General features: G+C 30.7%; 50 protein-coding genes and 12 tRNA genes (1 of these 62 running past the window's edge). 44 read left to right on the top strand and 18 right to left on the bottom strand.

The genetic code is table 11. The annotated features are described in order from the left end of the window. Positions 1–150: 150 nt before the first annotated feature. Entirely contained in the window at positions 151–1,440 is a 1,290-nt protein-coding gene (hisD, locus tag VE128_01505; GenBank protein ID HZD84207.1) for a histidinol dehydrogenase, read from the bottom strand. A gap of 28 nt (positions 1,441–1,468) precedes the next feature. After that, entirely contained in the window at positions 1,469–2,347 is an 879-nt protein-coding gene (gene hisG, locus VE128_01510; protein HZD84208.1) for an ATP phosphoribosyltransferase, read from the bottom strand. Here hisG and VE128_01515 point away from each other — a divergent pair, their 5' ends adjacent. From VE128_01515 to VE128_01535, 5 genes are all read left to right on the top strand, one after another. Beyond that, a complete protein-coding gene (locus tag VE128_01515) occupies positions 2,348–3,592 on the top strand; it encodes a 3-phosphoshikimate 1-carboxyvinyltransferase (protein HZD84209.1) in 1,245 nt (414 codons plus the stop codon). Between the two features lie 4 nt (positions 3,593–3,596). After that, positions 3,597–3,668: transfer RNA gene (locus tag VE128_01520), tRNA-Glu, on the top strand. Between the two features lie 32 nt (positions 3,669–3,700). Further along, entirely contained in the window at positions 3,701–3,958 is a 258-nt protein-coding gene (rpsT, locus tag VE128_01525) for a 30S ribosomal protein S20 (protein ID HZD84210.1), read from the top strand. Continuing rightward, positions 3,939–4,409, top strand: a complete 471-nt coding sequence (greA, locus tag VE128_01530) for a transcription elongation factor GreA (protein ID HZD84211.1) — start codon at positions 3,939–3,941, stop codon at positions 4,407–4,409. Before rpsT ends, greA begins: the two co-directional genes overlap by 20 nt. Positions 4,410–4,460: 51 nt before the next feature. Then, positions 4,461–5,201, top strand: a complete 741-nt coding sequence (locus tag VE128_01535; protein HZD84212.1) for a twin-arginine translocase subunit TatC — start codon at positions 4,461–4,463, stop codon at positions 5,199–5,201. Here the strand turns inward: VE128_01535 and smpB are convergent. After that, positions 5,198–5,659 carry an SsrA-binding protein SmpB gene (gene smpB, locus VE128_01540; protein ID HZD84213.1) on the bottom strand — a complete coding sequence of 154 codons (462 nt, stop codon included), beginning with the start codon at positions 5,657–5,659 and terminating at the stop codon, positions 5,198–5,200. The two genes, VE128_01535 and smpB, sit on opposite strands and share 4 nt — an antisense overlap. Before the next feature lie 332 nt (positions 5,660–5,991). On the opposite strand from smpB, the gene VE128_01545 reads away from it, so the two are divergent. Next, a tRNA-Val gene (locus tag VE128_01545) sits at positions 5,992–6,066 on the top strand. Between the two features lie 25 nt (positions 6,067–6,091). Beyond that, positions 6,092–10,165, top strand: coding sequence for a DNA polymerase III subunit alpha (gene dnaE / locus VE128_01550; protein HZD84214.1), 4,074 nt, complete (start codon positions 6,092–6,094; stop codon positions 10,163–10,165). Between the two features lie 6 nt (positions 10,166–10,171). Here the strand turns inward: dnaE and cysS are convergent, their stop codons facing one another. After that, positions 10,172–11,617 carry a cysteine--tRNA ligase gene (gene cysS, locus VE128_01555; GenBank protein ID HZD84215.1) on the bottom strand — a complete coding sequence of 482 codons (1,446 nt, stop codon included), beginning with the start codon at positions 11,615–11,617 and terminating at the stop codon, positions 10,172–10,174. 57 nt (positions 11,618–11,674) lie between these two features. On the opposite strand from cysS, the gene proS reads away from it, so the two are divergent. From proS to VE128_01615, 12 genes are all read left to right on the top strand, one after another. Continuing rightward, a complete protein-coding gene (gene proS, locus VE128_01560) occupies positions 11,675–13,135 on the top strand; it encodes a proline--tRNA ligase (GenBank protein ID HZD84216.1) in 1,461 nt (486 codons plus the stop codon). After that, positions 13,132–13,644 (top strand): crossover junction endodeoxyribonuclease RuvC, encoded by a 513-nt coding sequence (locus VE128_01565; GenBank protein ID HZD84217.1) that lies wholly within the window; start codon positions 13,132–13,134, stop codon positions 13,642–13,644. The genes proS and VE128_01565 overlap by 4 nt, the downstream gene beginning before the upstream one ends. Then, a complete protein-coding gene (locus VE128_01570) occupies positions 13,644–14,543 on the top strand; it encodes an NAD-dependent epimerase/dehydratase family protein (protein HZD84218.1) in 900 nt (299 codons plus the stop codon). Before VE128_01565 ends, VE128_01570 begins: the two co-directional genes overlap by 1 nt. Continuing rightward, entirely contained in the window at positions 14,540–16,252 is a 1,713-nt protein-coding gene (locus VE128_01575; GenBank protein HZD84219.1) for an argininosuccinate synthase domain-containing protein, read from the top strand. Before VE128_01570 ends, VE128_01575 begins: the two co-directional genes overlap by 4 nt. Then, entirely contained in the window at positions 16,249–17,220 is a 972-nt protein-coding gene (gene argC / locus VE128_01580; GenBank protein HZD84220.1) for an N-acetyl-gamma-glutamyl-phosphate reductase, read from the top strand. The genes VE128_01575 and argC overlap by 4 nt, the downstream gene beginning before the upstream one ends. Before the next feature lie 3 nt (positions 17,221–17,223). Next, entirely contained in the window at positions 17,224–18,363 is a 1,140-nt protein-coding gene (locus VE128_01585; protein HZD84221.1) for an aminotransferase class III-fold pyridoxal phosphate-dependent enzyme, read from the top strand. 1 nt (position 18,364) lies between these two features. After that, on the top strand, positions 18,365–19,441 hold the full coding sequence (carA, locus tag VE128_01590) for a glutamine-hydrolyzing carbamoyl-phosphate synthase small subunit (protein ID HZD84222.1): 1,077 nt from the start codon (positions 18,365–18,367) through the stop codon (positions 19,439–19,441). Further along, positions 19,431–22,634 (top strand): carbamoyl-phosphate synthase (glutamine-hydrolyzing) large subunit, encoded by a 3,204-nt coding sequence (carB, locus tag VE128_01595; protein HZD84223.1) that lies wholly within the window; start codon positions 19,431–19,433, stop codon positions 22,632–22,634. The genes carA and carB overlap by 11 nt, the downstream gene beginning before the upstream one ends. Continuing rightward, complete coding sequence (locus tag VE128_01600; protein ID HZD84224.1) at positions 22,582–23,577, top strand: N-acetylornithine carbamoyltransferase; 996 nt, start codon at positions 22,582–22,584, stop codon at positions 23,575–23,577. Before carB ends, VE128_01600 begins: the two co-directional genes overlap by 53 nt. Continuing rightward, positions 23,537–24,331 carry an acetylglutamate kinase gene (gene argB, locus VE128_01605; protein ID HZD84225.1) on the top strand — a complete coding sequence of 265 codons (795 nt, stop codon included), beginning with the start codon at positions 23,537–23,539 and terminating at the stop codon, positions 24,329–24,331. The genes VE128_01600 and argB overlap by 41 nt, the downstream gene beginning before the upstream one ends. After that, positions 24,316–24,639: a thioredoxin gene (gene trxA / locus VE128_01610; protein ID HZD84226.1), complete on the top strand. Its 324-nt coding sequence runs from the start codon at positions 24,316–24,318 to the stop codon at positions 24,637–24,639. The genes argB and trxA overlap by 16 nt, the downstream gene beginning before the upstream one ends. Positions 24,640–24,650: 11 nt before the next feature. Further along, positions 24,651–24,724 (top strand) — tRNA-Asp (locus tag VE128_01615). Between the two features lie 20 nt (positions 24,725–24,744). On the opposite strand, the gene VE128_01620 is transcribed toward VE128_01615, so the two are convergent. Then, positions 24,745–24,830: transfer RNA gene (locus tag VE128_01620), tRNA-Leu, on the bottom strand. A 44-nt stretch (positions 24,831–24,874) separates the two neighbouring features. On the opposite strand from VE128_01620, the gene gltX reads away from it, so the two are divergent. From gltX to VE128_01640, 4 genes are read left to right on the top strand one after another with little or no spacing between them, the layout of a single operon-like run. After that, a complete protein-coding gene (gltX, locus tag VE128_01625; protein HZD84227.1) occupies positions 24,875–26,395 on the top strand; it encodes a glutamate--tRNA ligase in 1,521 nt (506 codons plus the stop codon). Positions 26,396–26,440: 45 nt separating this feature from the next. Then, on the top strand, positions 26,441–27,085 hold the full coding sequence (locus VE128_01630; protein ID HZD84228.1) for a succinate dehydrogenase cytochrome b subunit: 645 nt from the start codon (positions 26,441–26,443) through the stop codon (positions 27,083–27,085). Between the two features lie 20 nt (positions 27,086–27,105). Further along, positions 27,106–29,109 carry a fumarate reductase/succinate dehydrogenase flavoprotein subunit gene (locus tag VE128_01635; protein ID HZD84229.1) on the top strand — a complete coding sequence of 668 codons (2,004 nt, stop codon included), beginning with the start codon at positions 27,106–27,108 and terminating at the stop codon, positions 29,107–29,109. Positions 29,110–29,112: 3 nt separating this feature from the next. Further along, positions 29,113–29,880, top strand: a complete 768-nt coding sequence (locus VE128_01640; protein HZD84230.1) for a succinate dehydrogenase/fumarate reductase iron-sulfur subunit — start codon at positions 29,113–29,115, stop codon at positions 29,878–29,880. Between the two features lie 60 nt (positions 29,881–29,940). Here the strand turns inward: VE128_01640 and rsmH are convergent, their stop codons facing one another. Next, entirely contained in the window at positions 29,941–30,789 is an 849-nt protein-coding gene (gene rsmH, locus VE128_01645) for a 16S rRNA (cytosine(1402)-N(4))-methyltransferase RsmH (GenBank protein HZD84231.1), read from the bottom strand. 18 nt (positions 30,790–30,807) lie between these two features. Between rsmH and VE128_01650 the strand changes: the two genes are divergently transcribed. Then, positions 30,808–31,221 carry a nucleoside-diphosphate kinase gene (locus tag VE128_01650; protein ID HZD84232.1) on the top strand — a complete coding sequence of 138 codons (414 nt, stop codon included), beginning with the start codon at positions 30,808–30,810 and terminating at the stop codon, positions 31,219–31,221. On the opposite strand, the gene VE128_01655 is transcribed toward VE128_01650, so the two are convergent. Further along, positions 31,187–33,739 carry a valine--tRNA ligase gene (locus VE128_01655; protein ID HZD84233.1) on the bottom strand — a complete coding sequence of 851 codons (2,553 nt, stop codon included), beginning with the start codon at positions 33,737–33,739 and terminating at the stop codon, positions 31,187–31,189. The genes VE128_01650 and VE128_01655 overlap by 35 nt on opposite strands. A 387-nt stretch (positions 33,740–34,126) precedes the next feature. Here VE128_01655 and VE128_01660 point away from each other — a divergent pair. Next, a tRNA-Ile gene (locus tag VE128_01660) sits at positions 34,127–34,200 on the top strand. 6 nt (positions 34,201–34,206) lie between these two features. Here VE128_01660 and VE128_01665 read toward each other — a convergent pair. The 6 genes from VE128_01665 to VE128_01690 form a co-directional block, all read right to left on the bottom strand. After that, entirely contained in the window at positions 34,207–35,736 is a 1,530-nt protein-coding gene (locus VE128_01665; protein HZD84234.1) for a glycine--tRNA ligase, read from the bottom strand. Continuing rightward, complete coding sequence (gene rplI / locus VE128_01670) at positions 35,720–36,151, bottom strand: 50S ribosomal protein L9 (protein ID HZD84235.1); 432 nt, start codon at positions 36,149–36,151, stop codon at positions 35,720–35,722. The genes VE128_01665 and rplI overlap by 17 nt, the downstream gene beginning before the upstream one ends. Positions 36,152–36,168: 17 nt before the next feature. After that, on the bottom strand, positions 36,169–36,459 hold the full coding sequence (gene rpsR, locus VE128_01675; GenBank protein ID HZD84236.1) for a 30S ribosomal protein S18: 291 nt from the start codon (positions 36,457–36,459) through the stop codon (positions 36,169–36,171). 12 nt (positions 36,460–36,471) lie between these two features. After that, positions 36,472–36,813 carry a 30S ribosomal protein S6 gene (gene rpsF / locus VE128_01680; protein HZD84237.1) on the bottom strand — a complete coding sequence of 114 codons (342 nt, stop codon included), beginning with the start codon at positions 36,811–36,813 and terminating at the stop codon, positions 36,472–36,474. A gap of 40 nt (positions 36,814–36,853) precedes the next feature. Next, positions 36,854–38,014 (bottom strand): cysteine desulfurase family protein, encoded by a 1,161-nt coding sequence (locus tag VE128_01685; GenBank protein ID HZD84238.1) that lies wholly within the window; start codon positions 38,012–38,014, stop codon positions 36,854–36,856. A gap of 18 nt (positions 38,015–38,032) precedes the next feature. Next, a tRNA-Gln gene (locus VE128_01690) sits at positions 38,033–38,103 on the bottom strand. A 113-nt stretch (positions 38,104–38,216) separates the two neighbouring features. Between VE128_01690 and rpsP the strand changes: the two genes are divergently transcribed. Next, entirely contained in the window at positions 38,217–38,531 is a 315-nt protein-coding gene (gene rpsP, locus VE128_01695) for a 30S ribosomal protein S16 (GenBank protein ID HZD84239.1), read from the top strand. Here the strand turns inward: rpsP and truB are convergent. Genes truB through rsmG form a run of 3 tightly spaced genes read right to left on the bottom strand, consistent with a single transcriptional unit; the run spans position 38,528 to position 41,814 of the window. Further along, entirely contained in the window at positions 38,528–39,259 is a 732-nt protein-coding gene (gene truB / locus VE128_01700; GenBank protein HZD84240.1) for a tRNA pseudouridine(55) synthase TruB, read from the bottom strand. The two genes, rpsP and truB, sit on opposite strands and share 4 nt — an antisense overlap. Further along, positions 39,240–41,156, bottom strand: a complete 1,917-nt coding sequence (locus VE128_01705) for a DNA topoisomerase subunit B (protein HZD84241.1) — start codon at positions 41,154–41,156, stop codon at positions 39,240–39,242. Before VE128_01705 ends, truB begins: the two co-directional genes overlap by 20 nt. 25 nt (positions 41,157–41,181) lie before the next feature. After that, entirely contained in the window at positions 41,182–41,814 is a 633-nt protein-coding gene (gene rsmG / locus VE128_01710; protein HZD84242.1) for a 16S rRNA (guanine(527)-N(7))-methyltransferase RsmG, read from the bottom strand. Between the two features lie 17 nt (positions 41,815–41,831). Between rsmG and VE128_01715 the strand changes: the two genes are divergently transcribed. The 4 genes from VE128_01715 to VE128_01730 are packed head-to-tail and all read left to right on the top strand — an operon-like array spanning position 41,832 to position 47,152. After that, entirely contained in the window at positions 41,832–43,010 is a 1,179-nt protein-coding gene (locus VE128_01715) for a pyridoxal phosphate-dependent aminotransferase (GenBank protein ID HZD84243.1), read from the top strand. Beyond that, positions 43,007–44,308 (top strand): peptidylprolyl isomerase, encoded by a 1,302-nt coding sequence (locus VE128_01720; protein ID HZD84244.1) that lies wholly within the window; start codon positions 43,007–43,009, stop codon positions 44,306–44,308. Before VE128_01715 ends, VE128_01720 begins: the two co-directional genes overlap by 4 nt. Before the next feature lie 4 nt (positions 44,309–44,312). After that, on the top strand, positions 44,313–46,976 hold the full coding sequence (secD, locus tag VE128_01725; protein HZD84245.1) for a protein translocase subunit SecD: 2,664 nt from the start codon (positions 44,313–44,315) through the stop codon (positions 46,974–46,976). A gap of 8 nt (positions 46,977–46,984) precedes the next feature. Next, entirely contained in the window at positions 46,985–47,152 is a 168-nt protein-coding gene (locus VE128_01730; protein HZD84246.1) for a twin-arginine translocase TatA/TatE family subunit, read from the top strand. An 8-nt stretch (positions 47,153–47,160) separates the two neighbouring features. On the opposite strand, the gene pheT is transcribed toward VE128_01730, so the two are convergent. Together pheT and VE128_01740 are read right to left on the bottom strand one after the other, a co-directional pair. Next, complete coding sequence (pheT, locus tag VE128_01735; protein HZD84247.1) at positions 47,161–49,197, bottom strand: phenylalanine--tRNA ligase subunit beta; 2,037 nt, start codon at positions 49,195–49,197, stop codon at positions 47,161–47,163. A gap of 318 nt (positions 49,198–49,515) precedes the next feature. Beyond that, positions 49,516–49,588, bottom strand: a tRNA-Met gene (locus VE128_01740). Between VE128_01740 and VE128_01745 the strand changes: the two genes are divergently transcribed. The 14 genes from VE128_01745 to rpoC form a co-directional block, all read left to right on the top strand. Next, on the top strand, positions 49,553–49,753 hold the full coding sequence (locus VE128_01745; protein HZD84248.1) for a hypothetical protein: 201 nt from the start codon (positions 49,553–49,555) through the stop codon (positions 49,751–49,753). The genes VE128_01740 and VE128_01745 overlap by 36 nt on opposite strands. A gap of 14 nt (positions 49,754–49,767) precedes the next feature. Next, positions 49,768–49,840: transfer RNA gene (locus VE128_01750), tRNA-Thr, on the top strand. Positions 49,841–49,845: 5 nt separating this feature from the next. Beyond that, a tRNA-Tyr gene (locus tag VE128_01755) sits at positions 49,846–49,928 on the top strand. 10 nt (positions 49,929–49,938) lie between these two features. Then, a tRNA-Gly gene (locus tag VE128_01760) sits at positions 49,939–50,014 on the top strand. A 2-nt stretch (positions 50,015–50,016) separates the two neighbouring features. Beyond that, positions 50,017–50,090, top strand: a tRNA-Thr gene (locus VE128_01765). A 17-nt stretch (positions 50,091–50,107) separates the two neighbouring features. After that, positions 50,108–51,295, top strand: a complete 1,188-nt coding sequence (gene tuf, locus VE128_01770; protein HZD84249.1) for an elongation factor Tu — start codon at positions 50,108–50,110, stop codon at positions 51,293–51,295. Between the two features lie 5 nt (positions 51,296–51,300). Then, positions 51,301–51,373, top strand: a tRNA-Trp gene (locus VE128_01775). A gap of 17 nt (positions 51,374–51,390) precedes the next feature. Further along, entirely contained in the window at positions 51,391–51,573 is a 183-nt protein-coding gene (locus tag VE128_01780; protein HZD84250.1) for a preprotein translocase subunit SecE, read from the top strand. Between the two features lie 12 nt (positions 51,574–51,585). Next, a complete protein-coding gene (rplK, locus tag VE128_01785; GenBank protein HZD84251.1) occupies positions 51,586–52,020 on the top strand; it encodes a 50S ribosomal protein L11 in 435 nt (144 codons plus the stop codon). 3 nt (positions 52,021–52,023) lie between these two features. Continuing rightward, the gene (gene rplA / locus VE128_01790; protein ID HZD84252.1) at positions 52,024–52,692 is read left to right on the top strand and encodes a 50S ribosomal protein L1; all 669 of its coding nucleotides are present in this window, start codon (positions 52,024–52,026) and stop codon (positions 52,690–52,692) included. Next, entirely contained in the window at positions 52,693–53,184 is a 492-nt protein-coding gene (gene rplJ / locus VE128_01795; protein HZD84253.1) for a 50S ribosomal protein L10, read from the top strand. It begins immediately after the preceding gene. A gap of 11 nt (positions 53,185–53,195) precedes the next feature. Next, positions 53,196–53,570: a 50S ribosomal protein L7/L12 gene (gene rplL, locus VE128_01800; GenBank protein ID HZD84254.1), complete on the top strand. Its 375-nt coding sequence runs from the start codon at positions 53,196–53,198 to the stop codon at positions 53,568–53,570. 70 nt (positions 53,571–53,640) lie between these two features. Continuing rightward, positions 53,641–57,435 (top strand): DNA-directed RNA polymerase subunit beta, encoded by a 3,795-nt coding sequence (gene rpoB, locus VE128_01805; protein ID HZD84255.1) that lies wholly within the window; start codon positions 53,641–53,643, stop codon positions 57,433–57,435. Then, positions 57,407–57,671, top strand: the 5' portion of a protein-coding gene (gene rpoC / locus VE128_01810) for a DNA-directed RNA polymerase subunit beta' (protein HZD84256.1). It continues 3,926 nt past the right edge of the window; 265 of the gene's 4,191 nt are visible here — the first part of the coding sequence; it begins with the start codon at positions 57,407–57,409; its stop codon lies beyond the right edge, outside the window. The genes rpoB and rpoC overlap by 29 nt, the downstream gene beginning before the upstream one ends.

Genomic DNA, 57,671 nt, shown 5'->3' on the forward strand with positions numbered 1-57,671 from the left:
TTCTTAAGTTCTACTTGAAAAGGATTAGGATAACGAGGATACTCCTCACCTGAGACTATAGTATTTTCGTTAGCATCTAGAAAAATATGAGAAGATCCATAAAATGCATTTCTAGCAGAGGAATATGGTATGAGCTCCTTAATGTTTTTTCTAATCATTATTTTTATTTCTTATTCTAGATTGAACAGAAAAAGCATGGGCATTAAGGACTTCAGAAACTGACATAGTTTTCACTGTTTCTGAAATTTTCTCCAACCCTTCTTTAGAAAGCTTTTGGAAACTTATTTTTTTTAGGAAACTATCCATTGATAGACCCCCGAAAGTTCTTGCATACCCTTTAGTAGGAAGAACATGATTTGGCCCGGAAGCGTAATCCCCAACGCTTTCTGGAGAATAGGCTCCTAAAAAAACAGAACCTGCATTTCTAATTTTTTCAGAATATCTATCTGATTCCAAAAAGTTTAGTATTAAATGTTCTGGAGAGTATTGATTGGCTATATCAAGCCCTTCTTCTAAAGAAGGAACAAGAATAATGCAACTATTTTTAAAGGATTCTTTAACAAGAAACCTCTTTGGTTGATTATATATTTTTCTGTTTAGTTCTTTCTTTACGCTTTCTCCCCAATATTTCTTGGGTGAGATTAACACTATCTGGCTATTAGTTCCATGTTCAGCTTGAGAGATCATATCGTCTGCAACATATTTTATACTAGAAATTTCATCAGCTATTATTCCTACTTCTGTTGGACCAGCTGGCATATCTATGGAAACCAAACATTCTTGAGAAAGAATTTGTTTAGCAATAGTAACATATATGTTACCAGGTCCAAATATTTTATCAACTGAAGGAATACTTTGTGTACCAAAAGTCATTGCGGAAATAGCTTGTGCTCCTCCTGTTTTATAGATTTTTCTTATTCCTACTCTTCTTGAAGCGTAAATAATATTAGTATGAATATTTCCACTAAAATTGGGGGGGGTACATAAAATAATATTTTTGCATTGAGCTAATCTAGCTGGAATTCCTAACATTAGAACAGTTGAAAATAAAGGAGCAGATCCGCCTGGTATATAAAGTCCAACCTTTCCAATTGGAAAGGTTTTATACCAACAAAGTACTCCTGAAATTGATTTTAATCTTATAAATTTATGGTATATTTGATTAAGGTTAAAAAATTCTATGTTTTTATAAGCTTGTTCTATGGATTTTTTAAAAGACTTTGATACTAATTTTATAGAACTTTCTATATCTTCTTCTAGAACCTGGATATCTTTCCAAGAAGAACATCTATCAAATTTTTTTGCATAAAATTTTAGAGCAGAATCCCCATTTATTTTTACCTTTTTTATAATCTCTCGTACTTTTGAGATTAAAATACTCCGATAATTTTTTGTGGGCCTTATTTGAAAAGTGGGATTAGGATAGGTTTTTATTTCCATAATTTTCTTTCCATAATTCTAAAATTTCTTAATAAATAATTTTTTCGATAGGCATAACGAGAATATTAAAAACACCAAAAATTTTTAAATTTTCAGCCACTCTCCAAAACTCCTTTTCGCTAATTACAGCATGTATTACACATAATTGAGAATTGATTAATAATGGAGATATAGTTAGAGTTAGATTTTTAGGTAAGTACGTAGGTAAGTACGACATTATTTTATCTAATTTCTTTATTGGAGCATTCAATAATATGTATTTATTATTTTTAGCATTTCTTACAGCTAGGATACGAAAAAGAAGTTCTTTCATTAGTTTTTTTCCTATTGGATCTTCCTCTATGCTCATAGAGGAAGCTAATATAGCCTCTGATTGCAAAAGAGTCTCTACTTCTTTTAGTCCATTCATGAATAGTGTAGATCCACTACTTACTAAATCGCAAATGCAATAGGATAATCCAATACTAGGAGCTAGTTCTACTGAACCGCTTATTTCTTGAATTTCTGCATCAATACTATGCTTTGTCAGAAATTCTTGAACAAGAATAGGATAACTTGTGGTAATTCTCTTTCCGTTTAGGTCTTTGATTCCTCTATAATTGAGTTGTCTAGGAATAGCTATAGATAAGCGACACTTGCCAAAACCCAATCTTTCTTTAACTTGTATTCTTTTCCTTTTTTCCGAAAAAATATTCTCGCCCACTATTCCAATATCTGCTATACTATCCTCTAGATATTGAGGAATATCATCATCCCTTAGAAAAAAAATTTCTAAAGGAAAATTTAACGCAAAAGCTTTTAATTGATTCTTTCTGAATTGTATATTTATCCCACATTCTTTAAGAAGTTTAAGAGAATCTTCATAAAGCCTTCCTGATTTTTGAATGGCTACTTTTAGTTTATTCATATGTGCTTTATTTTCAAAATTTGTAAAAAGGATCCATACCTATATGGGTATATAGGGATCACCGGATCTAAAAGCGAATCGAATAGGTTACTCCTTCTTCAAGCTATATATACAGATAAAATAAAAATTAAAATAGATAATCTTTCCCACGCTTCTGATACTAATCTCTTAAGAAGAGCTTTAAAAAACTCAAAATCCTTAATTAACATTGAACATGCTGGAACGTCTATGCGTTTTTTAACGTCTTATTTTTCTATTAAAGATTGTAGTGAAATTATTTTAACTGGTTCCAATAGAATGAAACAAAGACCTATTTCAGTTTTGGTGAATGCTTTAAGAATCCTTGGGTCTAGGATTTTTTTTTTAGAAAAAGAGGGATTCCCTCCACTTAAAATATGTGGAAAAAAAATCTCTGGATGGTCTGTCCCTATCGATCCTAAAATTAGCAGTCAATATATAAGCGCACTTATCCTAATAGGATCTAGCCTTTTAAATGGATTAAAACTTTTCTTTTCTCTAGAAAAGATAACTTCATCCCCTTATGTTCAAATGACTTTGAATATTTTGAAGAAAACAGGGATAAAAATCTCTTGGATGAAAAACTTTATTTGTATAAATCCCACTAAAAACCTGAATCGGAAAGTTTTTTCTGTAGAGTCTGATTGGAGTTCAGCATCCTATTACTATGCTTTGTCTGCTATTTCTAAAACAGTAAAAATTAGAATGAGTTACTTTGAAGAAAAAAGCTATCAAGGAGATAGTTTTGTCGCATATATATATAGAAAATATTTCGGAATAAATACCATTTTCACATATGGTAAAATGATATTAAGTAGTCAAAGAAATAACTTTCTCCATACTTTTTTAGAACTAGACCTAAATTCTATGCCTGATATTGCTCAAACTATTGCAGTTACTTGTGCTGCTTTACGTAGAAAATGTTTTTTAATAGGCCTAGAAACACTAAAAATTAAAGAGACGAATAGGCTTAAAGCTTTGCAAAAGGAGCTATTTAAAATAGGCGTCCTATCTATTATTACCGAAAATTCCTTCCAAATTATTGGGTTTGAATACAAGAAAGAAAATCTTTTTTTTATAAAAACTTACGAAGATCATAGAATGGCTATGTCGTTTGCTCCTTTCTCTCTTAGAGAGACTCTTAATATAGGTAAACCTGAAGTAGTTGAAAAATCATATACCCATTTTTGGAATGATTTGCGTTATTTTGGGTTTGGGATAATATAATAAAGGCCCATTCGTCTATTGGTTAGGACATCAGATTTTCATTCTGAAAAGAGGGGTTCGATTCCCCTATGGGCTGCTTAAATTTTTAAATTTAAATACCTTTTTGTAATGGCAAATAATTCTTCAGTTTTAAAAAATAAAAAAATTCGTGTTCGAAACAGATATTATTTTAAATCTATACGAACAGCAATAAAAAAACTTAAAAAAGAGGAAAATAGGAATAAATCGTCCTTGGATTTTTGTTTTCGAAAGACAATTTCTATGATAGATAAACTTTCGAAAAGAAAAGTTATTCATAAAAACAAGGCAGGAAGGATGAAAAAACAATTATTTTACATAAAAAATAATGAAAAAATATGTAACTAAGGAAGGATTTCAAAAACTTAAAGAAGAAATTGAAAAATTAGAGAGTATAGAACGTGTAAATATTTCTAGAAAAATAGCTGAAGCTAGAGATAAAGGAGATATTTCAGAAAACGCTGAATATGATGCAGCTAAAGAAGATCAAGAATTTTTAGAAGCACGTATTGCTTCCCTAAAAAAAAGCTTTGCTAATGCAAAGATTATAGACGTTTCTAAAATGGATTATTCCAAGGTTTCGATCCTCTCTAGAGTAAGAATAAAAAATCTTAATTCTGGGGATCAGGTTATTTACACCTTAGTTCCAGAAGAGGAGTCTAATCTTAAAATGGGTAAAATTTCGGTAAATTCTCCCATTTCTTCTGGCTTATTGGGTAAGAAAGTTGGGGAAATAGCTCATATAAAGTTACCCAATGGTAGAGTAATCGATTATGAAATACTAGAGATTTTCAAATGAGTGGATCTACGTAATTTTAAAAAAAAAATGTCCTTCTCAAAAATGTCTTTTATGTCTCATATCGAAGTTCTTAGAAAACATATTATTCGCAGTCTATTTTCTTTATTTTTAGGCATGACTGCTGTTATGTTAAATAAAGAACTCTTCTTCGATAAGATTATTTTAGCACCAGCTAAATCTAAGTTTGTTACTTATCGTTTTTTTAGGATGATTGATAAAGGAAAAAAAAATTTTATATTGCCTGAGGATTTGCATCTTCAAAACAGAAGGCTTTTTGGTCAATTTAATGCATATATAGGAGTATGTTTAACTGGAGGAATAATTTTATCATTTCCGTATATAATGTATGAATTCTGGAGGTTTATAAAACCGGGTCTTTCTAAGAAAGAAAAAAGTTTTTTTCTCAAAATTTTTATAACAACTTCTTTACTCTTCTTGTTTGGAATACTTTTTGGATATTTCGTTCTCTCTCCAATGACCATTCAATTTGCCTATGTATTCAAAGTAAGTCCTATTTTAAAAAACGTTTTTGATTTATCAGATTATGTAAATACCATTATACAATCTACACTTTCTATGGGATTAACTTTCCTTCTACCAATTTTTGTCTATTTTTTTACTAAAATTGGATTAATTAATCAAAATTTTTTGCGTACATATAGAAAACATGCTTTTTTAGTTATTTTAATTATATCTGCAGCTCTAACACCTGGAGATGCTCTAAACATGTTTCTAGCAGCGATCCCTATTCTTCTTTTATATGAGTTAAGTATTAACGTTTCTTATAATTAATGACAAAATCTAGAACGATCCCGTTTATTTTCTCTTTTCTTGATAACTTCCCGTTTATCAAATATTTTTCTACCTTTGGCCAGAAAAATTTGAAGTTTAGCATATCCTTTTTGATTGATAAATAATTTATTAGGAATAATAGTTAATCCAGACTTTTCTGATTTTTTACTAATTTTTATTAATTCCTTTTTATTCAAAAGAAGTTTTCTACTTCGATTAGGTATATGATTGAAATTAGCTTCCATCCGATACTCTGAAATGTATATATTAATAGCATACAATTCCCCATTTTTCATTAGACAAAAGCTTTCTGAAATACTTGCTTTATTTTGTCTAATGGATTTTATTTCAGTTCCTAATAATTGGATTCCAGCAACATATTCTTCAATGAATTCATATTCAAAAGAAGCTCTTCTATTTTTAATACAGTTTTTCAATGTATTTTTTATTTTATTCATAATTTTTCTCTGTGATGCTGAAAACTTTAATGTCAGAAATTAAACAACTTAATAAATTAAGTACGCAAACAGCATTCAAATTCAGTCTGTATGGGCTTTAGTATCCAAATCTTTTTTTCCTTTTTACCCAGCTATGCTGGATCAGTCCAACAACAAAATAGCTAAAACCTGCAAAGTATGTACACAAAAATGGGTGAATAATCAACTTACTCCATAGCTTATAGTTGCTTTATGTGCTGATCTATAGATTTGGACGTTCTACCTTCGTATACTTGAAAACAGCAGAATAGAAAAAACATCTACTGTTTTCAAGTATATTGTCACTATATTGCGGACATTTAGCTCAGTTTGGTTTAGAGTCTTACTTTGACAGAGTAGGGGCATCGGTTCGAATCCGGTAATGTCCACTTCACTGTTCTTCTTCTTATTATTATGTATGTTATTTTAGATACAGAAACTTCAGGTTTAACTTCAGGTGAAAATTGGCCTTGTATAGTACAAATTGCTTGGCAATGTTATAATACTTTGGGAGAACTAGTTGAGTTTAAGAATTTTTTTGTTAAACCTGAAGGTTTAGACATTCCTTTTAATTCAACAAAAATACATGGGATAACTACTGAAAAAGTTAAGTCTGTCGGAGATGATCTTTTTTTTGTTTTAAATTGTTTAGAGCAATCTCTAGAAAAGAGTAAATTTGTTATCGGGCATAATATAGAATTTGATATAAATGTTCTTTATTGTGAATTTTTTAGAAAAAATATTAAAACTTCCATTTTGAAAAAAATCTTCATTGATACTAAAAAGGCTATTCCTAGTTTGAGAAGGAATAAATGGCCTACTCTTAAGGAACTTTATCAAAAACTTTTCAGAAAGGAACTTTCTTTAACCCATAACGCTATTCATGATGTAACAGCTACCTCAAAATGTTTCTTTGAATTAATTCGCATAGGAGTTCTATCTTTCGGAGTATTTGGAATTAAATTGCTTGAAAAATTTAAAAAAAAGCAAAAAGAATTTATTGATTCTTCCTTCTTCCCTATCTCTTTTAAAAGGGAAATAAAAATAGAATCTGAAACATCTAATGAACTTCTATACGCAAAGAATTTTTCTCACTTGCATAATCATACTTGTTTTTCGATTCTGTGTTCTACTATAGATGTAAGATCCTTAGTTAATAGAGCAGTTGAACAAAATATGCCAGCTGTTGGGATTACAGATTATGGAAATCTAATGGGCGTCGCTTATTTTATGGAATCTATTCGATTAGCTAATACTGAAATAAATAAGTATAATGAAAAATCTAAAAAGTATGGGAAGAGAAACATTAAAGGAGTTCTTGGGTGCGAAGTTTTTATAGATATAAAAAATTCAGAAAAATATTATCCTCAAGTACTTTTAGCTAAAAATAAAAGAGGATTTCAGAACTTATCAAAGATCAGTTCTTATGGATTTACAGATAGGGACTCCTTTGTGATACCAAAGGTTTGCAAAAGCATTATTAAAATTTACAAGGAAGAACTTATAGCTCTTAGTGGAGATATTAATTCTGAAATTCCATCTACAATCTTGAATAGAGGTTGTATAGAGGCAGAAAAAGTTTTTTGTTGGTGGAATGAATGTTTCGGGTCAGATTTTTATGTAGAATTACTTAGACATGGTCTTAAAGAAGAAGATTACGTTAATAAAATTTTACTTAAATTAGCAAAAAAATATAGAGTAAAATATATTGCGCAAAATAATCCTTTTTATCTAGATAAAAAAGATTCTGATGCTCAGGATATTTTACTTTGCGTACGCAAAGGAGAAAAATTGTCTACACCTATAGGTAAGGGTAAAGGGTTTAGATTTGGATTTCCAAATAAGGAATTCTATTTAAAAACATCAAAACAAATAGAAAATATTTTTTCAGATATTCCTGAATCTTTCAATTATTTAGAGGAGCTTCTTGAAAAGGTAGAGGACTATGATCTTATGCAGAATATTTTACTGCCGAAGTTACAAAAATCTTTTAAAGACCCTAACGCTTTTTTGAAACACCTGACTTATAAAGGAGCTAAGTATCGTTACGGTAAAATTACAAGCTCTATAAAAACTCGTATAGAGTTAGAGTTAGATATTATAAAAAAAACTGGTTATCCAGGTTATTTTCTTATAGTACAGGATTTTACATCTCAAGCGAGAAAAATGGACGTTTCAGTTGGACCTGGAAGAGGATCAGTTGCAGGATCTGTAGTAGCTTACTGTATAGGGATTACGGATATAGATCCAATTAAATACGGTTTACTTTTCGAGCGTTTTTTGAATCCAGATAGGGTTTCAATGCCAGATATTGACATAGATTTTGATGATAGAGGCCGGGATAAAATTATCAAATGGGTTGTAGAAAAATATGGAACAACTCAAGTAGCTCATATTATTACATATGGTACTTTGGCTTCAAAATTATCTATACGAGACACAGCTAGAGTTTTAGGGTTACCTTTATCTGATGTAGATAGAATAACCAAAATGATCCCAAATATTTCCTTAAAAAGGCTATTTTCAGAAAATATTTCTTCTCTAAACCTTTTTAAAAGTGAAATAAAAAATGTAATAAAGATTAGAAAAATTTACGAAAATTCTGGATTAGAATCTTTAACACTTCGTCAAGCTAAGATTATTGAAGGATCTATCCGAAGTACAGGAATACATGCTTGTGGTATTATTATTGCACCTTCAGATATAAGAGAACTTATCCCAGTTTCTGGATCTTCTGAATTGCTAGTTACCCAATTTGATAACGAGGTAGTAGAAAGTGTAGGACTTCTTAAAATGGACTTTCTTGGATTAAAAACTTTAACTATTATTAAAGATGCTTTGAACCTAATAAAAAAAAAGAATCCTGAATTAGATTCTTTTCCTTTAGATGATATAGAAACTTACAAACTTTTTCAAAAAGGGGAAACTGTAGCAGTTTTCCAATACGAATCTACTGGAATGCAAAAGTATCTTAGAAAACTAAAGCCGGATACTTTTTATGATCTTATCGCAATGAATGCATTATATCGTCCAGGTCCTATGCAATATATTCCAAATTTTATAGCAAGAAAACACGGATTGGAGCCTATAACTTATGATCTACCTGAAATGGAAGAATTCTTAAGTAATACTTACGGCATTACTATTTATCAAGAACAAGTAATGCTTCTAGCAGAAAAACTAGCCGAGTTTAGAAAAGGTCATGCTGACCTAATACGAAAAGCAATAGGAAAAAAGCAAAAAAACATACTGGACAAAATGAAAGAACGATTTTTTGAGGGAGCAAAAAGAAAAGGTTATTCTCAAAAAATTTTAGAGAAAATTTGGAAAGATTGGGAAGCCTTCTCCTATTATGCCTTCAATAAATCTCATTCCACTTGTTACGCTTATATTGCTTTCGAGACAGCTTATTTAAAAGCACATTTTACAGAAGAATACATGGCTTCTGTATTGAGCAATAATTTGAATAACCTAAAAGAAATAACTCTTTTTATGGAAGAATGTAGAAGGATGGGAATCCCCGTTTTAAGACCTGATATTAATGAAAGTGATTATGCTTTTACAGTAACCAAACATGGAGAAATTCGTTTTGGCTTTGGATCTATTAAAGGTATAGGAAGATCAGTTCTCTCTGAGATACTCTCCGAGAGAGAAAAAAACGGTATATATACTTCAATATTCGATTTTGTTAAGCGAATTGATTTAAGGTTAATTAATAAAAAAGTTTTGGAAAACTTTATTTTAGCAGGAGCTTTTGATTGTTTTGAAACAATTAACCGTGCACAATATTTTAAGGAAGAAAAAACACTAGAGAAAATTATCCTATTTGGGTTAAAAAATAGGAAGAATTCTCTTTCAGAGCCAATTTTGGCATATGCCAAACCCTGGCCTAAAATAATAAAATTAACCAAAGAAAAAGAAGTTTTAGGTATTTATATTACTTCTCATACACTAAAGTACGAAATAAAAAATTATGTCTCTTTGTGTGAGATAAATCAGAATAAAAATAATTTAATTGGTAAAATACTTAATGTATGCGGAATTGTTCTTAAATGCGAAAAGAAAATATCTTATAAAAGCGGTAATAGATATGGTCTATTTTCTTTAGAAGATCATAAAGGATGCATAGAGTTCCGTATTTTTGGAGAAGAATATTTAAAATATATACCTATTCTTCAGAAAAATGCTCTTATTCACCTTAAGACTATTCCAATACAAAAACAAAATGGGGAAATTTATTTTCGAATCCTTCATATACAGCTTTTGCAGTCTGTAAATATGACAAATAGTTTAATTATTCGAATAAATGTGGATAAACTTAATGAAAGTCTGATAAATCAGTTAAAAACCATAATAAAAAACGGAAATAAAAAATTTTACATAAAAATTAATAGTAAAAAAATAAAATTAATGTTCATTTCTAAGTATTTGAAGATAGATATAAAAAAATTAAAAGATGACCTGGGAATTACTCCATTTATTGAATAGTCTTCTCTACACAATTTCAAATTGTGTGCTTTCTTTCCCATCTTTCAAACGAATTCCCAAACGAGACATCTCAAAACGTATATAATCTGATAAATCCCAATTTTTTTCAAATCTTGCCCTATTTCGAACTTGAATGATCAGTTCAATTAAATTTTTGGAATAATCGTAAATTATAGGTTGATTTTCATCTATAAGTTCTAAACCTAGAACTTCAAAAAAAAAGTCATTCATTGTTTTTTTAAAGAGAATTAAGTCCTCTTCTACGAGTTCTGGTTTTTTCTCTATACAGCTTACTGCTTCAAATAGCAGCATAATTAGCATTGGACTATTAAAATCATCATCTATAGCTTCATAACATTTTTCTCTCCAAGATAGAACATCAAAAGTAGATTTTTTACCTATTGGCAAGTTTTTCAAAACTTTAAATGAGTCGCTTAGCCGAGAATAAGACCTTTCTGAAGAAAAAAGTGTTTCATATGAAAAATCTAATTGGGTTCGGTAATGAGTCTTAAGAAGAAAAAAACGGATAATACTAGGATGAATTCTTTTAAATAGAGTTTCAGGAAGGAATATATTCCCAGTTTTCTTGCTCATTTTTTGTCCTTTGATAGTTAGCAAGTTTGTATGCATCCAATATTTTACTGGAGACTTACCATAAAGTCCTTGTATTTGAGCTATTTCGCATTCATGATGCGGAAACTTTAAATCTATTCCTCCCCCATGTATATCAAAACTTTCTCCTAAATATTTTGTACTCATTACAGCACATTCTGTATTCCATCCTGGAAATCCTTGGCCCCAAGGAGAAGGCCAACTCATACTATATTTTGAGTTCGCTTTTTTCCAAAGCGCAAAATCTTCAGTATTGAACTTTTCTTCTTGTTTTTTTAAAGATAAACGACTTTTTGTAATTTCTTTTTTTCTCTTACTTAAAACTCCATAGTGAGACCATCTTTCATAAGCCTTTATTTCGAAATAAACTGAACCGTTTACTTCATATGCCAATTCTTTTTCTAGAAGCTTTTTTATCCATTCAATTTGTTCTATTATATGGCTACTAGCATAGGGTTCTATGCTAGGAGGAAGAACATTAAAAAAACTTAAATTTTTTTGAAAATCCAAACTATATTTTTGAATAATTTCCATTATTTCAAGTTTTTCCATCTTAGACTTTTTAGCAATTTTGTCTTCTCCATAATCTGAGTCATTTTCCAGATGTCCTACATCAGTTATGTTACGTACATAACGTACTTTATATCCCAAATGTTTAAGATATCTGAATACAAGATCAAAGAAAATAAATGTTCTACAATTTCCTAAATGTATATAACCGTAAACAGTTGGACCACAAACATACATTTTGATGTAATCAGAATTTTTTGGTTTAAATGATTCCTTCTTTCCACTAAGCGAATTGTAGATTTTTAAATGATTCTTTTGAATTTTTTCCATCATTTTCAAATTTTGTGTATTTATTGGCTCAGCCAAATTGGCAAATTATTGACTTTTATGATTACCCCCCGTTCTGAAAATTATTCTAAGTGGTATAATGAACTAGTCTATAAATCCGGGTTAGCAGAAAATTCTGGTATACGTGGATGTATGATTATTAAGCCATACGGGTTTAACATATGGGAAAAAATTCAAGATGAACTTGACAAAAGGTTCAAATCCACAGGATATGAAAATGTCTATTTCCCTTTATTTATTCCTAAATCCAATTTTTTAAAGGAAGCTGATCATGCAAAAGGTTTTTCTAAAGAATGTGCTATCGTTACTCATTATAGGTTAAAAAAAAATAAAAGCGAAATAATTATAGATCCGGATTCTAAGCTTGAAGAAGAACTTGTTGTTCGGCCTACCTCAGAATCTATTATTTGGAACACTTACAGACGTTGGATTAAATCATATCGGGATTTACCCATATTGCTCAATCAATGGTCAAATGTTGTTCGTTGGGAAATGAGGCCACGCTTGTTTTTAAGAACTTCTGAATTTCTATGGCAAGAAGGCCACTCTGCTCATTCTTCTCTAGAAGAAGCTAGCAGAGAAGCTCAAAAAATACTCGAAATCTATAAAGATTTTATAGAAAATTTTCTGGCTATTCCAGTAATTAAAGGAATTAAAACCCCGTTAGAACGTTTTTCTGGAGCTGAAGAAACTTATTGTATTGAAACTATTATGCAAGATAATAAAGCTTTACAGCTTGCTACTTCCCATTTTTTAGGACAAAATTTTTCTAGGTCCTTTAATGTAAAATTTATCAATAAATATGGTATAAAAGAATATGCTTGGGCTACATCTTGGGGTATATCTACTCGTTTAATAGGAGCTTTAATAATGACTCATTCGGATGATAAAGGTCTCGTTTTGCCTCCTAGTTTAGCTCCTATTAAAGTAGTTATTGTCCCAGTTTATAAAAACTGTAAACAGTTGAACGAAATCTCTTGCATAGTTGATTCCATAAAGTCTTTACTTAAATATCAAAAGATTAGTGTTATCTATGATAACAGAGATTCTTATAGTCCAGGATGGAAATTTAACGAATATGATATGAAAGGAATTCCTTTACGGATTGTAATTGGTCCCAAAGATTTGGAAAAAGGGACAGTTGAACTTTTCCGACGTGATACCTTCCAAAAAAAAAAATTATCTCTAGAATGTTTAGCCTCACATATTCCTGATGTTCTAAAAAAAATACAAAAAGATCTCTATCATAGAGCATCTTATAGGAGAGATAGATCTATAAGATGTGTGAATAATTATGAAGAATTCAAAAAAATTATCGAGGAAAAAGGAGGGTTCATTTTAGCTCATTGGGATGGAAGTTCTTCAATAGAGAAAAAAATAAAATTGGAAACTAGAGCAACTATTCGTTGTATACCTATAGGTTTTTCTAAAGAATCCGGTAATTGTATTTATTCAGGTAACATTTCGAAACAAAGGGTCCTTTTTGCTAGAGCTTATTGATAAAAAAAGAGATCATTTTAGGCATTGATCCAAGTCACTACGTTATTGGATTTGGATTAATTAAAGTTGATCAAAAAATTGAATTACTTCTTATTGAAGAATTTTTTTTAGGTAGATTAAAAAAACCGAATTCTAGGTTAAAAAAAATTTTCGAAAAGACTCTTTCCCTAATAGATGCTTTTCATCCTAATGAGTTAGCTATTGAAGCTCCATTTTTAGGAAAAAATATTCAATCTATGTTAAAACTCGTACGTGCCCAGACTGGAGCGATTGCTGCTGGTTTATATAGAAATTTGTCAGTTGTTGAATATTCCCCTCGAACAGTAAAAATGGCACTTTCAAGTAAAGGGTACGCTTCCAAAAAACAAGTTTATGAAATGTTAAAGTTTTTTTTTAAATTTAAAGGAGAAAATTTTCCAAAAAAAAATTTTGATGCAAGTGATGGGCTTTCTGTCGCTATATGTCATTTTCTAAATAAAAATTTTCCTATTCGAAGAATTGAAGGATAATGGTATTTGTTACTGGTGCAGAAAGTTATGTAGGAAGTTTTATTTTGTTAAATCTTCTCCAAAAAGGAATAAAAGTTCGCGCTTTAAAAAAAAAAAAGACCTGTAATTTTCTTTTAAATAAATTTTTGGAAAAAGTTGAATGGGTTGAGGGAGATATCATAGATATCCCTACTCTACAAGAGTGTATTAATGGTGTTAGAGAAGTTTTTCACGCTGAAGAGATAATAGCTTTTTCTAAAAAAGACATTGAACTTTTAGAGAAAATAAACATAGAAGGAACGTCTAATATCGTTAACATTTGCCTAAATAATGGGGTAAAAAAATTTTGTTATATAAGTTCCACATCAACTTTAGGTAGACCTAATAATGAAGGATTCATAACAGAAGATTCTTTTTTTGAGGAAGATGAGCATTCTTATTATGGAAAATCTAAATTTTTTTCTGAAATGGAAGTTTGGAGAGGCAGATCTGAAGGCTTAAACGTGGTAATTGTTAACCCTAGTATTATCCTAGATCCATTTTTCTTTGGTTGTGTAATGAAAAAAGATCTTCGTTTAAAGGTAATGAATAGTTTCGTATCTGCTATGGATGTTGCAAAATGTTGTATCCAATTAATGGAAGAAAATCATTTTAATGAACGTTATATTCTCAACTGCGAAAATATTTCCTTAAATAGAATATTTTCATCCAGCAAAGAACGCTGGAAAAAATTTAAAATAGAATATCCAGACATCTTCCCTACTTTATCTAGAAAAGATCTATTGGAGCAAATTCATAAATTTCCATATAAAGGGCTTTATTCAAACGAAAAAATAAAAAAAACCCTTAGGTTTCAGTTTCTTCCTCTAAAAAAAATTTTAGACGAATATTTGGATTTTTTAAAATTAACTACTTTATGAATGTAGAAATAAGAATAGCAATACCTGATGATTCTAAATATATTTCTTTAATTTGCGAGCAAATAAAGGATTCTGCAAGGATAAGAGGTACAGGAATCTCGAAAAGAGATCCTGAATATATTAAAACTAAAATAATAAATGGGGATGCAGTTCTGGCTTTTTATGATAAGCAGATTGCTGGATTCGGTTATATTGAAGTCTTTCAGAAAAAACAATTTGTAGCGAATTCTGGACTTATCGTATTTCCTCCATTCAGACAGAAAGGATTAGCAAAATCCATTAAATCTGAAATTTTTAAACTTTCTAGAAAAAAGTTTCCAAAAGCTAAAATATTTAGCATAACCACGAATTCCTCCGTCTTTAAAATAAATACGGAATTAGGTTTTGTTCCTGTATCATTTAATCAGCTTACACAAGATGAAAATTTTTGGAAAGGATGTAAAAGTTGCGCAAATTATGACATACTCCTGCGAAATCAAAAAAGAATGTGTTTATGTACAGGCTTATTATATGATCCTAAAAATAAGGAAGAAAAGAGAAAGGTAGTCTTAGCTTATAGTGGGGGATTAGATACTTCTTACTGCTTGAAATTTCTGCTTGAAGAAGGATACGAAGTGCATACGGCTCTGGTAAATACTGGAGGCTTTTCTTTCGAAGAACTAAAAAACATTGAAAATAGGGCGTTAAAAATAGGAGCTAAATATCACCAGAACATTGAAGCAACCAAAGAGTATTATTGTAGATGTATAAAATACCTAATATTTGGCAATGTATTAAAAAATAATACCTATCCGCTTTCAGTTAGTTCAGAAAGATTTTTCCAAGCCATAAAAATTGCAGAATACGCTAATTCTATAAAAGCTAAAGCTATTGCACATGGAAGTACTGGAGCTGGAAATGACCAAATTCGCTTCGATTTAGCTTTTCAAATCCTTTGTACTGATAAACTTATTCTAAGTCCCATTAGAGAGAAAAAACTTTCTAGAAAAGAAGAAATAAAATATCTGCAAAAAAAAGGCCTCGAAATAGCCTGTGATAAATCCAAATATTCTATAAATAAGGGGATTTGGGGAACTAGTATTGGGGGAGCAGAAACTCTCAATTCGGATAAAAATATTCCAGAAGAAGCTTATCCTACACCTTTAAGAAAAACTAAAAGTGAGAAAATAGAATTAGAATTTGAAAAAGGAGAGTTTGTCTCTATTAATAAAAGGGAGGGAAATCCTGTGGAAAACATTCTTAGATTAGGAGAAATTTCTTCTCCTTTTGCTATTGGAAGAGAGTTTCATGTAGGAGATACTCTCCTTGGTATTAAAGGTAAAGTAGCCTTCGAAGCCCCTGCTGCTTTAATCATTATTAAAGCACATCAGTTTCTTGAAAAGCATGTTTTGACAAAATGGCAAATATATTGGAAAGATCAACTAGCTAATACCTATGGAACTTTACTGCATGAAGCCCAATATCTAGATCCAGTTATGAGAAACATTGAAGCTTTTCTAGAGAATAGTCAAAAAAGAGTAAGCGGAAAAGTAACTGTACTTTTACATCCATATAGATTTGAATTAGTTGGTATTTGTTCTGAATTTGACATGATGCAATCTAAAGTTGCACAGTATGGAGAAATGAACCATTTATGGTCCGAAAAAGATGTGAAAGGGTTCACCAAAATTTTTGGAAATCAGATGAAAATTTATCACAGCATTAAATGATTAAAACCGGCATTATAGGAGGAGCAGGTTATACTGCTGGTGAATTGATTCGGTTACTATTAACTCATCCTAGAGTGGATCTAACTAGCGTTCTAAGTGTTAGGGAGATAGGAAATCCTCTTTATTCAGTTCACTTTGATTTACTTGGGGAAACTGAAATTAAATTCACCAAAAAATTAGATGAAGATGTTGATGTCGTTTTTCTATGTCTCCATCCTGGAACTTCCAGAGAAGCTCTAAAAAATATATCTGATCGCTCAAATGTAATAGATTTAAGCAATGATTTTAGATTAATTGAACATTCTGCATTTGGAATGCGATCATTTGTATATGGATTACCGGAACAACAAAGATCTATAATTAGAAAGGCTAGATGTGTTGCAAATCCTGGTTGTTTTGCAACCGCTATTCAGATAGCTATTTTACCTCTATCCTATGCTCAATGTTTGAAAAGTGATATTCATATAAGTGCTATTACCGGATCTACAGGCGCAGGAAAGGCTCTAAATGAAAAAATTCATTTTAGCTGGAGAAATAATAACGTTTCCTCTTATAATATTTTTATTCATCATCATTTAAATGAGATTAGAGAAGTAATTCATCGATACCAAAAATCTTTTAATAAAGAAATTTTTCTAGTGCCATATAGAGGAAATTTTTCTAGAGGAATTCTTTCAACGGTTTATACTGAAACGCATCTTTCTCTAGATGAGAATAAAGATCTATATCAGAATTATTATAAAAAACATCCATTTGTTTATCTATCAGAAAGAGAACTAGATTTAAAGCAGGTAATAGGCACTAATAAATGTTTTTTACATTTATCTTTGAAAAATGGAAAAATTATCATCACTTCCATAATTGATAACCTATTAAAAGGTTCTTCAGGTCAAGCTGTACAAAACATGAACATCATGCAAGGATGGGAAGAGAATTGTGGCCTAAAATTAAAACCTTCACTATTTTAGAATATGATCCACCAAAGATTATTCAACGTTTATAATTCTATTCCAATAGAATTAATAAAAGGTTCCGGGTCATACTTATTTGACCAAAATGGACAAAGGTATTTAGATTTTTATGGTGGACATGCTGTGATTTCAATTGGACACTTACATTCACATTATGTAAAAGCTTTAAAGTACCAAATAAATAAAATTACTTTCTATTCAAATTATGTTCACATACCTAATCAGGAAAGATTATCAGAATTACTATGTCAGGTATCTGAATATGAAGATTATAAACTTTTTTTATGCAATTCTGGGACTGAATCTATAGAAAATGCTCTTAAAATTGCTTCTTTTCATAACAGAAAAAAAAAGATCTTAGCTTTTAAGGGTTCTTTTCATGGCAGAACTTGCGGCTCTGCATCTATTACGGATAATACCAAAATTTTAGCCCCATTCAATTCTAAGCATGAAGTCCTTTTTTTAAACTATAAAGATTTGTTATCTGTGGAAAAAGAATTAAGAAAAAGGAACGTTTGTGCTCTTATTACTGAAGGAATACAAGGAATCTCCGGAATAATTGATCCGGGCGATTTTTTTTTACGAGAAGTGCAAAATATGTGCAGCCACTATGAAACCGTTTTCATACTGGATGAAATCCAAAGTGGATATGGCAGAACTGGAGATTTTTTTGCACATCAGCGTTCAGGTGTTAAACCTGATCTTATATCTTTAGCTAAAGGTATGGGAAATGGGTTTCCGATTGGTGGAGTGCTAATTCACCCAAAATTTGAAGAATTTAATGGAATGTTGGGAAGTACTTTTGGAGGTAATTATTTGGCTTGTGTTGCTGGTATTTCTGTTTTGGAAGTTATTAAAAACGAAAACCTTTTAAAAAACGTTAAAATAATAGGAGAAGAATTATTGAAACACTTGCAAGATATTCCTCATATTGAGGAAATAAGAGGACGTGGTTTAATGATAGGATTGCGTTTTAATTTTCCTGTTAAAAAATTAATAGAAGTTCTGATAAATCAGGAAAAAGTATTTGTTGGATTTTCTTCTGATCCTTACGTTTTAAGATTATTCCCTCCCCTAAATATAACAAAAGATCATGTAAAATTATTCATAAAAAAACTGGTCCGTTCTTTGGAATCCTAAAATGAAAAAAAAAATTGCTTTTCTTCATCTAGAAAATGGAGAAAAATATGAAGCATATCATTTTGGTGCACCTATATCATCTTCAGGTGAAGTAGTTTTTAATACTACAATGACTGGATATGTGGAAAGCTTAACAGATCCTTCCTATTTTGGTCAAATCTTACTTTTTACCTATCCCGGGATAGGAAACTATGGGGTTCCTATTTCTCCCTTATCCAAAAAATTGATCTCTAGATTTTATGAATCAAATAAAGTTCATGTTTCAGGTTTGCTTGTTTCAGATTATTACCATTTTAAGGGTAAAATGTTTCAAAATCTATCCAATTGGTTAAAAGAATATAAAGTTCCAGGTCTTTATGGATTGGATACGAGATGCTTAACGAAAATACTTAGAAAACGAGGGACTATGCTAGGAAAAATCCTCTGTTTGGAGAAAAACATTCCCTTTTTCGATTCCAGCAAAGAAAATGAGAAGATATCCATTAAAGAAAAAATTATTTATGGAAATGGTCGATACAAAATATTACTGATTGATTGTGGAGTAAAAAACAACATTCTACGATGTTTGCTTCGACGAAATTGTTCAATTATTCGTGTACCTTGTAATTATGATTTTACTAAGGAAAAAGATTTTGACGGAATCTTTCTTTCCAATGGACCAGGAAATCCTAAGGTATACAAAGAAACTATTCTACATCTTAGAAAAGCATTAAAATGGAATAAGCCTATTTTTGGCCTTTGTCTAGGTAATCAACTACTTGGCGTAGCCGCCGGCTCTGTAACGAGAAAACTTAAATATGGTCATAGAAGCTACAATCAACCAGTAATAATGAGTTCTACCAATAAAGCATACATTACATCACAAAACCATAGTTATGTGATTGATTCCAAAATTATTCCTGATCAATGGAAAATATTCTTCAAAAATCTAAATGATCAAAGTTGCGAGGGTATAATACATAAAAAAAAACCATTTTTTTCTGTGCAATTCCATCCAGAAGCTTTTGGAGGTACAAATGATACTGAATTTTTGTTTGATTATTTTTTTGATCTAATTAAAAGATCCAATGAAAATTAAGAAAGTTCTTCTAATAGGTTCAGGTGCATTGAAAATTGGAGAAGCTGGTGAATTTGATTACTCTGGAACTCAAGCATTAAAAGCCATTAGAGAGGAAGGTATTTTTACCGTCCTAATTAATCCTAATGTAGCAACAGTCCAAACTTCTGAAGGAATAGCTGATAAAGTTTATCTTTTGCCTCTAAATGCTTATTTTGTAGAACAGGTTATACAAAAAGAAACCCTTGATGGTTTAATATTGTCGTTTGGTGGTCAAACTGCCCTGAGTTGTGGAATAGAACTCTATAAAAAAGGAATTATTGAAAAATATAAACTAAAAGTATTAGGAACTCCAATTAAGTCTATTGTTAGAAGTGAAGATCGTGCACTCTTTCGTAAAGAGCTCCAAACTCTTGGAATAAAAAATGCAAGAAGTGTTTCAGCTGATTCTATTGAAAAAGCTTTGAAAAAAGCTGAAGAAGTTGGATTTCCAGTGATAGTTCGTTCTTCTTATGTTTTGGGCGGCTTAGGAAGTGGATTTGCGTATGATATGGATGAACTAAAATTTATAGCTGGAAAAGCTTTTTCGTATACGAATAAAATTATTATTGAAGAATCTCTTAAAGGATGGAAAGAAATAGAATATGAAGTTATTCGTGATCGTTTCGATAATTGTATTGCTGTTTGCAATATGGAAAATATTGATCCAATTGGTATTCACACTGGAGAAAGCATTGTTGTAGCGCCTTCTCAAACTTTGAGTAATTCCGAATATTATCATCTAAGAGAGATTTCTATTCGAATTATTCGTCATTTTGGTATCATTGGAGAGTGTAATGTCCAGTTTGCTTTATCTCCAAATTCTGGAGATTACCGCGTCATTGAAATTAATGCACGTCTTTCTCGCTCGAGTGCACTTGCCTCTAAAGCAACTGCTTATCCATTAGCTTTTATAGCTGCTAAACTTGCATTAGGTTATGGATTACATCAGCTTAATAACGTAGTTACTGGAATTACTTCCGCTTTTTTTGAACCAGCTTTAGATTATATAGTTTGTAAATTTCCACGTTGGGACCTTAAAAAATTTGATGGTGTTGACCAAAAAATTGGGAGCAGCATGAAAAGTGTTGGAGAGGTAATGTCTCTAGGTGGATCTTTTGAAGAGGCTTTCCAAAAAGGACTTCGGATGCTTGATCTAGGCCTCCTAGGTTTTATAAATACGAAAAAGCTTTTTTTAACCACCCATGAAATGATTGAGGAAATGCTGAAAAACCCAACAGATAAACGTATTCAAGTAATAGAATCAGCTTTTTATGCTGGATTTACTATTGAGGAAATTCATCATATTACAAGGATAAATCCTTGGTTCTTGAAAAAAATAGAAAGTTTGTTTCAAACAAAAAATAATTTGATTTATTATGGAAATTGGTCTAAAATTCCATATAAATCTTTAATAGAATCTAAAAAGCAAGGATTTTCAGATGAACAGATTGCAAGTTTTTTTGTTTCGGAAGAAGAAATCCAGAGAGTATCAAAATATATCAGAAAAAATAGAAAATCTCTATCAATTATTCCTTTTATACGCAGAGTTGATACATTGGCTGCAGAGTATCCTGCAAATACGAATTACCTTTATCTAAGCTATCACGCATCAGAACATGATGTAGATTTCAATAGAAAATCCATACTCATTTTAGGATCAGGTGTATATCGCATTGGGAGCAGCGTGGAATTTGATTGGTGTAGTGTAAAAACCCTAGAAACTATTAAAGAAATAGGATTTCAATCTTTGATGATTAACTATAATCCAGAAACAGTTAGTACGGATTTTGATAAATGTGATAGGCTTTATTTTGAAGAGCTTAGTATTGAACGTATTTTAGATATTCTAGAACTAGAAAAACCTTTAGGAATAATAGTATCTATGGGAGGACAAATTCCCAATAATTTAGCTTTAAAACTCTATAAAAGCGGTATTCCTGTATTAGGTACTTCTCCTATTTCTATTGATAAGGTGGAAAACAGACATATTTTTTCTAAGTCTTTAGATAATCTAGGAATTAGTCAACCTCTTTGGCAAGAATTCTCTGATTTTTCTTATGCTAAAGATTTTACTAAAAAAGTTGGATTTCCAGTGATAGTTCGTCCTTCTTATGTTCTATCTGGTGCATCAATGCAAGTAGTTTACAATTCTGATTATTTTAATTTTTATCTTAAAAAATCTGGAAAAATAACTCCAGAACAAACTATCGTTTTAAGCAAATTTATTGAGAATGCTAAAGAAATTGAATTTGACGCAGTTGCTGCTTTTGGAAAAATTTTTTTTTATGCAATTTCTGAACATGTGGAATTTGCTGGAATCCATTCAGGTGATGCTACTTTAATTTATCCACCAAAAAATATTGGGTTCTCTTCTATAAAAAAAATAGAAAGACTATCTAAAAAAATTGCTAAACATTTTAATATTTCTGGTCCTTTTAATATCCAATTTTTACTTAAAGATGATCATATTCAAGTAATAGAGTGTAATTTAAGGGCATCGAGAAGCTTCCCTTTCGTTTCAAAAGTTTCGAATATTAACATTATCGATTTCGCAACAAAGGCTATTTTTGGTAAAAAACTTTTTTGGAAAAATAAAAATTTAAATATGAGTTTTTTTGGGGTGAAAGCTTCTCAATTTTCTTTTTCTCGCCTACATGGATCTGATCCCATTCTCGGAGTTGAGATGACTTCTACTGGAGAAGTAGCAAGTCTTGGTATAAGCTTAGAAGAAGCTTTAATGAAAGCGATGTTATCAATCGGATACCGAATTACTGAAAAAAACATTTTCATTTCAGAAAATGCCTTATTTTTCGAAATTGAAGCATTAAAAAACTATGTTCTATTTGCTACATGGAAGTCTTGGAATTTTTTGTATAATCAAGGTATAAAATCCATTTTTTTACATGGGTCGAAAGAGATTATGAAAGTAGAAAAACTGGATATTGTTATTAACGTTTCTAAAAAATTAAGAAATTTAGATGATGATTATGTCATTCGTAGGGCTGCAATAGACTTAAACATTCCCTTAATTACTGATTGCTGTTTAGCAAAAACTTTTATAAATGCTTTTTGCAAACTATCGATAGAGGATCTTTATCCAGTATCTTTAGATACTTACAATGAACCAATTTCTAAGTCTAGAAGATGTAGAGGATTTATGGATACTCATTGAAAAGGTTAAGTATTTCAAAAAAAATCCTTATTCTTTCCAAAAAATGGGAGAAAATAAAGCTATTGGTTTAGTTTTTTTTAATCCAAGCTTACGTACTCGTTTAAGTAGTCAAAAGGCCGCTTTTAATTTAGGAGCCAATATTTGGATCTTAAATGCAGATAATGATTCTTGGAAAATTGAAATTAATGATGGAACTGTTATGGAAACAAGTCAAGAACACATTAAAGAAGCTATCTATGTAATGAGTCTTTATTGTGATATTTTAGCAGTACGCACTTTTCCAAAATTTTTAGATAGATATTATGATTCCCAAGAACTTTTTTTCAAAAAAATAAAAAATTATTCTAGAGTGCCTGTAGTTAGTCTAGAGAGTGCAACTTTACATCCTCTGCAATCCTTAGCTGATGTAATTACCATTGAAGAATTCCGTCCACCGAAAAAAAAAAGGATTAAGGTTGTATTAAGTTGGGCTCCACATGTAAGAGTTTTACCTCATTCTGTCCCTAATTCTTTTTTGCAATGGGTTTCGCAACTTTCGGAAGTTGATTTAGTTATTACTCATCCAAAAGAGTATGAACTAGATAAACGTTTTAGTCAAATGGCAAAAATAACTTATGACCAAAAGGAAGCTTTTGAAGGAGCTGATTTTATTTATGCAAAAAATTGGAGCAGCTATTTATCATACGGAAAAATACTTTCTCAAGATCCTAATTGGAGAATTACAAAAGAAAAAATGAGTTTAACAAATAACGGTAAGTTTATGCATTGTCTTCCAGTCCGAAGAGGAATAGTAGTGGAAGATTCTGTACTAGATGGAAAAAATTCTCTTGTTTTTCAACAAGCTGAAAACAGAATGTTTTCTACACAAACAGTTTTCATTGAAATTTTAAAAAAAATATTAAGTGATTCATTTAATAAAAATAGGAGGAAATATTATCGATAATGTAGATATGTTAAAGGATTCTTTAACAGCTTTTCATCATCTTGAAGGAGGAAAAATATTAATTCATGGAGGTGGAAAAATTTCCGGAAAAGTTTCTGAAATATTAGGCGTTTCTTCTTATTTCTTTAATGGAAGACGAATTACGGACGATATTACACTTGACATAGTAACTATGACATATGCTGGACTTATTAATAAAAAAATAGTGTGTTTTTTACAATCTTTAGGTTGTCCTGCGTTAGGCCTTTCTGGAGCAGATGGAAATTTTATTAAAACTTTTAGACCTTCTTTCAAGGAAAGAAATTATGGTAATGTAGGAAATTTAAGGAAAAAAAGTTTAAACCTTCCTTTTCTAAATTTTCTTCTTGAAAAGGGATTTATTCCTGTAATGTGTTCAATTACCCATGATGGGAATGGTGGTTTGCTTAATACTAACGCGGACAATATTGCAGCAAATGTGGCTGAATCTCTAATTCAGCATCATAAGGTTAGTTTACACTATGTATTTGAAAAAAAAGGTGTTTTACTTGATCTAAAAAATGATAATTCATTTATCCATAAAATGGATGAAAAGACCTTCCAAGAATTGAAAAAAAAGAAAGTAATTGCAGATGGAATGATCACTAAATTAGAAAGTGCTTTTTTAGCTTTAAAAGCTGGAGTTACTCTAGTAAAAATAGGTCTTTTTATAGAGAAAAAAAAATATGGAACAATTTTAACACTAACAAAAAGAAAAATATGGCAAAAGAAATAAATTTAAAAAAAGTTGTTTTACAATCTAAAACTCCTGTTTTAGTAGATTTTTGGGCACCTTGGTGTGGACCTTGTCTGGCTCTCTCTGCCGATATAGACGAATTAGCAGAAAAATATAAAGGAAAAGCTTTTATTGTAAAAGTTAATGTGGAGAAACATCCTGAAATTGCTTCCGAATATAATATACGAAGTATCCCTACTCTAGTTTTTTTTAAAGGGGGAAAAGAAAAATATAGACATATTGGATATGCAAAAAAAAGTATTCTGGAATCTAAATTAGAAAATGTTTTTGAAGAAGATTTTTTTTAAAGATTATTTTAGGTCTGATAGTTCAGTTGGTTAGAATACGCGCTTGTCACGCGTGAGGTCACGGGTTCGACCCCCGTTCAGACCGCTACGCAAAGCTTTCCAGGGTACCTATGGCGGGAATCGAACCCGCATAACCAATAAAGGTTTCCAGATTTTGAGTCTAGCGTGTCTGCCAATTCCACCACACAGGCATTAAATAAAATATAATAAAAGATAAATCATAAATCAAATGAGTATGAAAAAAGTAAGGGTACGCTTCGCCCCTAGTCCAACTGGACCTTTACACTTAGGTAGTATTAGAACAGCTCTGTATAACTACCTGTTTGCTAGAAAAAACCAAGGAAGTTTCGTTTTGCGAATAGAGGATACAGATACGGAAAGATTAGTTTCAGAATCTGAATCATACATATCTCAGGTTCTTGAATGGTGTGGAATAATACCTGATGAAAGTCCATTTTTTGGAGGAAACTATGGTCCGTATAGACAATCAGAGAGGAAATATATTTACATTTCTCATGTAACCCAACTTCTAAAAAAAGGTTTTGCTTACTATGCTTTTGATACCAATCAATCTCTTGATAGAATTAGAAATGAATTTCAAAATAATGGAGAAAAATTTATTTACAATTCTAGAATTAGAGAAAAAATGGAAAATTCCCTTTCACTACCATCCAAGGAAGTGCATCGTAGATTAGAAAAGCCTTATGTAGTAAGGTTTAAAAACCCTTTCAAAAACGAATGTTTGGAAATATATGATGAAGTACGAGGAAAGATTCATATAAACACATCTACCCTAGATGATAAAATTCTTCTTAAATCAGATGGAATGCCTACCTATCATTTGGCTAATATTATTGATGATCATTTAATGCATATATCCCATGTTATCAGGGGAGAAGAATGGTTGCCCTCAATAGGATTTCATTGTCTTTTATATAGATCATTTGGATGGGAAATTCCAAAATTTGTTCATTTACCATTGATTTTAAATCCAAGAGGAAAAGGAAAGCTAAGTAAACGAGATAAAGGAAAATTAGAACTTCCGATATTTCCTATTCAATGGAAAGACCCTGAAACTGGTATAGTTATACGTGGATATAGAGAATATGGTTATTTTCCAGAAGCTGTCATAAATATGCTTGCTTTTTTAGGATGGAATCCTGGAGGAGTGGAAGAATTTTTTCTAATGAATGACTTAGTCAGAAAATTTTCACTGGAAAAAGTTGGAAAATCCAGTGTCTATCTCAGTATAGAAAAAGCTAGATGGTTCAATCACCAACATCTGCAAAAAAAAACACTTGACGAAATAAGTGCTCTTTTTCGAAAAGATCTTGAAAAACATCATATAAAATATGATGAAAATTATATACGAAAGGTTATAGAATCTGTAAGAAAAAGAGTTTGTTTTATTCATGAACTTTGGGAACAATCATCGTATTTTTTCATATACCCTAAAAACTATGATAAATGTTATCTCCAAAAAATTAGATCAAGCAGATTCTGCTTTATCTTAAAAGATTTAAAAAAACTCTTGGAATCTGTAGAAGATTTTAAAGAATCTTCTTTAAAGATAAAAATAAAGGATTTTTCTAAAAAACATAACATAAGTTCTGTTTTTTTTCAAAAAAATTTGAGACTTGCTTTAGTCGGAAGTTTGCAAGGAGTGGGCATTTTTTTCCTAATGGAAATTATAGGAAAGAGAGAAACACTAAGTAGAGTAGAGTGTTTTTATAGAGCATTACATGATAGTGTTTAATTTAATTTTTTTCTGTTCATCTAGAGATAAAATTTCTCCAAAATTATGAGTCTATACAAACTTCTTCATTCTTCTATTGGGGTAAAAATTTTAATGGCGTTAACTGGTTTTTTTTTGATGATTTTTTTGTTTGTGCATTTATGCGTGAATCTTTCACTATTTTTCGGAGAGAAAGCATTTAATAGGGCTGCACTATTTATGGAAAGTAATCCTTTTGTTCAAATTTCTCAGTATATGTTAGCATTTTTTTTTATTCTCCACATTTTATTAGGAATTCTTCTTCATTTAAAAAATAGAAAAGCAAGGGGAAATGTAAATTATACCAAATGGGAAGCTAATACTCCATTTAATGCTCGGACAATGATTTTTTCTGGAATCCTAATTCTTCTTTTTTTAATCCTACATTTAAAAAATTTTACTATTCCTTTGAAAAACGATAAATATGGAAAAATAAACAACTATCAATTTGTCATAAGTTTATTTAAGAATCCAGTTTATACGTTTATTTACATTTTATCTTTCGTTATTTTATCTCTCCATTTAAGTCATGGATTTCAATCATCATTTAGATCGGTCGGAATTTTTCAAAAAAGTTATATTTCTACCATTAAAAAAATAGGTTTTATCTATTTTTGGCTTATATCTCTCGGTTTTTCGAGCATCGCTCTTTGGTTTTTCTTTAGAACCTAGGTTCTATCATTTTTAATACTATGAACAATAATGTCTTAGATCCAAGAATTCCTTCTGGATCTTTAGAAGAAAAATGGAAGAATCATAAATCTTCCTTAAGGCTTGTTTCTCCAAATAACAGGAAAAAAATGGAAATAATTATTGTAGGTACAGGATTATCTGGAGGATCTGCAGCAGCAACTTTAGCTGAGTTAGGGTATAAAGTCAAATCTTTTTGTTATCAAGATTCTCCACGTAGAGCACACTCTATAGCAGCACAAGGAGGAATTAATGCAGCAAAAAATTATCAAGGTGATAATGATTCCGTTTTCCGTCTTTTTTATGACACTATAAAAGGAGGTGATTTTCGTTCAAGAGAAGCAAATGTTTATCGTTTAGCAGAGATATCTGCTAATATAATTGATCAATGTGTTGCACAAGGAGTCCCTTTTGCTAGAGATTATGGCGGGTTTCTTGAAAATAGATCTTTCGGAGGCGTTCAGGTTTCAAGAACTTTTTATGCAAAAGGACAAACTGGACAACAGTTACTTTTGGGTAGCTATTCAGCTTTGTCTAGACAAATTGGCAAAGGTAGCATAAAAATATACAACCGACATGAAATGCTGGATTTGGTTATTATTGATGGAAAAGCCAGAGGTATTATAGTGAGAAATTTGATAACAGGAGAGATTGAAAGACATGCTGCTCATGCTGTTGTAATTGCATCTGGGGGATATGGAAATGTATTTTTTCTTTCAACTAACGCTTTGGGCGCAAATACAACGGCTATTTGGAAAGCTTACAGAAAAGGGGCTTTTTTCGCTAATCCTTGTTATACGCAGATTCATCCAACTTGCATTCCTGTACATGGAACTTTTCAATCCAAACTTACTCTTATGTCTGAATCTTTGCGTAATGATGGAAGGATATGGGTTCCTAAAAACATAGAAGATGCTAGAGATATAAGAAATGGTAGAAAGAATCCGGAAGAAGTATCTGAGGATCAGAGAGATTACTATTTGGAACGTAGGTACCCGTCTTTTGGAAATCTTGTTCCTAGAGATGTAGCTTCTAGAGCAGCTAAGGAACGATGTGATGCTGGTTTAGGAATTGAAAATAACGAAACTAATGAAGGAGTTTTTTTAGATTTTTCATCAGCCATTCAAAAATATGGAATAGAGAAGGCTGTCGAGCTTGGCTGTCAAAGTCCTTCTGAAAAAGAAATTTCTATTTTAGGGGGTAAGGTTCTAGAAGATAAATACGGAAATCTCTTTCAGATGTATGAAAAGATTACTATGGATTCTCCATACAATAATCCAATGAAAATTTATCCGGCCATCCATTATACTATGGGAGGTCTTTGGGTTGACTATCATCTTATGAGTACTATCCCAGGTTGTTATGTAATTGGAGAAGCTAATTTTTCTGATCATGGTGCTAATAGACTAGGTGCCTCTGCTTTAATGCAGGGATTAGCTGACGGATATTTTATTCTACCATATACTATAGCTGATTATTTAGCTTCTGAAATAAGAACCGGTCCCATATCAGTAAATAATCCTGAATTTAAGAAATCTGAGGCAGCAATACGGAATCGTTTAGATTATTTTTTAAAGAGAAAAGGGAGTTATACTGTAGATTATTTTCACAAAGCATTAGGTAAGGTAATGTGGAATAAAGTTGGGATGTCTCGGAATGAAAAAGGTTTGAAAGAGGCTATTTCCGATATTAGGATTATTCGTGAATCTTTTTGGAATAAAGTTAGGGTAACTGGAGAGATGAATAATTTAAATCCTGAACTAGAAAAAGCATGTCGCCTAGCTGATTTTCTTGAACTAGGAGAGCTTATTGCTATGGATGCTTTAGCCCGGAAAGAATCTTGCGGCTGCCATTTACGGGAAGAGTATCGTACTGAAGAAGGAGAAGCACTTAGAGATGATGCTAATTATGCTAATGTTTCAGCCTGGGAATCGAACAACACGGTTCTGTATAAAGAACCTCTTAATTTTGAATTTGTACAATTAACCACACGTTCATATAAATAATACATTTCTATGAAAAAATATTTAAGCTTTATTCTAAAAATTTGGAGGCAAAATGGTACTGAAGAATCTGGGAGATTTGAAACCTATTCAGTAGAGAAAATTTCCTCTGAAAGTTCATTTTTAGAAATGCTCGATTATCTAAATGAACGGCTAATTTTGGAAGGTTTAGATCCAATAGCTTTTGATTATGATTGTAGGGAAGGAATATGCGGAATGTGTTCTCTTTATATAAATGGACAAGCACATGGCTCAGATAGTCATATGACTACTTGTCAATTACAGATACGATCTTTTAAAGATGGGGAAACAATTTACATCGAACCTTGGAGAGCCAAGTCTTTTACAGTTATCAAAGATCTTGTAGTTGACCGTTCTGCTTTTGATCGAATTATGGCAAGTGGAGGATTCATTTCCGTTCGAACATCTGGGAAGACTATTGATGGAAATTCTATTCTTATTTCTAAGATAAATGCCGAGAAGGCTTTCGATGCGTCTTCTTGCATTGGGTGCGGAGCTTGCGTCGCTACTTGTAAAAATTCCTCAGCAATGCTTTTCGTTTCTGCCAAAGTATCCCATCTGGCGTTATTACCTCAAGGTAAAATTGAATCTAAACGTCGTGTTCTTAATATGACGGAACAAATGGACAAAGAAGGTTTTGGAAATTGCACAAATACAGGAGCATGCGAAGTTCAATGTCCAAAGGGTATCTCTATAGAACACATCGCTAGAATGAATAGAGAATTTTTAAATGCTTTATTTGCAGAAGATTAAGGAATTGCTATAGTTTTTTGGCTATTCTCAATCGAGCACTTCTTGCGCGTTTATTCCTTTTTATTTCCTCATTATTTGGAGTAATAGCTTTGGAATAAATAGATTGCAAATGATTATTTTTTTTTTACCGAAAAAATCTTTTTCTAAAAAACCTTCAAACGAACCTGTTTTGAAAAAACGTTTTACTAAGCGGTCTTCAAGTGAGTGATAGGAAATTACAGAGATCCTTCCTTCTTTCCTCAAAAAAGAACTAGATTGAGTCAATAGTTCTTTTAATGCGTTGATTTCATCGTTTACTTCGATTCTAAGTGCTTGGAAAAGTCTAGAAAAAAATTTTTGCTTTTTAATTTCTTTAAATAACTCCATTAAATCAAATGAAGTTTCTATATTTTTTTTTGTACGTTTTTTTACGATACTTTCAGCAAGAAACTTGCTGTTTTTAAATTCTCCATATTTTTGGAAAACTTCACTCAATTTTTTCTCTGAATAATATTTCAGTATTTCTTTAGCTGAATATTTAGAACGCAAGTTCATTCGCATATCAAGAGGGTAATTAAAACGAGTAGAAAAACCTCGATAGGTGGAGTCAATGTGGGAACTCGAAACTCCTAAATCAATGATAATACCTGATACATTATTTATTTTTTTAAGGTTCAAAACCTCTTTTATCGATCTAAAATTTTTATTAAAAATTTTTAATCTTTTGTCTTTAATTGGGTTTTTTTTTATCGCTTCTTCATCTTGATCAAAGGCAAAAAGCCTACCCTTTTTGGTTAGTTTTTCCAAAATTGCCCTAGAATGTCCACCTCCCCCATATGTCGCATCAACATATGTCCCTTCTGGATCAAAAACCAAATTTTCTGTGCTTGAATTTATTAGTACAGGTTTGTGATATATATTTTTTTTCATTTTGTTTTCAATTAAAGTATGAAAATTACGCTTGCTATAATTAAACCTGATGCTGTTAAAAACGGATATGGAGGTCTTATTTTAGAGAAAATAATATCTTCTGGATTTAAGATTCGTGCTCTAAAAATGATCATCTTTTCCAAAAAAGATGCCCAAGAATTTTATTCTGTTCATAAATATAGGTCTTTTTTTGAATCATTGGTTGATTTTATGAGTTCACATCCAATAATTCCAGCTGTTTTGGAAAAAACAGATGCTGTTTCAGATTTTAGATTGCTTATTGGAGATACAAATTTCAAAAAAGCAAAAGAAGGAACCATTCGAAAATCTTATGCTAAATCTTTAAAGCGTAATTCTATTCATGGATCTGATAGCGATGTAAGCGCTTTTAGGGAAATTAATTTTTGTTTTTCTGAACTAAATTGCTTTTAATCATATGAAGATTATTCTCTATACAACGAATTTTTTCAATAGTGTCAAATTCTTTTTTTCTTTCTCTTTCTATAATTTCTTTTGGAGCAAACAGAATAAATTTTTTGTTTGAAATATTTTTTCTAATTCTTTCTAAGAAGTTTCTATAATGATGAAGGTCTTTTTCTAATTTTTCTTTTTCATCTATACGTTTAAAAAAGATCTTTTTTAGATGGTATTCATCTGGGCCCAAAAAGAACGAAATAGTTTCATAGATAGGTTTTTTATTAACGTATTCTATTTGAGAGATTCCTCCTAATTTTTTAATAATGGATAGATTACACCTTGGTTTTTTAGTTAAAATAAACATATATAATTGCTCTTTTTGAGATATTTTATTATTTTTTCTCAAAAATCTAATTTTCTTGATAATTTTAGCATAATTTTCGAAATCTTCTAATATCTTTGTTTGATAATTTTTTTTTTTAGGCCAATCAGAAACCATTAAATATTCCTTAGCTGATCTAATCTTGATATTTTGCCAAATTTCCTCTGTGATAAAAGGCATAAAGGGATGTAAAAGCTTCAGCAAATTTTCAAAAAATTCAACGGTTTTTTCAAAAACTTCACTAGGAATATTTTTACCTTTATCTGGTTTTACGAGTTCTAGATAACAAGAACAAAAGTCCTCTCTAATCAGTTTGTATAAAATCATTAATGCTTCAGAAATCTTATAATCTTCAAAAGATTTCTCTATCTCTTCAAGAGCTTGATAGAAGCGATGATTGAACCAGGCAAAAGCTAGTCTGGACGGCTCAGACGAATAGATATGATTATCCCCTAAAGATTCCTCCCATTGTTTAATTAATCTAAATGCATTCCATATCTTGTTAGAAAAATTCCTACCTTGGATACAGAGAATTTTATCGAAACGCAAATCATTCCCTGCTTTCGTACTCAATAGCAATCCTGCACGAACTCCATCTGCCCCATATTGATTTATTAAATCAACAGACTCAGGTGAGTTTCCTAGTGATTTAGACATTTTTTTACGTTGATTATCTCTAACAATTCCTGTAAAATAAACCTTATTAAAAGGCTTTTCTCCTAAAAAAGAATACCCAGCCAGAATCATTCTGGCTACCCAAAAAAATAAAATATCTGGAGCTGTTACTAAATCTTGTGTTGGATAATAATATAAAATGTCTGACCTATCAAAAATAGATATTGGCCAAAGCCAAGAAGAAAACCAAGTATCTAGTACATCCGGATCCTGTTCTATACTCTGGTTGTTCGTTTTTATACGAGCTGCTTCTGCATTCCTTGCTACACCAAAAGCATTATCATAATAGTAAACTGGAATTCTGTGACCCCACCATAACTGCCTAGAAATATTCCAATCTTTTAAGTTTTCCATCCAATATCTGTATACATTTTTTAATTCTTCTGGATAAAATTTAATTTCTCCTTTTTTCACTGCTTTAAAAGCATTTTTAGCTAATGGTTTTACTTGAAGAAACCATTGCCTAGACAGTCTAGGTTCAATAATAGAATGACTACGTTCTGAAATTCCTATTTTATGAAAATGTTCTTCCATTCTTACTAGAGCTCCCATTTTCTCTAGATCTTTTATGATTGCCCTTCGTTTGTATTTACCCCCTTTTATAAATTCTAAACCATGTTTTTCAGCTAATGCTTTATCTGCAAAAGCATGAGATGGAGTAACCTTTAAACATCCCGTACCAAAACTCATTTTTACATATTCATCTTCAATAATAGGGATTAATCTTCCTAAGATAGGAATAATCGCTCTACGATTTTTCAAATGAAAAAAACGTTGATCGTTAGGATTAACGCAAATAGCAGAATCTCCAGTAATGGATTCTGGACGTGTAGTTGATACTACAATAAATTCTTCTGTGTTTTCAATAAAATATTTTATGTAATAAAGTTTACCAGAACGTTCTGCATAAAAGATTTCTTCATCTGAGAGAGTAGTTTTTACTTCAGTGTCCCAATGTATCATTCTATATGCTCTATATATTAATCCTTTTTTATAAAGAGCTATGAAAGCCTTTGTAACTGATTCAGAAAACCTTGAATCTAGTGTAAATCTACTTCTTCTCCAATCACAGGAGCATCCTAGTCTTTTTAATTGGTCGAAAATGATATTTCGATGTTTATTTGTCCAATTCCAAACTCTGGCTAGAAAAGCTTTTCTTCCTAAATATTCTTTAGAAATACCTTCTTTTTTTAGTTGATTTACCACTTTATTCTCTGTTGCAATAGATGCATGATCAGTTCCTGGAACCCAACAAACATTGTTATTACGCATTCTGGCTCTTCTGGCTAATACATCTTGTATGGTATTGTTTAGCATATGTCCCATGTGAAGTCTTCCTGTAACATTTGGAGGAGGAAGCACCAATGTATAAGGCTTTCTTTTATCCGGCTTTGAATAAAAAAAACCTGATTGTATCCATTCCTTAGAATGTTTTTCTTCCACAGACTTTGAATTGTATTTTGCAGTAATTTTCATTTAAACTCTTAGTAACATGCCATTAAAAAACCTAATAAAAAAAGCTTAGCATTTAATCAAATAGAGAACATACGTATTATTTCTTATCTTATAAAAAATAATGGACGCTTTATCGCATTTAGTTAAAATGAGGAAAGTCTGGACACAAAAATGCGTAAGCACCGGATAATTCCCGGACGCAAAAAGCGAGGACTAGTGCAACAGAAAGAAAATACAGTTAGGCTGTAGTGAAATCAGGTAAACTCTGCGTTGTGTAATGCCATGTATACTGACATTGTAGGTAGCCTAGCCGTTTTTGTCAAGGGGTAGGCTGCTGTAGGTAAGAAGTAATTCTTATCAAAGAGAAATGATAAAGCTAGAGGACAGAATCCGGCTTATTGTCCAATAGGTCCTATAGCTCAGACGGTTAGAGCATCTGACTCATAATCAGAAGGTCGCTAGTTCGAATCTAGCTGGGACCACTTACTCTAATAGAGATTTTTCAATAAACTTGTTATTCCGGTTTCTCTATTCAAAAAATAGGTTAGTTCTTTAATAAAAAGTCTCTTTTGTTTCATATTATCTCTAAATCTTACGGTTATACTTTCATCTTGAAAACTATCATAGTCAATAGTGATACAAATAGGAGTGCCAATTGCATCTTGTCGACGATAACGTTTTCCTATAGATTCATTTTCATCGTAAGTAATTTGGTGATCAGTTTTAAGTGTATGGAAAATTTTTTTAGCCATTTCAGCCAGTCCATCTTTTTTTACTAAAGGCAAAACTGCAGCTTTAACAGGAGCTAGACTAGGGTGTAGTTTAAGGAAAAGACGTTGACTATTTTTAGTATTCTCTTCTTTAAGAGAAGAAGAAAAAACAGATAAGAACATCCTATCTAGGCCTAGAGAAGTTTCTATTACAGAAGGTAGATAATTTTTATTTTTAATGTAATCAAAATATTTTAAATTTTTTCTAGAATGTTTTTCGTGATTTTTCAAATCAAAATCCGTTCTGGAATGAATTCCTTCTAGCTCTCTAAATCCAAACGGGAAACTAAATTCGATATCACTTGCAGCATTAGCATAATGCGCTAGTTTTTTATGATCATAAAAACGATATTTATCTTTTCCTAATCCTAAAGTTAGATGCCATTTCATTCTAGCGTTTTTCCAATATTCATACCATTTAATTTCATCTCCTGGAGATACGAAAAACTGCATTTCCATCTGTTCAAATTCACGCATTCTAAAAATAAATGTTCTTGCCATTATTTCATTTCTAAAGGATTTTCCAATTTGAGCTATACCAAAAGGTATTTTCATTCTTGCGCTTTTTTGCACCTTAGAAAAATTAACAAAAATACCTTGCGCAGTTTCAGGCCTCAAGTAAATTCCTTCTTTAGTTCCTCCAATTTGAAACATCAAATTAAACTTACGAACCTCCTCCCAATTTCTAGATCCTGTTTCTGGATCCCTTATATCTAGTTCTTCAATCAAGAATTGAAGATCCTTCAAGTCATTCTTCTCAAATGACCTAGCCATTCGCATAATAATTTTTTTTTCCTTATCTCTATAATATTTTACTTTAGGATCTGTGTTTAGAAATTTTTTTTCATTAAAATATAATCCTGAACATTTTTTCGCTTTATATAATTCTTTCTTTATTTTATTTTGTATTTTTTCTATGTAGTTTTCTATCAAAACATCCACGCGGTAGCGTCTATTACTATCTTTATTGAAAATCATCAAGTCGTTAAAAGCATCCAAGTGTCCAGATGACTTCCAGATATGCGGATGCATAAGAATAGCTGAATCAATTCCCACAATATTTTCTCGCAATTGAACCATAGACTTCCACCAGAATTCCTTTATGTTATTCTTTAATCCTATACCATATGGACCATAATCATATACTGCATTCATACCATCATAAATTTCGCTTGACTTGAACACAAATCCATAAGATTTTGCATGAGCAATAACATTTTTTAAATGATCGTTATTGATTTTTTTCATAAACGTTAAATGATATTTTAACTTCCACTTTACGATGTAATCTTACAATGGCTTTATATTTTCCTGCAGTTTTTATCTTATTATTACCCATGATTTTAATCGATTCGTTTTCGATTGGAAAACCTCTTTTTTGAAAAAATTTTGCTAAATCTCTATTTTCTAGAGCCTTTTTAACTAGCAAACTAACATATATACGTTTAATTTTATATGCTATTTCCTTTGCTTTTTTAAGGAGAAATTCTTCTTTTTTAGACCTTTGTTTTAAAATTTCTCTATGCTCTTTAATAATTCCAGTAGTAGCTATCAAAGCTAGACCCTTTGGTATTAGGTAATTTCTAGCGAATCCAGGCTTTACGTTAAACAAATCATTTTTAAATCCAAGGATTTTTACGTCCTTTTTAAGGATAATTTTCATAAGCAAAGTTTTTTATATCAACGAAGATCATCCGTTATGTATGGAAGAAAACCAAGATATCTGGCTCTTTTTATGGAGATGCTGAGTTTTCGTTGATTTTTCTTAGAGGTCCCTGTAATCCTTCGAGGTAGAATTTTTCCTTGTGCATTTAGAAATTTTATCAAAAAATTTGGATCTTTATAGTCTATATATTTAATACCAAACTTTTTGAAAAAGCAGTATTTTTTTTTAGTTTTTACCTCCAAATTTAAGGGAGTGAGAAATTTTATCTCACTTTCTTCAGTCTTTTGATTGTTTTTTTCTAACATGACCAATACAGTTTAATTTTTATATTGTTTTTTATTTCTTCGTATTTCTGCATAGTTTCTCGCATCTTTGTTCATCTTAACCATTAAGAACCTGATAATTCGGTAATCACGTCTAAGTCTAAGGTGGATATTGGCTATCTCTTTTGGATTTATAGAATACTCATATAAATGGTAATTAGCCATTTTTTTTCTTTTTATCGTAAAAGCAAGTTTTTTCATTCCCCAATGTTCTTGATGTATAATTCTCCCTCTACTCTTGAGTATAAGTTCTTCGTACTCTTTTACGAGATCTTTTACTTGTTTTTCTGATAATACAGGAGTAACTATTATAATAGTTTCATAGAAGCTAAACATTCGAATACATTTTTTTTTTTTGAGATAAAGTCTCTTTACCTCAAATTTTGACCCAAAAAGTCTTCCCTATATTTTTTTTTATTTCTATCAAAGCCTCTATAAAAGCATCAATATCTTTCATTTTATTAAAGATTCCAAATGAGATTCTAAGATAACTAGAGGGATCTTTACCTGAAACAGCTTCAATAACATGCGATCTTCTTACATAACTAGATGCGCATGCACTACCTAGCGAAACAGCTATACCTTTCAGGTCTAAAAAAAAACTTAGAATATTATTTTTAATTGGAATTGAAATGTTCAATATTGTATATAAGCTTTTATCCAAAAAATCTGAGAAACCATTGAATTTTATTTCAGGAATTTCTCTTTTAAGTTCTGAAATGCAATATTTTTTTAATGTTTCTATCTTTCCTTTTTCTTCATTTAGAGAAGAATAAGCTAATTCTAGCGCCTTAGTCATACCAACAATACCGCAAATGTTTTCAGTTCCAGCTCGGAGATTTTTTTCTTGTCCACCCCCCGTTAAAAATGGATTAACCAAGAGGCCTTTACGAATAAAAACAAATCCAATTCCCAATGGACCGTAAAATTTGTGAGCGCTTGCTACTGCAAAATCTAAGGGTATATTTTTTACATTAATAGGGAAATGTCCCACTGTTTGTACTATGTCGGAATGAAAATAAGATCCATATTTTTTGCAAATAAACCCTATTTCTTCTAGATCTGATATATTCCCAATTTCATTGTTCGCATGCATTAAGCTTACTATTGTCGTTATAGAATTATTTTTTAATTTTCTCTCTAGATCTTCTCTGTCAATTGATCCTTTTTCTTCTAATTTAATTAATTCTATAACAATTTTTGAACATCGAGCTATATCTAAAATAGTGTCTAAAACTGATTTATGTTCAATTGGCGAACTTAAAATACGTTTTACTTTTAAATCTCTAATTGCAGATCGCAAAACTAGATTATTAGCTTCTGTTCCTCCAGAAGTAAAAATAATTTCTGAAGGAAGTGCATGGATCGAACTCGCAATAGATATTCTTGATCTTTCAATAAGAGCCTTATTTCTTCGTCCGAATTGATGTGAAGAAGAAGGATTCCCGATATAGTTTTTTAAAACATCATTCATAACTTGAATGACCTCTTGCCTTATTGGAGTGCTTGCCGCGTTATCTAGATATATTTTACTCATTGATATTAAGTATAAAAGTAGACACGTAGGGATTCGAACCCTAGCTAACAGAACCAAAATCTGCTGTGCTCCCCTTACACCACGTGTCTAATCTAGATAATAATGAATCTAAAAAAATATAAAAATGATCGTAAATTTTAAAAAAATTTTTTTTTTTAATTTTTTTTTTCTTAATTTGTTTCTCTAAACTATAAAATCGTTTATGTCAGTAAAAATTCGTTTACAAAGACGAGGAAGAAAGGGAAGAGCTTTCTATACTGTTGTCGTTTCTGATTCTCGTTCTCCTAGAAATGGGAGATTTATTAAAAAATTAGGTATATACAATCCGCATTCTGATCCTCCTTCTATCACCTTGGATACAGATGCAACTCTTTCTTGGCTCCAAAAAGGAGCTAAACCAACGAAGGCAACTCGTTCTATTCTTTCCAATAAAGGAGTTTTGTTAAGAAAACACTTATTAGTCTGGGTAAAGAAAGGTATGAAAATGAGGCAGAACGTTATACCAAGCGTGGCTTAAAAATATGGATTAAAGAGAAAAGGTAAATTTTTATACTGATAAAACTCTTCTAGTATATAGGAATCATATACTGATAATTCACCGATTCTTTTTCTTCTTAAGTAACAAAGATAGCCTTTGTTATTAAGTGATCTTCCAAAGTCTTTAGCTAATTTTCGTATATATACCCCTTTTCCGCAACATATTCTGAATTTAAGAAAAGGTAAATTTATATCGGTAATTTCAAAATTATGTATTTTTACTTTCCTGTGTAGGATTTTTACAAATTTTCCTTTTCTAGCTATATTATAAAGCTTTTCTCCATTTTTTTTAAGAGCGGAAAATATAGGGGGGATTTGATAGATGTCCCCTATAAATTTTTTTTGGTTTTTTTGAATATTTTCTGAAGTAATGTGCTTTAAAATTTCAGAAGTCTCTAAAATTTCATCTTCAGAAGTCTCAGAATCTAGAGAAGGAGTTGTTGCTCCCAATTTCATCATTCCAGTATATATTTTTTCTTTATATTGAGAGAGATTTATTTTTTTAGTAGCTAAACCAATACATATAATAAGAATACCTGAAGCTAGAGGATCTAGTGTTCCTGTATGTCCAACTTTTACTTTTTCTATTTGAAAAAAATGTTTAATCTTCCATCTAATTTTGTTTAAGACATAAAAAGATGTCCAACCTAAGGGTTTATCAATTAAAATAATCAAATAAATGTAAATATTAGGTGTCAATTGTAGCATTAAGTGCGTTCATTTCTATAAATTTTTTTCTTGATGTAACATCATCTCCCATTAACAATGAAAAAATACGATCTGTGTCTACCAAGTTTTCTATATTTACTTTACGTAAGGTTCTATTTTCTGGATTCATTGTAGTATCCCATAATTGCTCGGCTGTCATTTCTCCCAATCCTTTATATCGTTGAACGATTATCCCTTTTTTTACTTCGGATATAAGTTTTTCTCTCTCTCTATCACTCCAAGCATAGACTTTTCTATTTCCTTTTTTGATCATGTATAGAGGGGGAGTTGCAATATAAATGTAACCTTTCTCAATCAAAGTTCTCATATATCGGAAAAAAAATGTTAAAATAAGTGTAGAAATGTGACTCCCGTCTGTATCCGCATCAGTCATAATTATAATTTTATGATAACGTAGTCTTTCTAAATTCAGTTCTTTATTATCTGTTTTTATTCCTAATCCTAAGGATGAAAAAATATTTCTGATTTCTTCATTCTCAAATGCTCTGTACTGTAGAGACTTCTCCACATTTAATATTTTACCCTTTAAAGGCAAAATTGCTTGAAAATTTCTATCTCTTCCTTGTTTTGCAGTACCTCCAGCAGAATCCCCTTCAACCAGATAGATTTCACATTTTTCTGGATTATTTAAAGAACAATCCGCTAATTTTACCGGAAAACTAATAGAATTGTTTGAATTATTTTTTTGCATAAAATCTCTAACCTTTTTAGCGGCTAGTCGAGCTTTAGACGCTAAAAGTACTTTTTCCAGTATTTTACTAGAAAATCTAGGATTTTCTTCAATAAATTTCCTTAGGTAATTTACTACGATTTTTTCGACAGCACCACTTACTTCAGGGTTTCCAAGTTTAGTTTTCGTTTGCCCTTCAAATTGAGGATGGGAAATTTTTACTGAAACAATAGCCGTAATCCCTTCTCTAAAATCATCCCCAGTAAATTCCACTTTTTCTTTATTCAATAAACTATATTTTTTAAAAGTTTTAGTGAGTGCTCGTCTAAATCCAGTTAAATGTGTTCCTCCTTCATTGGTCTTAATGTTATTAACATAAGAATGGATGTTTTCTTCGAAAGAATGGTTATATCGCATAGCCACTTCAATAGATACCTTTTCCTTTTTACCAGATATATAGATAACTTCAGGTATAATAGGAACTCTATTTTTGTCTAAAAATAAAATAAAATCTTTCAATCCTCCTTCAGAAAAAAATTTTTCCATTCTAGGAATTCCTACTTCAGAAATTTCTCTTTCGTCAATAAGATTTATGTAAATTCCCCGCTCTAAGAAAGATAACTCACGCAATCGTATGGCAATTGTTTCATAACTGTATGAAACATTTTTAAATTTAAAAATGTTTTCATCTGCCTGAAAAGTTATTTCAGTCCCACTTTTTTTAGGTTTATTGCTTTGACTTATCTGTTCTACCTTGCTCACTGATTTACCTCTTGAATATTCTTGGAAAAAAACTTTCCCTTCTCGAAATACTTTTACAAAAAGTAGACTGGATAGAGCATTAACACAAGAAATTCCTATACCGTGAAGTCCTCCAGAAATTTTATAAGAGTTTTTATCAAATTTTCCCCCAGCTCCAATCTTAGTAAGCACAACCTCTAATGCGGAGCACCCTTCTTTTTTGTGAAAATCTACTGGAATTCCTCTTCCATTATCTATTACAGTGATAGATTTATCTGAATTGATAATGACATTAATTTCGTTACAAAAACCTGTTAAAGCCTCGTCCATAGAATTATCCACAACTTCGTAAACTAGATGATGAAATCCTTTTAGTCCAGTATCTCCAATGTACATTGAAGGTCTAGTCCGAATATGTTCAATGCTATCAAGGTAGAGAATGTTATCCGCTGTATATGTATTCATAGAAATTTAGGATTAAAAGAAAACCTTAAAAACTCTTTTTTGCGCACGGTAAATATACGACCTTTTTTCCAAAAAAAAAAGCTATTTTAAAGTAGTTCATTAAAGGAAATTCAATAGCATTAGGGAATAGGCTAAGTTCTTCAGATAGATTCCCTCCTTTTATAGAAAAAATGCCATTAGGGAAAGCATGCTTGGATTTATAGATAAATTTTCCTTTAACCCAAGCATATAAACGAGGAATTTTTGTTACTGCTCTATTTAAAATAAAGTCAAATTTTCCTTTTGTTTTTTCAGCTCTTATACAAATAGTCCGAACATTATTTATAAATAACTCTTTAGATATGCTTTTTGTCGCTTTTATTTTCTTCTCTCTGTAATCTACCAGAAGAAAATCACTATCTGGAAATAAAATAGCGAGTGGGATTCCTGGAAAACCACCTCCAGTTCCAACGTCTATAATGTTAGAACCAGGCATAATAGAAACAATTTTAGCTATTCCTAGCGAATGCAAAACATGATTCTGATAAAAAGAATCGAAGGATTTTTTTGAAATTAAATTAATTTTCTTATTCCAGAAATAGTATATCTCTTTCATTTTAGAAAACTGTTCAAGTTGCCTTGAATTAAGTTTTGGAAAATATTTCTGAATTAATTTCATTGTATATTTTTTTCAATATGAAAAATATTTCCTATCGTTTAAAAAATATGAGTTTTTCAAAAACTCTTTATATGGCCAACATAGCTAGAAACAAAGGATACAAAAACATTATCAATCTAGGCATAGGAGAACCTGACTTTAATCCACCAGGATTTATTCTTCATGCAGCTAAAAAAGCTATAGATGATGGATATCATAAATATTCCCCAATATCAGGATATTACGATTTACGTGAAACCATATGCAAAAAATTTAAACGTGATAATGGATTAAATTATAATCCTTCTCAAATTGTCGTCTCAACCGGAGTTAAACAGTCCATTATAAATGTTTTTCTATCCATTCTTAATTCAGATGACGAAGTAATCATTCCAGCTCCGTATTGGGTAAGTTATTACGAAATGGTAAAACTTTGCGAAGCAAAACCTGTAATAATTCATACAGATAGAAAAACAAATTTCAAAGTAACAGCCATACAATTAGAAAAATCTATAACCTCTAAAACAAGAGCTTTTATTTTTAGTTCTCCATCTAATCCATCTGGAGGTGTTTATTCTAAAAGCGAATTAAAATCTTTAGCTAAGATATTAAGCAAACATAAAAATATAGTGATCGTCTCAGACGAGATTTATGAACACATTTGTTATAGATCCCATGCAAGTATTGCCTCTATTCCAGAGGTTTACGGACAAACTATTACCATTAATGGGATATCTAAAGCCTTCTCTATGACTGGCTGGAGGATAGGATATATTGGAGCCCCAGAATGGATAGCCAAAGCTTGCGAAAAAGTACAAGGGCAAATGACTTCTGGAGCTAATTCTATTTCGCAGAGAGCTACTATTGCAGCTTTAGCTTCAAGTATGAAATCTATGATTGTATCATTAAAAAAACGTAGAAATTTAGTCTTGGAATTTCTAGATAAAATTCCTGGATTTCAATCCAATATTCCAAATGGAACTTTTTATGTTTTTCCTGATGTTTCGAATCTTCTACACAAAAATATTTCTGGAACTTTCATAAAAAATTCTGATGATTTAGCTATGATTTTACTAGAAAAAATTAAAGTTTTGACTATTGGAGGATCCTCTTTCGGAAAAGAAAAGCATTTGCGCATTTCTTACGCTATGTCAGAAAGCAAGCTGCTTGAAGCATTTAGAAGAATTAAAAATCTTTTAAATAAATTAAAAAAATGAAAAACAAAACTTTCTTTTTTCTAGTTTTTTTTATAGTTTTTTATGCATTAAATGCTCAACAAAAACAAAAAATTGACGGTGTTGCCGCTATTATTGGGGATAAAATTATTTCAGAATCTGATGTTAGAGAAAACATCCTCAATACGGATAAAAAACTAACTTCATGTGAAGTTTTAAAAGAAATGATCAAAAGTAATGTTTTACTATATCATGCAAAAAAAGATAAAAATATTTCTAATAGAATTTCTGTTGATCAAATACGTTTACGAGTTAAAAAAATTTTAAAAGAGCTTGCTATTCAAGTAGGGGGAATGAAAAATCTTTTAAAAAAATACGAGAAAAATTCTGTTAAAGAACTTTCTGAAGAGTATACTGAGAATGTAAGAAATAACGAACTAATAAAACAGTTTTTTAAAGAAAAAATTACTTCTAATGTTAATGTAAGCCCATTTGAAGTACAAGAATTTTGCAAAAAACATAAAGAAAAACTCCCTATTTTTCCAGAAAAATTATATTTCTATCGAATAGTTTTTTATCCTAAGCTAAAAAATTCACATAGGAAAGAAATTATAAATAAGCTTGAAAAAATAAAAAAATACATAGAAAAAGGTTCTACTTTTGAAGTAGAAGCAATTGCTTATTCCCAAGATAATTCTACAGCTTTTAAAGGTGGATTGATAAAAAATATGAATACGAGTAATATGAGCTCAACACTATATCGAGTGCTCTCTTCTTTAAAAGAAGGGGAAATATCCGAACCTTTTGAATCTGAATTTGGATTTCAAATTGTAAAATTGGAAAAACTAAGAAAAAATAGGATTGATTATAGGAATATATTGATGAAAAAAAATTCTTCAAAAGAAGAAATGGATAAAACAAAAAAATACGCTGACTCAATTAGAGAGTTTCTTTATAAAAAGAAAATAAGCTTTGAAGAAGCTTTAGAGAAATATTCAATAGAAGATGACTTTAAATTCTCTCTGGATAAAAATCAATTATCGAAAAATTCCTATTCAGCATTGATTCATGTAAAAAATGGAGGTATTTCATACACTTATGAAGATGAAATCAAAGGAAAAAAAGCTTATTTTCTTTTAAAAATTTTAAAAAGGATTCCTGCACATAAACCTACTCTTGAAAATGAATATCAGTTTTTAAAAAACTTTGTTAGTATGGAAAAATCTTCAAACGAACTTACAAAATGGGTTAATTTTCATATTCCTGATATTTTTATTGGAATAGGGGAGAACTTTCAAAAATGTTTTCCGGGAAAAGCATTTAAGGCTATAAAAAGATAGTTATATGCGAGGAAAAGGTTTTGTGGCATTTGTATCTATTACTCTTTTGTTAATTTCTTTGTATTACGTAAGTTTAACTTACAAAGCTTCCAAACAGGATAGAAGGTATCTAGGGTTAGATCTAAAAGGAGGAATTAATGTAATTTTGCTCATTTCTGAACGAGATCTTTTGGTGAATATTTCTGAGAATTCTCAAAATAATATTTTCTTAGCTTCTTTAAGAGAAGCTGATAAAAAAGGCCCATCATTGGATTATCTTTCTTTGTTTTTTCAGGCTTTTAAAAAAAATAAAAAGCTGAAAAAATCCTGTATCCAACTCTCCGAAATTTTCGAAAAAAAAAAATTGCTTAATGAAATTAATTCTGATTGTACAGACAAAGAAGTTGAAAAGGTAATAAGGAAAAAAGTAGATGAGTATATAGACGTTGCGTCTAAGGTTCTTCAATATAGAATGGATCGGTTTGGGATTCAGGCTAAAATTCAACGCATAGAAAACTCAGTTTGTATTTTGGTCGAGTTTCCTTTTTTAAGGGAATCAGAACGTATAAAAAAATTATTGCAGATCCCCGCAAAACTCCAATTTTTTGAAGTTTGCAGTAAAAAACGGATTATACCATATATTCGAAGTTTAGACCATATTTTTAAAAAAAACTCTTCTCTATTAGGTTATCATATAAAGAGTTCTCATATAGATGGGAACTTAATCGGTTTGGTTGACATAAAAGATACGATTCGTGTCAGTAAAATTTTAAACAGTTCTAAGGCAAGATTTTTTTTACCTCCAGATTTAAAAAATGTTAAATTTTTGTGGTCTGCTAAAGGTTTAAAATCAAGAAAAGGAAATTTTTTGGGATTATACGCAATTCAAACAGAATTTGACGGAACTTCTCCATTAGATGGAGGAGTAATAACTAATGCAAATATATCTTTAGGGTTATTTAATGAAATAATCGTAAAGATTACGATGAATAAAAAAGGTACTTTTCTCTGGAAAAACTTAACTAGAAAAGCTCTAGGAAATAACATCGCTCTCGTTTTAGATGATTTAGTTTATGCAGCACCAAAGGTGAACTACGTAATTTCGAATGGACATTCGCAAATTTCAGTAAATTTCAATATACAAATGGCCTCTGATCTAGTGAATGTTTTAAATTCAGGTCGGTTACCTGCAAAAATGCAAATTATTATATCAGAAATGATAGGCCCAACTCATAGAGCTATTATAAACGCTTCTTTAGTAGCTTTAGTATTCGTTTTCTTCTGTATGATATTTTTTTACAGAACAGCTGGATTCTATGCAAATATTGCATTAATTTTTAATATACTATTTATTTTCGGTATTCTAATTTCTATTGGAGAGGTTCTCTCATTGCCTGGTTTAACTGGGATAATTCTAACCATAGTTAGGTATGTGGATGAAAATATTTTACGTTACGAACACATAAAGGAGTATATTAAAAAAGGAAAAACTTTCCGTAAATCCATAAATAATAGTTATACCCTTAAAGGTGCTTTATCTTCTATCATCGATGGACAAATTACCACACTTTTTACTGGAATTATTTTATTTTTTTTGGTAAAAGGGCCTATAAAAGTATTTGCGATAACGTTAATTATTGGAATTTTTACTTCTATATTTTCCTCTCTATGTATTTCTAGATGGTTTATCGAAAATCACTTGACCATAAAAAAATATATTTCTTTTTCTAGTCTAGAAACTGAATATTTTCTTCAATGGGATTTTCTCTCTAAGCGTATTTTCGCTTACCTATTTTCGCTAATTTTACTAGGGATCAGTTTTTACTCTTTAGCTATTCGAGGATTAAATTTAGGAGTGGATTTTATTGGGGGAAGAACTTATATCGTTAGGCTTAATCAATCAGTAAATTTGGAAAAAATTTCTTCTAAATTATCGAGTTTTTTTTCTGAATCTGAAAATGGGTTTTATTCTATTCCGGAGATTCTCCCTTTTGGTAGAAAAAACAAATTAAAAATAACGACAAAATATAAAGTAAATAAAGAAGGCCCTAAAGTTGAGGAAGAAATTTCGAAAAAACTTTATACCGTATTTAGGCCATATTTACCAATAGATTTTAGTTTCGAAAACTTTAAAAACACTAAAAAATCTTTTGGTATTTTATATTCTATAAAAGTTGGAATAGCAAAGTATCTTAGTAAAAAAGCTTTTTTGTCCGTTTTATTTTCTTTACTTGTAATTTTTTCGTACCTATTCATACGATTTGAAAGATGGGAATTCAGTCTAGCTGCCGTTATTTCTCTTTTTCACGATTCTATTGTAGTTTTAGGATTTTTTTCAGTTTTTTATGGATTTTTACCTTTATCTTTAGAGATGGATCAATCTTTTATTGCCTCAATATTCACTATCATTGTTTATTCAATAAATGATAAAGTAATTGTCTATGATAGGATTAGAAGAGAAATTAGAAGAGTGAAAAATATATCTTTTCATGATGTAGTCAATCAAGCAATTTGCAGAACTTTAAGTAGAACCATTAAAACCTACTTAATTAGAGTCTTTGTCCTATTTATTATTTTCCTATTTGGAGGAAAGCCTAACTTTATGTTTGCTATTTTTTTTGGAATTATCGTTGCTCCGTATTCTTCAATATTTATATCTCCCACACTAATGTATGAGTTACGTAAATAAATAAGAAAATGGAAATATTATTTATTAGTTCTGAGGATACTTTCATTATTATATTTTTTGCTGTTTTAATCTTTGGTCCCAAAAAAATACCAGAAATTGCCCGAAGCCTAGGGTTGGGCGTAAAATATATTCAAAAAGCTATTCAAGAAATCAAAGAAGAGATTTACAAAGAATAGATAAACTGTTAAGTGGATCTAAATTCTGCGCCTAATTTTTTTATAAATTTATCTTGTAATTTTTCCATTGTCTCATTAATTACACTGTTTATCAAAGTTTTCCTTTCATCGCCCATGTAAAATCTGAAAGCATAAGATTTTTTACCTTTTGGTACTTGTTCTCCTTTATAAACATCAAAAACCTCTATTTTCTTAATAAAGTTTTTTTCCTCTGATCTAACAACTTGAATAAGTTGTTCAAAAGAAATTCTATGGTCGATAAAGAAAGACAAATCTCTTTTTGCTAATGGATATTTTGTAGCTTCTATGAAAAAAACTCTTCTTTTCTTCATAAGTAGCATAAAATTTTTCCAAAAAAATTCTGAATAAAAAACTTTTAGATGTAATTTTTTCACTAAGTGCTTATTTACTTTACCGATTTCCACTATCGGAAGTTCTTTTTTTTTTATTAAAATACTTTTCTCAAAAAATAAATGATCTGAAATAATAATCTGGGTTAAGTTCTTATACAGCCCCCCCATCTTAAGTATTTGTTCTACAATTCCTTTCATTATAGAAAAAGAATAATCAATATTTCTTCCTGAAAAAATAAGCCCAAGTCTAGGGTCTTCTAAATATTTATTTTTCTCTTTATAGTAAATTTTACCCCATTCAAAAAATTTTAAGTTCATGTTTTTTCGGCGAAAGTTATTAGCAACATTTTCAAGAAGACCAAATAATAGGGAGAAGCGCATTATCGAAATATCTTTATTCAAAGGGTTCGCAATTTTTATCACTGATTTTCCTTTCTTTTCCATGTACTTTGAAGTTTCATTTTTTGTAAAAGACAGGTTTATACTTTCGTAAAAACCATTAGAAATTAATAATTTCGAAACATTACCTTCAATATTAAGAGAAATATCTTTTATTGATGAAATATCTTTTATTGATATTGAAAAATTTTTTTTTCCATAATTTGGAATACGATTATATCCATAAATACGAAGGATTTCTTCTATAATATCTTCTTCCCATCTAAGATTGAAACGATAAGGTGGAATTGAAAGTTTCCATAAATTTCCACATTCTGAAAGAATTTGTATCTCTAGAAGTTTTAAAATTTTTTTTGTTTCTTTTTCAGAAATTTTACCCCCAAAAAAAGTATTTATTTTTTGAGGTCGAAAAATAACTTCAAAGTTAGGGATAATATAAGGATATATATCAATGATTTCTGACGAAATTTTTCCTTTTCCAAATTCCTGTATCATTAAAGCTGCTCGTTTAATCCCGTTAACGGTATTATCTGGATCTACTCCTCGTTCAAAGCGAAAAGAATATTCAGTATTTAATCCGTGTTTTTTAGCACTTTTACGGATGCTAATTGGATCAAAATAAGCACTCTCAATAAATATATTTTTACTTCTAGGTCCCACTGTATAATGTGCACTTTCAAGTATTCCAGCAATACATATAGGAGTTTGTCCATCAAAAATGACTAAGTCATCAGTATCCAATTTTTTTATAGATCCATTAAACGTTTCGAATAAGACATTTTTTTTGGGGGATTTAATCCTAATCTTTCTACTTTTTATTAGGTCAGCATCAAAGGCTTGGAGTGGTTGTCCTATTTCATGCATTACAAAATTTGTAATATCAATAATATTGTTTATTGGAATTGATCCAATAGATTTCAAATAATTCTGCATCCATTTTGGAGAGGAAGTTACTTTTACTCCAGAAAATACCATACAAGAATATCGTAAACATTTTCTTCCTTCTTCCAAGTAAACGCTGAAATCATATTTTTTATCCATTTTACAATCAATTATTGGAGGTTTTATTAATTTAACTTTAAATCCTCTAAATGTTAAAGCAACATAAAGATCTCTAGCGATTCCGTAATGGCTCATTGAGTAAAAGCAATTAGGGGGAAATTCAATTTCTATATTTTCATTTTCTTCGATTCTTTCCACATTTAATCCTATGTCAGTTAAAACTTCTGATATTTTTTGAATATCTAAACTACTTTTTAGATAATTTTTTAGCCATTTATAAGATATTTTCATCATAAATTATTTAAATTAAAGGATTTAGGTAAATAAGCATAACGAGCATAAGTTAAAAACCCTGCTATATTTGGTTCAGTCATTTCAATACTTATCTTTTTAGATCAGAAATTTGTATAAACAGGCTTTATATCTAAGACATTTTTAGAATAGGCGTTTAATTGAGTTAATTAATAATCTGGATATGTAACTTCAATAAGTTTATTATTAAAGAATAATTTTGATTAATGTTTAAATTGAGATTTCTGATTAGATTTAGTACCTTATACTAGAAGGTGAGCATATGTGGAGAGTAAGCATTTTAGAGCTGGGCTTTTGTAGCGTGAGGTGGAATCGAACCACCGCCCTTCGGTTTATGAATCCGAAGCTCTTCCATCTGAGCTATCACGCCATTAAAAATAATTTAAAAATTATTATATATTTTTTAAAATATATTATATTTATTAAAAATATAAAATTATATGATTATATTCAATCATCAAAAATTCTTTATTTTTTTTATTCATTTTTCAGTAATTTTTTTACTACATGTTTTTATCCAAAATTGCTATATTAGTAAAAAAGATGATAGCCGATGTAGCTCAGTTGGTTAGAGCACGTGATTTGTAATCTCGGGGCGAGGGTTCGATTCCTTCCTTCGGCTCTTTAGGGGAGATACTCAAGTGGCTTAAGAGGGCAGACTGTAAATCTGTTGACAAATGTCTACGCAGGTTCGAATCCTGCTCTCCCTATACCCTATATGCGGGAGTAGCTCATATGGTAGAGCGTCATCCTTCCAAGTTGAAAGTAGCGGGTTCGAATCCCGCCTCCCGCTCCATAGCCGATGTAGCTCAGATGGAAGAGCGCTTTCTTGGTAAGAAAGAGGGCACGGGTTCAATTCCCGTCATTCGGCTTAATAAAAATTCTATTTATGGCAAAGGAAATTTTTAAACGAAATAAGCCAAATTTTACGACAGGTGGGATAGGACATGTAGATCATGGAAAATCCACAACGGCAACTGCTATTACTGTGGTTTTAGCTGAAGAAGGATTAGCGCAAGCAAAGAGTTTTGAAGAAATCGATAATGCTCCAGAAGAAAAAGCTCGAGGAATTACGATAAATACTACTCATATAGAATTCGAAACAAAAAAACGTCATTATACTCATGTAGATTGTCCGGGACATGCAGATTATATAAAGAATATGGTTACAGGTGCGGCTCAAATGGATGGCGCAATACTTGTTGTATCAGCAACTGAAGGCCCAATGCCTCAAACAAGAGAGCATATATTGCTTGCACGTCAAGTTGGAGTTCCTGCAATTATTCCTTTTATCAATAAAACAGACATGGTAAATGATCCAGAAATTCTGGAATTGGTCGAAATGGAAATACGAGAATTGTTATCCAGATATGACTATGATGGAGATAATGTACCCATAATTAAAGGATCTGCTTTAGGTGCTCTTAATGGAGACCCTAAATGGAAAGAAAAAATTTGGGAACTTGTTCAGTCAGTTGATGATTACATGCCTGAACCCGTTAGAAATATAGATAAACCTTTCTTGTTACCTGTAGAAGATGTATTTACTATAACAGGAAGGGGGACGGTTTGTACAGGGAGAGTTGAAACTGGTATCTGTAAAATAGGGGATACCGTCGAGCTTATAGGTTTGAATGCAGAAAAATTATCTACAACAGTAACAGGAATAGAAATGCATAGAAAAATTCTAGAAAATGCTCAAGCTGGAGATAATGTAGGGCTTCTATTACGTGGAGTAAATAAAGAACAAGTATGTCGTGGAATGGTAATTGCTGTACCTGGATCTATAACACCTCATTGCCTATTCATCGCAGAAGTTTATATTCTTACCAAAGAAGAAGGAGGTAGGCATACTCCATTTCATAACAATTATAGACCTCAATTTTATTTCAGAACAACAGATGTTACTGGAGAAGTTACCCTACCCAAAGGAGTAGAAATGGTTATTCCTGGGGATAATCTCTCAATTGAGGTCAGATTACACCATACTGTTGCACTAAATGAAGGACTTAGATTTGCTATCCGTGAAGGTGGTAGGACAGTAGGGGCAGGACAAGTAACAAAAATTTTGAAATAGTAATAACGGGTGTAGCTTAGTTGGTAAAGCACCGGTCTCCAAAACCGGGTTACGTAAGTTCGAATCTTACCACCTGTGCATTTATTCCATCTTTTATGAAAAAAATAAAAAACTTCATATTAGGAATATATGAAGAATTCATCGAAAATGTAACTTTGCCAAAATGGAATAAATTATATTATTTTGTTTTAAAAATATCTATTTCTACAATTTTTTTCTCTTTTATCTTACATTTTATAGATGAAATATTTATCTGGATTCTCCAAAAACTTTTTTAACATATTTTCAGAATGACTTTTAAATTTAAAAAAGTAATAAAAAGGCTTAGGATAGAAAAAATAATTGGAGGATCTGCGAATCCTTCTCCTCCAATTGGGCCTATTTTGGGAAGTTCTGGTGTGAATATTATGGAATTTTGTAAACAATTCAATTCTCGTACTAAAGAGAGAAAAGGACAAATTTGTCCTGTCGTAATTTTTGTTTTTGAGGATAAAACTTTTGATTTTGTAATAAAAAAACCTCCAATATCACTTCTTCTTTTAGAAGCAGTAAAACTGAAGAAAGGCTCTAAAGAGCCTAATAGATATAAAATAGGGGAAATTGACTGGAATCAGGTAAAAAAAATTGCTGAAATAAAAATGTCTGATTTAAATTGTTTTACGCTTAAATCAGCTATGTCTATGATAAAGGGTACAGCAAGATCCATGGGGATTGAAATAAACTAAAACGTGAAAAAGATATCTAAAAAGCAAAAGGAAATACGGAAAAAGATAGATTTTTATAAGCAATATAATCTTGAAGAAGCATCTAAATTAGTTAAAAAAACGTCTTTTGTTAGATTTAATGCTTCAGTAGATATATCCGTTCGTTTAAGTATTGATACCAAAAAAACTAATCATATGATTAGTGGAGTCGTTTTTCTACCACATGGTAGAGGTAAGAGAATAGATGTATTAGCCTTGGTTCCACCGGAAAAAAACAAGGAAGCTAAAGAATCTGGAGCTGATTATGTAGGTTTAGAAGAATACCTCTCTAAAATTAGAGAAGGATGGGTAGATTTCGATATAATTGTCACTATGCCATCCCTTTTGCCTAAGTTAGGGATATTGGGACGTATTCTTGGACCTAGAGGGTTAATGCCAAATCCTAAATCAGGAACTGTTACTCTATCGCCTGGAAAGGCTATTCGTGAAATAAAATCTGGAAAAATAAATTTCCTATCAGATAGATATGGAATAGTTAATGCAAGCATTGGAAAAGTTTCTTTTTCTACTAAAAAAATTAAAGAGAATGCGCAAGTATTAATTCAGACTTTAAATCGTTTTAAACCCATAAAGAGTATTTATTTATCAAATACAATGGGGCCTGGAATCTCGATAGATCCAAAAAAGATATAAATGACAAGAAAGAAAAAAAAAGAGTTTATAGAATCGTTGGAAACTATTTTATCTGAAAAAAAATCTATTTATATTGTAGATATTTCTGGATTAAATGCTAAAGAAGTTTTTCATTTAAGAAAAAGCCTACTTGAGGCTCAAGTAAAGATACAGTTAGTAAAAAATACCTTACTAAAAAAAGCTCTGAAAAAAAATTTTAATCCGTTTTATAATTTACTTAAGGGAGGAACAGCTTTGATTTCGGCAGAACCTGGGAATAAAACAATAAGAATAATGAAAAATTTTCGTACCCAACTTCTTTTAAAAGGGGCTTATGTGGAGGAATCCTTTTACATAGGGGATGAAAATTTTGAAGTATTGGCTAACATTAAATCCAGGGAGGAATTACTCAAAGAAGCCCTAAATCTTTTACAAACCCCTTTAAAAAGCTTACTTTCTATAATCCAATCTGGAGTATCTAGTATTCTTCATTTTCTAGCACATTTAGTTTAAAAAATTAAATAATGGAAGAAATAGAGAAATTAGCAGAAAAATTCGTAAATTTAACCGTAAAAGAGGTAAATGAATTGATCAATTTTTTAAAAAAAAAATATGGGATTGAACCTGCAAACTTAGCTTTTTCAGGAACTTCCTCTGAACAAAAAGTTGACCAAAAAGTGGAAAAATCTGTTTTCGATATAGTAATTAAATCAATTGGGGTTTCCAAGCTAAAATTGATCAAATTAGTTAAAGAAATTACTGGAAAAACACTTACAGAATCTAAGGATTTAGTGGAATCTGCTCCAAATGGAGTTGTCAAAAATGACGTAGGCAAAGAAGAAGCTGAAAAAATAAAAAAGAAGCTTGAAGAAGCCGGAGCTGAAGTAGAATTACTATAATTATAATTATGAAAAACATTTTTATTCTATATTTAGTTTTAAAATAAAAAATTAAAAAATAATATGTCCTATGGAAAGGAGTAGTTTCTCTTCAGTAAAAAAAAATGTAGAATATCCTAACTTTCTTAGTATTCAGCTGGAATCATACCATAAATTGTTCCAATTAAATTCCACACCCTTAATTAGGAAAAATGAAGTTTTGTATAAAGTATTTACGGAAATTTTTCCTATTTCAGATGGAAAAAATAATTACGTTTTGGAATTTTTAGATTATTCTATAGATCCTCCTATATTTTCTATAAAAGAGTGTATTGAAAGAGGGATTACATACAGTGTCTCATTAAAAGCTCAGCTTAAATTATACCGTACGGATATTGAAAAATATTTCGAAACAATTTGTCAAGAAGTTTATGTAGGAACCTTTCCCTACATAACACCAACTGGATCTTTTATTTTTAACGGATCTGAAAGAATTATAGTTTCACAACTACATCGTTCTCCGGGAATTTTTTTTGGAAAATCTTATCATTCAAATGGAAAACAGTTGTATTCTGCAAGGGTTATTCCATTAAAGGGATTATGGATAGAATTTTCTACTGATATTAATAACGTTCTATATGCTTATATTGATAGAAAGAAAAAACTCCCTATTACAACACTTTTACGTTCATTTGGATATGAAAAAGATAAAGACATATTGGAGTTATTTCATTTAGCTGAAAATTTACAAATTACGAATACGAATATTCATAAAATTCTAAATAGAGTTCTTGCTTCTCGTCTATTGAAAACCTGGTATGAGTCTTTTGTTTACGAAGATACTGGAGAGTTTTTTTATGTGGAACGCAATGAAATCATTTTGGATAGAAATATTATAATAGAACAAGAACATATTGATAAAATTCTAGAAATGGGGTTAAGTAGCGTTCTTCTCTATAGAGTAGATAGAAAGGATTATTCTATAATTTATAATACTCTTCAAAGAGATCAGACTAATTCTAAAAAAGAAGCTTTGAAATACATATATAAGCAGTTAAAGAACTCTGAACCTACGTATAAAGAAACTGCTCTTAGCGTTATAGAAAAGCTTTTCTTTTCAAGATATTCTTTAGGAGCTGTTGGCAGAGATAGGCTAAATAGACGTTTAAAGGTAAATATTGATCTAAATTGCCATATTCTAACAAAAGAGGATATTATCGCAATAATCCATTATTTAAATGATTTATTTAACTCTAAAAGAGAAATAGATGATATAGATCATCTATCTAATCGGAGAGTAAGAACTACAGGAGAACAACTTGATCATTTATTTAGGATTGTGCTTACTAGAATTACAAGAGGAATTAGAGAAAAAATGAATCTTCTAGAGAAGGAGGGGTTTACTCCTGTAGATCTAATCAATCCTAAAATTTTTTCGTCCAAAATTAACACTTTTTTTGGAACTAATCCGCTTTCTCAGTTAATGGATCAAACTAATATTCTATCTGAGATGACTCATAAAAGAAGATTATCCTCACTTGGACCTGGAGGTTTATCTAGGGAACGAGCTGGGTTTGAAGTACGGGACGTTAACTACTCTCATTATGCTCGTTTATGTCCAATAGAGAGTCCAGAAGGACCAAACATTGGACTAATATCCTCCCTTTCTACTTTCGCTAAAGTCAATGAAATGGGATTTATAGAAACTCTATATTGGAGGGTATTAGATGGAAAAGTAAATTTTTTGGAAAAACCGGTTTTTTTAGGAGCTGAAGAAGAATACGGAAAAGTAATTGCTCAAGTAATGACTCCGATAAATTCTTATGGTTGTATAACTTCTGATATAGTTTATTCTAGAAAAAATGGGGATTTTATTAAAGTAAAACCAGAAGAGGTAAATTACATGGACATTGCTTCAAATCAAATTGCTTCAATATCAGCTTCACTTATTCCATTTCTTGAACACAATGATGCTAATAGAGCTTTAATGGGATCTAATATGATGAGACAAGCCGTTCCTTTGTTAGAACCTAAAGCCCCTATTGTTGGAACTGGAATAGAAAAAGATGTGGTCAAAGATTCTCGAATGTTTATTAGGGCTGAAAAAGATGGAATTATTGAATACGTTGACGCAAATAAAATTAACATTCGTTATGAAAGAAGTGAAGAAGAAAAATTCGTACTTTTTGATCCAGATCCAGAAGTAAAAATATATAACCTCATTAAATTTAGAAAAACTAATCAAAATACTTGTATAACGATAAAACCTTTAGTTAGGAGTGGAATGAAAGTAAAAAAAGGAGAAATACTTTGTAATGGATATTCCACTGATAAGAAAGAATTAGCTTTAGGCCGTAATTTAAAAGTGGCTTTCATGCCTTTAAAAGGATATAATTTTGAAGATGCTATCGTAATTTCTGAAAAGGTAGTTAGGGAAGATTGGTTTACGTCTATTCATATTGAGGAATATTCCTTAGAATTAAGAGATACTAGATCCGGAATGGAAGAATTCACTAGTTTCATTCCTCATGTAAACGAATATATGATAAAAAATCTAGATGAAAATGGAATTATACGAATAGGTTCTGAAGTAAAACCAGGTTATATTCTGGTTGGAAAGATAACCCCTAAAATAGGATCTGATTCTTCACCTGAAAAAAAACTTCTTAGGATAATTTTCGGAGAAAAGTCCGTATCTGTTAAAGATACTTCTTTAAGAGCTGACCCATCTCTAGATGGAGTAGTAATTGATACCAAACTTTTTTATAGTAAAAATCCGGATAATAAATCTATAGATTGGGAAAAAAAAGAAGTAAAAAATATTGAAATAAAATATAAAAATTCTTTCTCTAAATTGAGAGAAAAACTCATTCAAAAACTTTTAGTTTTAGTGAAGAATGAAATTTCTCAAGGAGTTTACGATTTCTTTGAAAGTGAAATACTTCCAAAGGGAAAAAAATTTTCCCTAGATCTATTAAATAGTATACAGGAATATTCGTCCCTAAATGGAAATTGGACTTATAATGAAAAGAAAAATTCATTAATAGAAGAAATTTTGCATAATTACAGAATAAAAATGATAGATTTGCAAAAAAATTTGAAAAAGGAAAAAATTTCTATTATTTTAGGGGATGAATTACCTTCTGGAATTAGAAAAGTTGCTAAAATTTCTATTGCTAAAAAGAGAAAATTGAAAGTAGGGGATAAAATGTCTGGACGGCATGGGAATAAAGGTGTGGTCGCTTATATTGTTCGAGATGAAGACATGCCTTTCTTAGAAGATGGAAGCAGGGTTGATATGGTTTTAAATCCCTTAGGAGTTCCATCTAGAATGAATATAGGGCAAATATATGAAACTATTTTAGGATGGGCCGGAGATAAACTAGGAATAAAGTTTTCTTCTCCTATTTTCGAAGGACCTAACCTGGAGAAAATTAATAAATGTACAGATCAAGCAGGAATTCCCCGTTTGGGAAAAGTTTATCTTTTTGATGGAGAAACTGGAGAGAGATTTGACCAAACTATTACTGTTGGGGTTATTTACATGCTTAAACTTGGTCATATGGTGGATGATAAAATACACGCAAGGTCAATTGGACCTTATTCCCTTATTACCCAGCAACCTTTGGGTGGAAAAGCTCAATTCGGAGGACAGAGATTTGGTGAAATGGAAGTTTGGGCTCTAGAAGCTTTTGGAGTAAGCAATATTTTACAAGAAATGCTTACAGTTAAATCGGATGATATTCCTGGTCGTTCAAAGACTTATGAATCTATTGTTAAAGGTGAAGAAATTCCAGAACCAGGTGTTCCTGAATCTTTTAAAGTTGTATGTAATGAGCTTAAAGGATTAGGTTTTAATGTTTCTTTTGACGATGAAAATAAATAAAAAATTCAGAAGTATTACTCTTGGGATTGCATCTACAGAATCTATTTTACAAGAATCCAATGGTGAAGTTCTTAAACCTGAAACGATAAATTATCGTACGCATAAACCTGAAATTGGAGGGTTATTTTGCGAGAAAATTTTCGGACCAATTAAGAATTATGAATGTTCATGCGGAAAGTATAAAAGGATTAGATATAAAGGAATTACATGTGAGAGATGTGGAGTAGAAGTTTCTG

It is taken from the genome of Candidatus Angelobacter sp. (genome assembly GCA_035643775.1).
GTDB lineage: Bacteria > Bacteroidota > Bacteroidia > Flavobacteriales > Blattabacteriaceae > DASQPV01.

Coding starts and splice junctions, on each gene's coding strand:
- VE128_01715 (HZD84243.1), top strand. CDS start 41,832: ATGAAAAATATTTCCTATCGTTTAAAAAATATGAGTTTTTCAAAAACT.
- VE128_01685 (HZD84238.1), bottom strand. CDS start 38,014: ATGAGTAAAATATATCTAGATAACGCGGCAAGCACTCCAATAAGGCAA.
- cysS (HZD84215.1), bottom strand. CDS start 11,617: ATGGAAAAAATTCAAAAGAATCATTTAAAAATCTACAATTCGCTTAGT.
- VE128_01730 (HZD84246.1), top strand. CDS start 46,985: ATGGAAATATTATTTATTAGTTCTGAGGATACTTTCATTATTATATTT.
- rpsT (HZD84210.1), top strand. CDS start 3,701: ATGGCAAATAATTCTTCAGTTTTAAAAAATAAAAAAATTCGTGTTCGA.
- argC (HZD84220.1), top strand. CDS start 16,249: ATGATTAAAACCGGCATTATAGGAGGAGCAGGTTATACTGCTGGTGAA.
- truB (HZD84240.1), bottom strand. CDS start 39,259: ATGCTACAATTGACACCTAATATTTACATTTATTTGATTATTTTAATT.
- VE128_01650 (HZD84232.1), top strand. CDS start 30,808: ATGAAAATTACGCTTGCTATAATTAAACCTGATGCTGTTAAAAACGGA.
- trxA (HZD84226.1), top strand. CDS start 24,316: ATGGCAAAAGAAATAAATTTAAAAAAAGTTGTTTTACAATCTAAAACT.
- VE128_01705 (HZD84241.1), bottom strand. CDS start 41,156: ATGAATACATATACAGCGGATAACATTCTCTACCTTGATAGCATTGAA.
- VE128_01655 (HZD84233.1), bottom strand. CDS start 33,739: ATGAAAATTACTGCAAAATACAATTCAAAGTCTGTGGAAGAAAAACAT.
- carB (HZD84223.1), top strand. CDS start 19,431: ATGAAAATTAAGAAAGTTCTTCTAATAGGTTCAGGTGCATTGAAAATT.
- VE128_01780 (HZD84250.1), top strand. CDS start 51,391: ATGAAAAAAATAAAAAACTTCATATTAGGAATATATGAAGAATTCATC.
- VE128_01515 (HZD84209.1), top strand. CDS start 2,348: ATGTGCTTTATTTTCAAAATTTGTAAAAAGGATCCATACCTATATGGG.
- proS (HZD84216.1), top strand. CDS start 11,675: ATGATTACCCCCCGTTCTGAAAATTATTCTAAGTGGTATAATGAACTA.
- rpoB (HZD84255.1), top strand. CDS start 53,641: ATGGAAAGGAGTAGTTTCTCTTCAGTAAAAAAAAATGTAGAATATCCT.
- VE128_01745 (HZD84248.1), top strand. CDS start 49,553: ATGAATCCGAAGCTCTTCCATCTGAGCTATCACGCCATTAAAAATAAT.
- rplJ (HZD84253.1), top strand. CDS start 52,693: ATGACAAGAAAGAAAAAAAAAGAGTTTATAGAATCGTTGGAAACTATT.
- rpsR (HZD84236.1), bottom strand. CDS start 36,459: ATGTTAGAAAAAAACAATCAAAAGACTGAAGAAAGTGAGATAAAATTT.
- VE128_01600 (HZD84224.1), top strand. CDS start 22,582: ATGAACCAATTTCTAAGTCTAGAAGATGTAGAGGATTTATGGATACTC.
- tuf (HZD84249.1), top strand. CDS start 50,108: ATGGCAAAGGAAATTTTTAAACGAAATAAGCCAAATTTTACGACAGGT.
- secD (HZD84245.1), top strand. CDS start 44,313: ATGCGAGGAAAAGGTTTTGTGGCATTTGTATCTATTACTCTTTTGTTA.
- rsmH (HZD84231.1), bottom strand. CDS start 30,789: ATGAAAAAAAATATATATCACAAACCTGTACTAATAAATTCAAGCACA.
- VE128_01570 (HZD84218.1), top strand. CDS start 13,644: ATGGTATTTGTTACTGGTGCAGAAAGTTATGTAGGAAGTTTTATTTTG.
- rplK (HZD84251.1), top strand. CDS start 51,586: ATGACTTTTAAATTTAAAAAAGTAATAAAAAGGCTTAGGATAGAAAAA.
- greA (HZD84211.1), top strand. CDS start 3,939: ATGAAAAAATATGTAACTAAGGAAGGATTTCAAAAACTTAAAGAAGAA.
- carA (HZD84222.1), top strand. CDS start 18,365: ATGAAAAAAAAAATTGCTTTTCTTCATCTAGAAAATGGAGAAAAATAT.
- hisG (HZD84208.1), bottom strand. CDS start 2,347: ATGAATAAACTAAAAGTAGCCATTCAAAAATCAGGAAGGCTTTATGAA.
- rplL (HZD84254.1), top strand. CDS start 53,196: ATGGAAGAAATAGAGAAATTAGCAGAAAAATTCGTAAATTTAACCGTA.
- VE128_01635 (HZD84229.1), top strand. CDS start 27,106: ATGAACAATAATGTCTTAGATCCAAGAATTCCTTCTGGATCTTTAGAA.
- rpsP (HZD84239.1), top strand. CDS start 38,217: ATGTCAGTAAAAATTCGTTTACAAAGACGAGGAAGAAAGGGAAGAGCT.
- smpB (HZD84213.1), bottom strand. CDS start 5,659: ATGAATAAAATAAAAAATACATTGAAAAACTGTATTAAAAATAGAAGA.
- VE128_01665 (HZD84234.1), bottom strand. CDS start 35,736: ATGAAAAAAATCAATAACGATCATTTAAAAAATGTTATTGCTCATGCA.
- VE128_01535 (HZD84212.1), top strand. CDS start 4,461: ATGTCTCATATCGAAGTTCTTAGAAAACATATTATTCGCAGTCTATTT.
- dnaE (HZD84214.1), top strand. CDS start 6,092: ATGTATGTTATTTTAGATACAGAAACTTCAGGTTTAACTTCAGGTGAA.
- VE128_01720 (HZD84244.1), top strand. CDS start 43,007: ATGAAAAACAAAACTTTCTTTTTTCTAGTTTTTTTTATAGTTTTTTAT.
- rsmG (HZD84242.1), bottom strand. CDS start 41,814: ATGAAATTAATTCAGAAATATTTTCCAAAACTTAATTCAAGGCAACTT.
- pheT (HZD84247.1), bottom strand. CDS start 49,197: ATGAAAATATCTTATAAATGGCTAAAAAATTATCTAAAAAGTAGTTTA.
- VE128_01575 (HZD84219.1), top strand. CDS start 14,540: ATGAATGTAGAAATAAGAATAGCAATACCTGATGATTCTAAATATATT.
- VE128_01630 (HZD84228.1), top strand. CDS start 26,441: ATGAGTCTATACAAACTTCTTCATTCTTCTATTGGGGTAAAAATTTTA.
- rpsF (HZD84237.1), bottom strand. CDS start 36,813: ATGTTTAGCTTCTATGAAACTATTATAATAGTTACTCCTGTATTATCA.
- hisD (HZD84207.1), bottom strand. CDS start 1,440: ATGGAAATAAAAACCTATCCTAATCCCACTTTTCAAATAAGGCCCACA.
- VE128_01585 (HZD84221.1), top strand. CDS start 17,224: ATGATCCACCAAAGATTATTCAACGTTTATAATTCTATTCCAATAGAA.
- gltX (HZD84227.1), top strand. CDS start 24,875: ATGAAAAAAGTAAGGGTACGCTTCGCCCCTAGTCCAACTGGACCTTTA.
- rplI (HZD84235.1), bottom strand. CDS start 36,151: ATGAAAATTATCCTTAAAAAGGACGTAAAAATCCTTGGATTTAAAAAT.